The sequence below is a fragment of the Pseudomonas sp. QD4 genome (genome assembly GCF_049199125.1).
In the GTDB taxonomy this organism is placed as follows: Bacteria; Pseudomonadota; Gammaproteobacteria; order Pseudomonadales; family Pseudomonadaceae; genus Aquipseudomonas.
Genome location: NZ_JBLZOM010000002.1, coordinates 1,486,869 through 1,543,974 on the forward strand (window position 1 = coordinate 1,486,869; position 57,106 = coordinate 1,543,974).

Consider the following 57,106-nt stretch of genomic DNA (forward strand, 5'->3'; position numbering starts at 1 on the left):
GCAAAAACTGATGCCGAGCCCGGTCAAGCAGCTGGCCCTGGAACACGACATCGTGGTGCTGCAACCGCCGACCCTGCGTGCTCCCGAAGCCCAGGCCGAATTGGCGGCGCTCAAGCCCGACCTGATGGTGGTGGTGGCTTACGGCCTGATCCTGCCGCAAGCGGTGCTGGATATTCCGCGCCTGGGCTGCATCAACAGCCACGCTTCGCTGCTGCCACGCTGGCGTGGTGCGGCGCCGATCCAGCGCGCGGTGCAAGCCGGCGACGCGATGAGCGGCGTGACCGTAATGCGCATGGAAGCCGGCCTGGACACCGGGCCGATGCTGCTCAAGGTCAGCACCCCGATCACCGCCGAAGACACCGGTGGCAGCCTGCACGACCGCCTGGCGCACATGGGGCCACCGGCCGTGGTGCAGGCCATCGCCGGCCTGGCTGCCGGCACCTTGCACGGCGAAGTGCAGGACGACATGCTCGCCACCTACGCCCACAAGCTGAACAAGGACGAGGCGCGTATCGACTGGAGCCGCCCGGCCGTTGAGCTCGAGCGCCTGGTGCGCGCCTTCAACCCGTGGCCGATCTGCCACAGCAGCTTGAATGGCGAAGCCTTGAAAGTCCTGGCCGCGCAACTGGCTGAAGGCCAGGGCGTACCGGGTGAAATCCTCGGCGCCAGCAAGGACGGCCTGATCGTCGCCTGCGGTGAACAGGCGCTGTGCCTGACCCGCCTGCAATTGCCCGGCGGCAAGGCCCTCAGCTTCAGTGACCTGTTCAACAGCCGCCGCGAGAAATTCGCCATCGGCACGCTCCTCGGTCAAACGGTAGACGCCCAATGAACCCGCGTCTGGCCGCCGCCAAGGCCCTGGCAGCCGTACTCAACGGCAAGGCATCGCTCAACAGCTCGCTGCCAACCCAGCTGGACAAGGTCGAAGACCGCGATCGCGGCTTCACCCAGGACCTGGCCTTCGGCACTGCGCGCTGGCAGCCACGGCTGTCGGCACTGGCGGCCAAACTGCTGCAGAAGCCGTTCAAGGCAGCCGATGCCGATGTCGAGGCCCTGCTGCTGGTCGGTCTCTACCAACTGCTCTACACCCGGGTTCCACCCCACGCCGCCATCGGCGAAACCGTGGGTTGCGCCGACAAGCTGAAAAAGCCCTGGGCCAAGGCCCTGCTCAATGCCGTGCTGCGCCGCGCCCAGCGTGAAAGCGGAACGCTGCTGGCCGAGCTGGAACATGACCCGGTGGTGCGCACAGCCCACCCGCGCTGGCTGCAAAAGTCGCTCAAGGCATTCTGGCCCGAGCAGTGGGAAGCCATCTGCGCGGCGAATAACGCGCACCCGCCGATGATCCTGCGGGTCAACCGTCGTCACCATTCCCGTGATGCCTACCTCGGGCTGCTGAGCGCCGCCGGTGTGGCGGCCACGCCTTGCGTGTACAGCCAGGATGGCATCGTCCTCGACGCCGCCGCCGATGTGCGCGGCCTGCCGGGCTTTGCCGAAGGCTGGATCAGCGTGCAGGACGAAGCCGCGCAACTGGCCGCCGACCTGCTGGACCTGGCCCCCGGCCAACGGGTGCTGGACGCCTGTTGCGCACCGGGCGGCAAGACCTGCCACATCCTTGAAGTCGAGCCCAAGCTGGCCGGCGTGGTCGCCGTCGACCTGGAAGCCAAGCGCCTGGTGCGCGTGCGGGAAAACCTCGAACGCCTGGGGCTGGCCGCCGAACTGATCGCCGCCGATGGCCGCGACACCCAGGCCTGGTGGGACGGCAAGCCGTTCCAGCGGATCCTGCTGGACGCGCCATGCTCGGCCACCGGGGTCATCCGCCGCCATCCGGACATCAAACTCACCCGCCAAGCCGACGACATCGCCGCCCTCGCACAGCTGCAAGGCGAGCTGCTGGACGCGCTGTGGCCAACCCTCGACGTCGGCGGGATCCTGCTCTACGCCACCTGCTCGACCCTGCCCACCGAGAACACCGCAGTGATCGAAGCGTTCCTGGGGCGCACCCCGGGAGCTCGCGAATTGGACATCGCCGGGCAAAACGGGCAGCCTGCGGCCGGCTTGAAGCAACCCCACGGTCGCCAGTTGCTGGCTCAGCAGGGCGGCCATGACGGGTTCTACTACGCCAAGCTGATCAAGATCGCCGCCGCGCGCGGTTAACCGGGTTTAAGGGAGTGACTGGATGAAGATCATCATCCTCGGCGCAGGGCAGGTGGGTGGCACCCTGGCGGAACACTTGGCCAGCGAAGCCAACGACATCACCGTGGTCGATACCGACGGCGAACGCCTGCGGGACCTCGGCGACCGCCTGGACATCCGCACCGTGCAGGGCCGCGCCTCGTTCCCGACGGTGCTGCGCCAGGCCGGTGCCGACGACGCCGACATGCTGGTGGCGGTGACCAACAGCGACGAGACCAACATGGTCGCCTGCCAGGTCGCCCACACCCTGTTCCACACCCCGACCAAGATCGCCCGGGTGCGCGAAGCCGCGTACCTGACCCGCGCCGGCCTGTTCGACAACGACGCGATCCCGGTGGACGTGCTGATCAGCCCCGAGCAGGTGGTGACCAACTACATCAAGCGCCTGATCGAACACCCCGGCGCGCTGCAAGTGATCGACTTCGCCGAAGGCAAGGCGCAGTTGGTGGCGGTCAAGGCCTACTACGGCGGCCCGCTGGTGGGCCAGCAACTGCGCCAGTTGCGCGAGCACATGCCCAACGTCGATACCCGGGTGGCGGCGATCTTCCGTCGTGACCGGCCGATCATGCCCAAGGGCGATACGGTGATCGAAGCCGACGACGAGGTGTTCTTCATTGCCGCCAAGGCCCACATCCGGGCGGTGATGAGCGAGATGCGCCGCCTTGATGAAACCTACAAGCGCATCGTCATCGCCGGTGGCGGGCAGATCGGCGAGCGTCTGGCCGAGGCCATCGAAAGCCGCTACCAGGTGAAGATCATCGAGATGAACCCGGCGCGCTGCCGCTACCTCTCGGACACCCTGGACAGCACCGTGGTGCTGCAGGGCAGCGCCTCGGACCGCGACCTGCTGCTGGAAGAGAACATCGCCGACGCCGACATCTTCCTGGCCCTGACCAACGACGACGAGGCCAACATCATGTCGTCGCTGCTGGCCAAGCGCCTGGGGGCGAAGAAGGTCATGACCATCATCAACAACCCGGCCTACGTCGACCTGATCCAGGGCGGCGATATCGACATCGCCATCAGCCCGCAGTTGGCCACCATCGGCACCCTGCTGGCCCACGTGCGCCGTGGCGATATCGTCAGCGTGCACTCCCTGCGCCGGGGCGCGGCGGAGGCGATCGAGGCCATCGCCCATGGTGACGCCAAGTCGAGCAAGGTGATCGGGCGCGCCATCGAGAACATCGGTCTGCCGCCGGGCACCACCATCGGCGCGATCATTCGCGATGAAGAAGTGCTGATCGCCCACGATGACACCGTGATCGAGGCCGGCGATCACGTGATCCTGTTCCTTGTGGATAAAAAGCACATCCGCGACGTGGAAAAACTGTTCCACGTCGGCCTCAGCTTCTTCTAACCCCTCGCGCTCGCCTGTGGCGGCTGCCCCAGGCTCGGGCGCGTTGCCACAGCCGCTGTGCTTATTGCACAACCAAAACTATCCACAGGACCCAAGACCATGCTCGATTCCCTGGAAAAAATGCTCGCCAAGGGTGTGGATAACGCCCTGTTGCGCTTCGGCCTGGGCAAGGGCTACCTGGACCTCGGTGAACCCGCCAAAGCCGCCGAGCACCTGCAACGCTGCGTTGCCTTCGACCCCAAGTACTCGGCCGCGTGGAAGCTCCTGGGCAAGGCCTTCCTGGCCAAGGCCGACTATCCGGCCGCACGCCAGGCCTGGGAACAGGGCCTGGAAGCCGCCCGCGCTCATGGCGACAAGCAGGCAGAAAAGGAAATGACCGTCTTCCTCAAAAAGCTCGAGCGCCACTCCCAACCGTAAATCCCCCCGACCGTCCCAACCCGTGCCTCGGCGGCTACAGGGTTGAGGGGCGGTTGGAGGGTTCAGAGATAGCGCAGCGCAATGCCTTGCGCGTCGACCTGCACCACTTCCATGCGCACTCGCGGCGCAATGACCGGCAAGCCCTGGACCTGTCCATAGACCACCGCGCCCTTGGGCAGGGCGGCCAGGATCGGGTTTTGTACATACACGCCGCTGGACGACAGGTTGCGCGTCTGCCCCAGGCACTCGCCGAAGCTCTCGTGCTGGATGGTGATGCGGAAGGATTTACGCTGATCGGACATCTGTTGCGCCCTTGCTCGTCAGGTGTGGATAACTTCAGGCATGAAGTTATCCACAGATCATGCCAGCTCTTGTCAGTACCAGCGCTCTTCGCCGGGCGGACGTTTCTTGAAGCGTTTCATGCTCCACATGTACTGGCTCGGATACGCCGCCACATAGCGCTCGACCACCTTGCTCATGGCCGCGCAGGACACCTGGGTATCGGTGCTGTACATCGCTTCGGGTGCCGCTTCGAGGATCACCTTGTAGCCTGAACCGTCAGGCAGGCGCAGGGCGTGCAGGAATACACCCACCGCCTTGCCCCCGGCCAGCATGTTCGGCACGAACTTGCTGGTGAGCGCCTGGGTGGCGAAGAAGGGCACGAAGATCCCGGCGGATTCGGCCGGTTCCGGGTCGGCGGGAATCCCCACTGCCCCCCCTTTGCGCACTTCCTTGATGACACTGAGGATGCCTTCCTTGGTGGACGCGGCAACGCGATTGCCCAACTGCACCCGCTGTTTGCGCAGCAAATCATCCACCGCCTTGAGCTTGGGCGGACGGTAGAAAATGATCGGTTTGCACTGGTTGCAATAGAAGTGGTTGAGCACCTCCCAGTTGCCCAGGTGGCTGGTGATGCCGACCACGCCCTTGCCCGAGGCCAGAGCCTCCTTCAGCACCTCCAGGCCCTGAACTTCACGCACCAGGTCGATGGAGCGCTGGGCCGGCCAGATCCAGGCGCAGGCGCTTTCGGTCAGGGACTTGCCGATGTCTTTCAGGCTCTGTCCCACCAAACGCTCGCGTTCGGCGGCGTCCATTTCGGGGAAGCACTTGGCCAGGTTGATCCGCACCACATCGCGGGAACGGTTGGGGGTTTTCCACATGATCCAGCCGATGGCCGAACCGACGGCCTGCACTGCGCGCCACGGCAGCAGGGCAAACAACCGCAGAGCGCCCACCAGCAGGGCGCCTTTGAACTTATCCACAAGTGACTCCTGAGCTGTTGGTCATGACCTAGTCGCAGCCGGCTATTCTAACCGCGCGTTGGCGAGGATGGCGTAGCGATCACAGTCACGGGTGTGATCCATGACCATGCCCGAGGCCTGCATCAAGGCATAACAGATGGTCGGTCCGACGAACGTGAAGCCGGCTTTCTGCAGGCCCTTGCTCATCGCCTGGGCCTCGGGCGTGACCGCCGGCACTTCACTGCGGTCCTTGAAATGATTGACTTTGGGCACCCCGCCGACAAACGACCAAAGCAGCCCCACCGGGTCTTCCAGCTCCAGCCAGGCCTGGGCATTGCGCCGGGCGGCGTTGAGTTTGAGGCGGTTGCGGATGATCCCGGGGTCGAGCATCAGCTCGTCGATTTCGGCATCGCTCATCTGCGCCACCCGCTGCACATCGAAGCCGAACAGCACCTGGCGATAGCGCTCGCGCTTCTTCAAAACGGTGATCCATGACAGCCCGGCCTGGAACCCTTCGAGCAATAACAACTCGAACAAGCGCTGCGCATCGCGTAGCGGCACGCCCCACTCCTGATCGTGATAAGCCATGTACAGCGGATCATCGGAACACCAAAAGCAGCGTGGCATAAGGCTCCAGGGGGCGTGCGCACGACCGAATCGGGTATACTCCCGCTCCTTAAATCGCAGCCCAAGTAACAGGTGAATTTCGTGAGCCAGCCTACGCCAGCCGTGCGTACCTTCCAAGACTTGATCCTCGCCCTCCAGCAATACTGGGCCGAGCAAGGTTGTGTGGTACTTCAGCCCTACGATATGGAAGTAGGCGCCGGCACTTTCCACACCGCCACCTTCCTGCGGGCTATCGGCCCGGAAACCTGGAACGCCGCTTATGTGCAGCCCAGTCGTCGCCCGACTGACGGCCGCTACGGCGAAAACCCCAACCGCTTGCAGCACTACTACCAGTTCCAGGTGGTATTGAAGCCCAACCCGGACAACTTCCAGGAGCTGTACCTGGGTTCGTTGAAGCACGTGGGCCTCGACCCGCTGGTGCATGACATCCGTTTCGTCGAAGACAACTGGGAATCGCCAACCCTCGGCGCCTGGGGTCTGGGCTGGGAAGTCTGGCTCAACGGTATGGAAGTCACCCAGTTCACCTACTTCCAGCAAGCCGGCGGCATCGAGTGCTACCCGGTCACCGGCGAAATCACCTACGGCCTGGAACGCCTGGCCATGTACCTGCAGGGCGTGGACTCGGTGTACGACCTGGTGTGGGCCGACGGCCCGTTCGGCAAGGTCACCTATGGCGACGTGTTCCACCAGAACGAAGTGGAGCAGTCGACCTACAACTTCGAACACGCCAACGTCGAGAAGCTGTTCGAACTGTTCGACTTCTATGAAAGCGAAGCCAAGCGCCTGATCGAGCTGGACCAGCCGCTGCCGTTGCCGAGCTACGAAATGGTGTTGAAGGCTTCCCATACCTTCAACCTGCTGGACGCCCGCCGTGCCATCTCGGTAACCGCGCGCCAGCAATACATTCTGCGAGTCCGCACCCTGGCGCGTTCCGTTGCGCAAGCCTACCTGCTGGCCCGTGCCAAGCTGGGCTTCCCGATGGCGACCCCGGACCTGCGTGACGAAGTGTTGGCTAAGCTGGAGGCGGCACAATGAGTGCGCAAGATTTCCTGGTTGAACTGGGCACTGAAGAACTGCCACCCAAGGCCCTGAATACCCTGGCCGAAGCCTTCCTGGCCGGCATCGAGAAAGGCCTGCAGGCCGCTGGCCTGGGCTTTGAAGCCAAACAGGTCTATGCCGCGCCACGGCGCCTGGCGGTCCTGATCACCGCGCTGGCCACCCAGCAGCCTGATCGCAGCATCAACCTCGACGGCCCGCCACGCCAGGCGGCGTTCGACGCGGAAGGCAACCCGACCCAGGCGGCCTTGGGCTTCGCCAAGAAATGCGGCGTCGAGCTGAGCGAAATCGACCAGAGCGGCCCGAAACTGCGCTACAGCCAGAGCATCAAGGGCAAGCCGACCGCCAGCTTGCTGCCGACCATCGTCGAAGACTCGCTGAACGACCTGCCAATCCCCAAGCGCATGCGCTGGGGTGCCCGCAAGGAAGAGTTCGTGCGTCCGACCCAATGGCTGGTGATGCTGCTCGGTGACCAGGTCATCGATTGCACCATCCTGGCCCAGAAAGCCGGTCGTGAATCCCGTGGCCACCGTTTCCATCACCCGGAAACCGTGCGTATCAGCTCGCCGGCCAGCTACCTCGACGACCTGCGCGCCGCCTACGTGCTGGCAGACGCCAATGAGCGTCGCACGCTGATCAGCAAGCGCACCGAAGAACTGGCGCGCCTGCAGGAAGGCACCGCCATCGTGCCGCCAGCCCTGCTCGATGAAGTGACCGCCCTGGTCGAATGGCCAGTGCCGCTGGTGTGCTCGTTCGAGGAACGCTTCCTCGACGTGCCGCAAGAAGCCCTGATCATCACCATGCAGGACAACCAGAAGTACTTCTGCCTGCTGGACGTCGACGGCAAATTGCTGCCGCGCTTCATCACCGTGGCCAACATTGAAAGCAAGGACCCGCAGCAGATCATCGCCGGTAACGAGAAAGTCGTTCGTCCGCGCCTGACCGATGCCGAGTTCTTCTTCAAGCAGGACAAAAAGCAGAAGCTCGAAGACTTCAACCTGCGCCTGCAGAACGTGGTCTTCCAGGAAAAACTCGGCAGCGTCTACGACAAGGCCGAGCGGGTTTCCAAGCTGGCCGCCTTCATCGCCCCACGCATCGGTGGCGACGCCCAGCGCGCGGCCCGTGCCGGCCTGCTGTCCAAGTGCGACCTGGCCACCGAAATGGTCGGCGAGTTCCCGGAGATGCAAGGCGTTGCCGGCTACTACTACGCCCTCAATGACGGCGAGCCGCAAGACGTTGCCCTGGCGCTGAACGAGCAGTACATGCCCCGTGGCGCCGGCGCGGCCGAACTGCCGAGCACCCTGACCGGTGCGGCGGTGGCCATTGCCGACAAGCTCGACACCCTGGTGGGGATCTTCGGCATCGGCATGCTCCCGACCGGCAGCAAGGACCCCTACGCTTTGCGCCGTGCGGCCCTGGGCGTACTGCGTATCCTGATCGACAAGAAGCTCGACCTGGACCTGACCGAAGCCGTGGCCTTCGCCGTCAACGCTTTCGGCAGCAAGATCAAGACCGCCGGCCTGGCCGACCAGGTGCTGGAATTCGTCTTCGACCGCCTGCGTGCGCGTTATGAAGATGAAGGCGTGGACGTGGCCACCTACCTCTCGGTGCGTGCACTGAAGCCGGGCTCGGCGCTGGACTTCGACCAGCGCGTACAAGCCGTGCAGGCCTTCCGCAAACTGCCGGAAGCCGCCGCCCTGGCCGCCGTGAACAAGCGTGTATCGAACCTGCTGAGCAAGGTCGAAGGCAGCGTGCCGAGCACCGTGGAAGCCAAGTACTTCGACAACGCCAACGAGTTCTCCCTGTATTCGGCCATCCAGCAAGCGGATCAGGCGGTGCAGCCAATGGCCGCAGCGCGTCAGTACAGCGAGACCCTGGCCCGCCTGGCCGCCTTGCGCGAGCCGGTGGATGCGTTCTTCGAAGCGGTGATGGTCAACGCTGAAGACGCCAATGTACGGGCCAACCGCTATGCGCTGCTGGCGCGTCTGCGGGGCTTGTTCCTGGGCGTTGCCGACATCTCGCTGCTGGGCTGAGGGGCTGCTGGTGAAACTGCTGATTCTCGATCGGGACGGGGTGATCAACTACGACTCCGACGCTTACATCAAGTCGGTGGAGGAGTGGCACCCACTCCCCGGATCGATCGCGGCCATCGCGCAGTTGAGCAAGGCCGGCTGGACGGTAGCGGTCGCTACCAACCAGTCGGGCATCGCTCGCGGCTACTACGATATCGCCACCCTCGACGCCATGCATGAGCGCCTGCGGGCGCTGGTGGCCGAGCAGGGTGGCGAGGTCGGGCTGATCGTCTACTGCCCACACGGTCCCGATGAGGGTTGCGCCTGTCGCAAACCCAAGCCGGGAATGCTGCACGCCATTGCCGAGCACTATCAGGTGCCCCTGACCGGTCTATGGTTTGTAGGCGACAGTCTCGGTGACCTGGAAGCGGCCAAGGCCGTCGACTCTCAGCCAGTTTTGGTAAAAACCGGGAAAGGCACAAAGACCCAGGGCTTGAACCTGCCGGTTGGCACCTTGATTTTTGACGACCTGGCGGCTGTTGCCGCTGAACTTATCCACAACTAAAGCTCTTCTGAAATCCTGATCAAGGACTGTTCGGGGGTGCGCTTTTAATAGGCGGGCAGTGCCCGCAACGGTAAATGCCGCTATGTCGATCGTGCAGGCCATCAGAACTTTTTTCTTTTACCTGCTGCTGGGCACCAGCTCGTTGCTGTGGTGTTCCCTGAGCTTTTTTATCGCGCCTTTTTTGCCGTTCAAGGCGCGCTACCGCTTTATCAACGTTTACTGGTGCCGCTGCGCGTTGTGGCTGACCAAGGTTTTTCTCGACATCCGTTTTGAAGTCAAAGGCGCCGAAAACGTTCCGGATCGCCCCTGTGTGATTCAGTCGAACCACCAGAGCACCTGGGAGACGTTCTTTCTCTCGGCGTACTTCGAACCTCTGAGCCAGGTGCTCAAGCGCGAGTTACTCTTTGTGCCGTTCTTCGGCTGGGCCATGGCCATGCTGCGGCCGATCGCCATCGACCGCGACAACCCCAAGGCCGCCTTGAAAGTGGTCGCCAAGAAGGGCGATGAACTGCTCAAGGACAACGTCTGGGTACTGATTTTCCCCGAGGGCACCCGGGTGCCCTACGGTCAGATCGGCAAATTTTCCCGCAGTGGCAGCGCCCTGGCGGTGAATGCCAACTTGCCGGTCCTGCCGATTGCCCACAACGCGGGCAAGTTCTGGCCGAAGACCGGTTGGGCCAAGCGCTCCGGCACCATCACCGTGGTGATTGGCGAGCCGATGTATGCCGAAGGCTCGGGACCACGGGCCATTGCCACCCTGAACGACCGGGTGCAGGCCTGGAACGAACAGGCACAACGGGACATGGGTTCACTGCCGCCAGTGAGCGCCGAAGCGGAGTCGCTGGCGTCCTGAGTATCTGTGGATAACCTGTGTACGGTTTTCTGTCTTATGGGCGAAATAGCTTCGTAAATTTATGATTTATATACATATTTCCGAAGCTCATAAAACGCCGAAAAACGTGCATAAGTTTTTCGCAGCCCCTCGCGGGGGCCGAACTCGCGAGGCTGCGCTGGCCCTGTAACACGCCGTCCATGCACCTGACACCCCCACGGCGGCCAGCAGCCTGGCAGCAGCGGCTACGGGTTACTCTTCCAGCAGTGGCAGTTGCAGGGTGAAGGTCGAGCCTTGCCCCAGTTGGCTGCGGCAGATGATCCGCCCCTGATGGCGCTCCACCACGGCCTTGACCATCGACAACCCCAGCCCCAGCCCATCAATGCCCTGGGCCGAGGAAAACCTCTGGTACTGACCAAACAGCTGCGGCAGATCCTGGGCGGCGATGCCTTTGCCCTGGTCGCTGATCTCACAGCTCAGCCAGCCCTCGCGGCAACTGACATGCACGCTCACCACAGAGCCCTCGGGGCTGTACTTGATCGCGTTTTCCAGCAGATTGAACAACGCCCGCGTAAGCAGGGACTGATCGGCCAGGACCATGCCTTCGGCATCTTCGTCGAGGTCGTGGACCAGGGTGATGCGCTTCAACTGGGCAATGGTCGCCGCCAGGTCGAACGCATCCAGCACCAGCATCGCGAAGATGCTCGGCTGGAACTGATAAGCCTCGGACTCGGCCTTGGCCAACTGCACAAAGGCTTCGGTCAGGCTCAGTGCGCGGCGTACCTGCTGTTCGATCTGCAGGTACACCTGGTTCTCGCCGGGCGCCTGATGGCGCTGCACATCGAGCAAGGCGAGGATCGCCGAGTGGGGCGCGCGCAAGTCATGGGACAGAAACCGCAGCAGCACCGCGCGCTGCTGCTCGGCATCGCGCTCGACGCTGAGGTCGGTGAAACTCAGCAGCCAGCCGATCGGTGTATCGCTGTCAGCTGGCAGCAACGGGGCCCGATCCAGGCGCAGGCTGCGCTCCTGGGTATCGCGAAACTCCAGGCACTGCAGTTGCGACAGGTCAGACGACGAACCCTGTGGATAACCCAGCTCCGCCAACTGGGCGAGCAGTTCAGTGCCCAGCAGCGGGTTGGCGAACAGTTCGCGGGCCTTGCGATTGGCCAGCAGGATCCTGCCATCGGGGTTGCTGATCAGCGTCGCCACCGGCAGGTACTCCAGGCCATCGGCGATAAACCGGCGAGTGTCGCGGGTGCGGCTCATGGCCTGTTCCAGGGCGACAATCTGCCCCTGCAATACATCGCCGGACGCGACCGGGGTATGGCGGCGCTCGGGCAGAACCTTGGGTTCGCTGTCCAGGCGCTCCAGCTCCCAGCCGAAATAAGCCAGGATCACGCTCAGGCGCCGCCAATTCCAGATCAGGTACGCCAGCAGCATCCCCAGCAGGCTGGCTGCGGGCGACCACCAGCCGCCTGCCCGCAGCAACAGTGCCGAGCCCAGCAATGCCAGGCCCATGCACCCCAGGGTCAACCACAGCGCATGGCGTGGGCGCCACAGCAGCAGGCCGAGCAGGGCGGCGACCAGGGCCACCGACAGCAGGGTCGCCGGCCAGTTGCCCAGCGCCACGATACTGCGCTGCTGCAATAAACCGTTAAGCAGGTTGGCCTGGATCTCGATGCCGGGAGTGGTCCCCAGGCTGGCCGACTGCGGCGTGACGTAGCGATCACCCAGGCCCGGGGCCGTGGAACCGATCAGGATCAAGCGGTCACGCAGCAACTCCGGCGGCACGTCGCCACGCAACACACTGACATAGGGCACGCTGGGAAAACCGCCCGCCGCGCTGATGAAGGGAATCCGCACCTCATGGGCTCGCAGCCAACCCTGGGCCAGCTGAGGCTCGGCAGAGCCGGGCAGGGTCGCAGACGAGCCGGCCGGCCGCGTCATTTCATACAGCAGCCAGGCCAGTTGCGCCTTGGGGCTCTGCGCCAAGCCCTCACGCAAATACACGCTGCGCACAATGCCGTCGGCATCAGCCTGGGCATTGATATGCCCCACGGCCTTGGCACAGTCGCGCAACACGGCCACCGGTTCGATCTCACCCAGGGGTTGCCCATAGCGGGCGACGCTTTCGCGCAGCAACGGCAACAGCACATTGCCCGAGCGACACAGGGCCTGGGCCAGGCGCACATCGTTATCCGGCTGGCTGTCGGGCTCGCTGAAAATCACATCGAACAGCACGCCCCGAACCTCGGCCTCGCGCAAGCGGTCCAGCAGATCCGCATGCAGCGACCGCGGCCAGGGCCATCGGCCGAGTTGTTGCAGGCTGTAGTCGTCGATGGTGACGATCAGGATTTGCGGGTCGACGGGCAGGGGGCTGAGCCGGTTCAGGCTGTCGTACAGCAGGTTGTTCAGCGCCAGCCCCGGGGTCAGGGACAACAGGGCGGTCAGGGGCAGCAGGATCAGGCTGACCCAGAGCCATTCCCGTACCAGGCCGCGAAACAGGCGCTGAGCCTGGGTCGGCTCCCGACCTTCCACACGGCGCCAGCGCTTCATCGGCAGCAGGCCGCAGGCTTATTGAACATTGCTGGTGCGCGGGTAATAGAAAATGTCATACACACCCGTCTCGCCCTCCAGCCCGTGCTCATCGAAAGCAGAGAGACGCACATGGTAGAAAAAGGCCTTCAGGCCGCTGAAGTTGACCTCGGGGGTGCTGGAAAACTGCTCCTGCTTGATGTTCAGGAATTCCTTGTCGGTCGCCACCTGGGCACGGTAGCGCCTGGCTCCCGGCAAGGGTTTGAAGATCAACTGCCAGACCGGCGCGCTGCCTGTCTGCCCGGCCTGGCCCAGCAGTCGCGGTGCCGGCAGCAGGTCGATCGGGGTCAGGGTGCCTTGTTTCTGAATGCGCAGGCCCTGGCGTGCCATGACCTGTACCTCGCCGTGGAGCGGGCCCACCGGTTTATCCACAGGCTTGTTCCTGACCGTTTTTTTAGCCTGGGGCGGATCATCCTCCCGACTCACCGCCACCTGCCCGTTAAGCACTTCGACCAACGCCTGCTGATCGTCATTGCGCACTCGGAAATGAGTACCACGTACCCCCAGGACACCTACTGGCGTGAGGATCTGGAAGCGATCGTGGTCACTGCTGCGCTTGATCACATAGGATTCGATCTGGCCCTGTTCCAGGCTGACCTGGGGCACCGCGTACTCCTGGTTCAGGCGCAGGGTGATCTTCGAGCTGGAGGGCAGCACCACCCGCGAACCGTCTCCCAACGAGAGGCTGACGAAGGCTGAAGGCGAAGTCTTCACCCCCTCCTGCTCATCAATATTCATGCCCTCTTCGAGGAGGGTTTCCCGGCCCTGGGCATCCACCTTCCAGGCTTCGCCCGTCAGATGCTCCACCGTTGCCGGCAAGGGCTGGCCGCGGCATTGCAGATTGTCATCGATATAGGGCAAACGCCGAGGCGCGGCGCCGGCGTCCATCAGCGGCAGGAGCAGACACCCGAGCACACCACTCAGAACCAGCAGGCGACGGCCCGGGAAAGGCCAGGATAACGTGGGCTGCAAAGGGGTCGTTTGAGTCATGGAGTGTGCTTGGACCTGTGGCAAACCGACGGGTAAACCCTGTTATCGAACCTGTGCACCATACCTGAGGCCGATCCTGAGCCGATAGCTGCCCTTTCAAGCGCCAGCCAACGCGTGCGGTGCTGGTCAGGGTATGCGGTACAAAGCGCAGGTAAAAGTGCGTGGCGATCCAGGCATGCCGACACAAGGGGAGGGTGACACTTCCGTGTGTCGGCACCGTGGCGACAGATCGCCCGGTGATCATCCTGAGGAGGCACTCCTTTTATTCCCCTTCAACACGGCTTGCGAGCAACCCGTGTCCCGCCAGCCTGGCGGTTGACACTCCCTGTGTCGGAGCACTTCCTGATGCCCCGTGTGCCACTCAGCGAGTAGGAATCTACCGCCCCCAAGGCTCGGCTGGCCGATTTGCAAGATTTGTTCAGAATCCTTGGGTTCTAGAACACCCAGCGTTGCTGCTCCTGGTGCAGGGCACTTTGCTCGACGTAATGCAGGGTACTGGGAGCCACCTGGTTCGAATCAGCAAAGCCTGTGACACTGGCACTCGCTTGCGGGCTGCGCTGAACCGGCAGGTGCCCAGGGTGGGCGCTGGCAGGCGACAACACCGTCGACCCCAGGCTGAGATAGACAGCCAGTGCCAAGGCACCGAAACACCCGAGATCCTTACCCTGCACCGCCCTCACCAGCAGCCCACGGCCTGTACGAAACATCTTCCCCATGATCCTTTTCCTTGCGGGTTGCAGTCGGTATGGTTCTGCCGCACGGCAGGCCGTGACAGTGCTCCTGTCGCCTACCGGCTATTTGACATCAGCGTACCGAGCCCGCAATCGCGTCAGAGCAAATCGCCACAATTGTTCAGATTCACCTTGGCGGCCTAAACTCACCTCCACTCAGACGCCGTAAAAAACGGCCACAGTGCTCCCCCTGCAATCAAGGAACTGCCCCGCATGCGTGTCGCAATACTGGATGACGAGCCCGCCGAACTGGCCCGGGTGGAACAGACACTGCGACAGATCCCCGGGCCGGGGGACCAGCCCTGGACCCTGCACAGCTTCGAACGTGGTGAGGACCTGCTGCGCCAGCTGCGTCGAGAGACCTTTGACCTGCTGGTGCTCGACTGGCAACTGCCCGACCTCAGCGGCCTGTCATTGCTGCGCTGGACCCGCGAACACATGGAAGCGCCGCCGGCCGCGATCATGCTCACCAGCCGGGATGCCGAAAGCGATATCGTCCAGGCGCTGAATGCCGGGGCCGACGATTACGTCAGCAAACCCTTCCGCCCCAACGAGCTCAAGGCTCGGGTCATGGCGGTACTGCGCCGCCACGGTTTGCAGCGCAGCACCGCCACCGAAGTGCTGAGCTTCAATGACCTGACCTTCGATGATGCGGAGCTGACCGTGACCCGGGCAGGTCAACCCATCAGCCTTACCGACCGCGAATACCGCCTGGCGCGCTGCCTGTTCGACAACCTGGGGCGACCGCTGTCACGGGAATACCTGTACCAGCGGTTCTGGACCCACGAAGAGATCGTGTCCTCACGGCCGCTGGACACCCACATCTACCGCCTTCGCAACAAGTTGGGGCTGACCACAGACCGTGGCTGGCAGTTGCTGACCATCTACGGTTACGGCTACCGGCTGGAAAGTGTCGCGTCGCCTGGGGAGCAGGGCAACTGACTGCTGGCCGTTAATAGCGGCTTGATATCATTGTGGGTCCTGCCAGACATCTTCATAGCCGGCGCGGTCGATGATGAAACGCGTCCCGCTCGGCAGGTACAGGTAATCGATCACCTCCGGCAGCAGCTCGACCAGGTGCTCGGCGCATAGGGGCTGGTAGAAATCCACGGCGGTGGAATGTTCGCCGCAGTGGATAAACCAACTGACCGTGCCGTTCTCGGGCAACTCGACCCGGGTGCCATAGATGGGCGACTGCGCAAGGGAGCCGGTGGCCAGTGCAATCATCGGCTCCGGCGCCTGGGGAGCGAGGTCGTAGCGTTCACAGATAAGCTGCTGTCGTTCGTTCATTGGCCCAGCCATCAAGGGAAAATAGGGAGAGTCCTGCCCAAGGCAAAGACCTGTTCGAGTGCCACCTCGTCATCGCTGTCACCGTCTTCGAAACACCTGAAACGACGCCCCCGCAGTGCCGGCTCCAGGCACTCGTGCAACGCCGCGGTCCGAAACAGCAACTCCATCCACAGCGTCTGCTCGCTCTCGAAGGTCAGGCGCAGATCATAGTCGGCGCGGCTGCCCAGGCCAGGGTCCTTGAACTCGACCACCTGCTCGGCAGCCCGCACACAATTCGCACTGCCGCGCAGCTGATCCATGACCTGCCGCACGTCCAGCGGCTCATCAAACACCAGACGATATTCATAGCTCATGCTCGTCTTCACTCCGTTCGCGGTCAGCTATCCAGCCACCAATTGAGCAAGGTCTCGTCATTGGTGTCATCGAGGTTTTTATAGATGTTGGCGTAGTACCACTCGATGCCCGTGGTCTCGCGGAAACGGTTGAAGAACAGGGCGATGTTGTCCATGCCGTTTCGCGCCGGCACCGACAATGTCAGATTGCCCTTATAGCGCCCGTCGAGCATGCCGCCCAACTCGGTCGCCACATCCGCCCCCAGGGCGATGATGTGTTCTTCCGGGATGTGATTCGAATAAATATGGATGCAGAAGTTACCGCCACGCTTGAGCACCACGGCGGGGACATGCGGGTCCTTGATCGAAATAATATCGCCCTTGGCCAGGTTCAGCGTCAGCCCCGGTGAGTAGAGAATCTCGTAACTGTCCGCATCGATCCGCCGTACATGCAGCGGCTCATAGACTGGGCCATGGTCATTCTGCCCCGCGACGACCCGGATCGATATTTCCTGGTTTTCATCATCCATAACAAACTTCCGAGCGATTACTGTTTTTACAAAGGGTGAAAAGAGCCGAACCGGGCTCAGCCCCGGATCGGGGTCAACTGCTCGACAAACACCTCTCGAAGCGCCTGTTCGATGGCCGGATCGTCTTGCAGCTCAGGTGCCAGCAACAGCACCAGCTGATCCAGGCCCATACACCAGGTGACGGAGCTGGCCATGCTGAAAATGATGCGGTCCTGTTCGATACGCACCTGTGCAACCCCGCCATAGCCGGAGAGGGCAGGGCTGGAGATTTCGAGATGGTAGGTGTCCTGGCCCAGGGCTGCGTCCTGTTCGTCGCACTCGGTGCTGCGTTGCAACAACAGGTAGTGCTCGGGCTCATCGGCGGCATCGGCAAAAGCCACAAGCCATACATCGTCTTCCAGGGTTGCGCTGAAAAAACTGGCAGGCCATTCAACAGTCATGCTTGAACCTCAAGTGAAGCCAGTGAAGAGCACTCGTTCATGCGCGCAGGCTCAATGGCCCCGTGCTGTAAGCAGGCATCTTCATAGGCGATATGTTGGTCGTCGGTGATGGAGGACAGGTAGTGGTCGATTGCGGAAAAACTGACCTCGGGCGCGATATCCACAGTGAACAGCGATAGGCCCCGGGTAACCGTACACCTGGCGCCGAGACTGCGCAGGTGCTGCACAATGCTCGAGCGCTCTGACTCGCGCTCGGCAAAAACCCGCAGCGTCGTGTGCCCGGATTGCCGCACCACGCGGGTAGCGATCAGCTCATGGGCATCGGCGCGAGTCAGTACCCAGTCCCCCTTGCTCACGCCGTAGAGATAGTAGGGCGTGTTGTCCAACTCGTAGACACCTGCGCCCCGTTGGATGCCCCACAGCGACTCGTACTCCACCGGTGGGTAACCGTCGGCGTCGAGGGTGAGTTTGAAAATGATCTTGTGAAACTGTGCTGTCGAGTTATCCATTCCATCTCACAGAGGCGCCGCCATGGGCCTCACGAACTGTCCGTAAAAGAAGTTTTCCTCGAAGGAAAATATGACCTCTGCACTGCCCGGCATAACCAGGGCCGTATTCTCATCGGACGGATAGAAAAAGTCGTCCCAACATTTTATAAAAATATCCCTGGGCACCTGCGCCGCGCAGCGTCTGCCCCAGAACAGCCAGAGCAGGTCTGCCTCGGGGCTTATGCGCCGCTCGAAGAACAACGACGACTCTGCGCGCCGGGCAAAATCCAGTGTGGTTTTTTCATGGCATTGAAACAGGCTGGGCAGCTCAGTGATAAGGCTGGGCACTGGAATGAATCGGTCCCATAACGCCTGTGACGCTGCCTGATCAAACAGCACGATTCGCTGTTTGTCGTCCGCACTCAGAGCACAATCCGCGGCATTGAAACGCCAGGCGATGGGGTAGCGTGCTTCATCGAATAGGTGGCTGCTTGTACCTGCCAAGGTCAACGTCCTTATTGTCCAGTTAGCCTTCCACTTCCCAAGCCAGATCGGGATCGGCCGAGCCATAGTCCGAGAAATAAGCCAGGGCCTGCCTCGCCCGCTCTTTAGCCACACACTGATGCCGAGGGTAACTGCCGGACTGGCCGCCCGCGACCAGTTCAATCTGCTGATCGTCAGGACTGTCTGCGCTGAGCAGGGTTTGCAACGATTGGTCGATGTCCTGGGCGATAAAAACCACATACTGCTCGGCCGCACCGCCCCCGATATGCATCAGGGTCTCGTCGCTGAAGAAAAAAACCGTCGAGCTGAAAGCCTTTCCGTCCAGGCGGTTGAACGCGGACAGCACCTGCGCCGAGTCGGGGTTTAACCACTCATGGGGGTGGCAACGATTACCGGCATATTCATCTTCAATGATTTTCTTGAGCATTCGCCATGGCTGCCTTGGCCGGATAAAAACATAAATCGTTATAGATGACGGATTGAACAATCTGCCAATAAAAAAGGCCAACGCTAAGCGTCGGCCTTTTTATTTTCAGCTGTGTCCCGGGATCAGAAATCCAGGTTGGACACGGCCAGGGCATTGCTTTCGATGAAGTCACGGCGAGGTTCGACCGCATCACCCATCAGGGTGTTGAAGATCTGGTCTGCGCCAATGGCGTCTTCGATGGTCACTTTGAGCATCCGGCGCTGGCTTGGGTCCATGGTGGTTTCCCACAGCTGATCCGGGTTCATTTCACCCAGACCTTTGTAGCGCTGGATGGTGTGACGCTTGGTGCTTTCAGCCATCAGCCACTCAAGGGCTTCCTTGAACTCGGTGATGGCTTTCTTGCGCTCGCCGCGCTGGATGTACGCGCCTTCGTCCAACAGGGTGCTCAACTGCGCGCCCAGGGTGACGACGGTCTTGTAATCGTTACTGCCGAAGAAGTCGCGGTTGAACGTGATGTAGTTCGACAGGCCGTGGGAGATCAGTTCGACCTCTGGCAGCCAGACGTTACGTTCACGGTCTTCACGCAGGCTGGCCTTGTAGACCAGGCCGGACTTCTCGACGGTGCGCAGGCGCACTTCGTACTGGGCCAGCCAATCCTGCATCGCGGCATGATCGCCCAGCTGTTCCAGGCTGACGGCAGGCAGGTAGATGAAGTGCTCGGTCAGTTCCTGAGGGTACAGGCGCGACAGACGCTTGAGGGTCTTCATCACCATGCGGAAGTCGTTTACCAGGCGCTCCAGCGCCTCGCCGGAGATGCCCGGGGCTTCTTCGTTCAGGTGCAGGCTGGCGTCTTCAAGGGCCGACTGCGTCATGTACTCTTCCATGGCGTCGTCGTCTTTGATGTATTGCTCTTGCTTGCCTTTCTTCACCTTGTACAGCGGCGGCTGAGCGATGTAGATGTAGCCGCGCTCGATCAGCTCCGGCAACTGACGGAAGAAGAAGGTCAGCAGCAGGGTACGGATGTGCGAACCGTCGACGTCAGCATCGGTCATGATGATGATGTTGTGGTAACGCAGCTTCTCGATGTTGTACTCGTCGCGACCGATACCGCAGCCCAGGGCGGTGATCAGGGTGCCGACCTCTTGCGAGGAAATCATCTTGTCGAAGCGAGCTTTCTCGACGTTGAGGATCTTGCCCTTCAACGGCAGGATGGCCTGGGTACGACGGTTGCGACCCTGCTTGGCGGAACCGCCAGCAGAGTCACCTTCCACGAGGTAAAGCTCGGAGAGGGCAGGGTCTTTTTCCTGGCAGTCCGCCAGTTTGCCCGGCAGGCCGGCGATATCCAGCGCGCCTTTACGGCGGGTCATTTCACGAGCCTTGCGCGCCGCTTCACGGGCACGGGCAGCGTCGATCATCTTGCCGACCACCAGCTTGGCTTCGTTCGGATTTTCCAGCAGGAAGTCGGAGAAGTACTTGCCCATTTCCTGTTCGACCGCGGTCTTCACTTCGGAAGACACCAGCTTGTCTTTGGTCTGGGAGCTGAACTTCGGATCCGGCACCTTGACCGAGATAATCGCGGTCAGGCCTTCACGGGCATCGTCACCGGTGGTGGCGACTTTGTGCTTCTTCGCCAGGCCTTCCTGTTCGATGTAGTTATTCAGGTTACGGGTCAGGGCCGAACGGAAGCCCACCAGGTGGGTACCGCCGTCACGCTGTGGAATGTTGTTGGTGAAGCACAACAGGTTCTCGTTGAAGCTGTCGTTCCACTGCAGGGCGATTTCCACGCCGATGCCGTCTTCACGCTGCATGCTGAAGTGGAACACCTGGTTGACCGCAGTCTTGTTGGTGTTCAGGTATTCAACGAATGCACGCAGGCCGCCTTCGTACTTGAACAGCTCTTCCTTGCCGCTGCGCTCATCCTTGAGGACGATGCCGACACCGGAGTTGAGGAAGGACAATTCACGAATCCGCTTGGCCAGGATGTCCCAGCTGAAGTGGATGTTCTTGAAGGTTTCAGCCGAAGGCTTGAAGTGAATCTGGGTACCGGTGGTTTCGCTTTCGCCAACGATCTTCATCGGCTCTTGCGGTACGCCGTGCACGTAAGTCTGTTCCCAGATCTTGCCGCTACGGCGAACAGTCAGGATCAGCTCAGCAGACAAAGCGTTCACTACCGACACACCCACACCGTGCAAGCCGCCGGATACTTTGTAGGAGTTGTCGTCGAACTTACCGCCGGCGTGCAGCACAGTCATGATGACTTCGGCTGCGGAAACGCCTTCTTCTTTATGCACATCAACCGGAATGCCGCGACCGTTGTCGCGCACAGTGATGGATTCGTCCGGGTGGATGATGATGCTGATGTCGTCGCAGTGGCCAGCCAGTGCTTCGTCGATCGAGTTGTCGACCACCTCGAACACCATGTGGTGCAGACCGCTGCCATCGTCGGTGTCACCAATGTACATACCGGGACGTTTGCGTACGGCATCCAAACCTTTCAGCACTTTAATGCTGGTCGAGTCGTACGTATTTTCTTCGCTCATGCCTTCACTCCCGATGGTCGTGGGTCTGGGTGATACGGCCCTGTTCCACGTGGAACAGAGCGACTGGCGTTTCCGTCTGCCAGCCTTCCCTCAATAATTCGTGGTCTACACAGGTGATAAACACCTGGCAGCGTAAGTCTTCCAACAAGCGACAAAGTGCGCGGCGATGCTGCTCGTCCAACTCGGACGGCAAGTCATCCACCAGATAAATACACTGCCCGCGCCGGGCCTGGCTGACCAAGTGCCCTTGGGCAATGCGCAAGGCACAGACCACCAGTTTCTGCTGGCCGCGGGACAAGATATCCGCGGCGTTATGCGCACCCAACTTGAGGCGCAAATCAGCACGCTGGGGACCGGCCTGGGTATGACCCATCTGCTGATCACGGTGCAGGGACGTCGCGAGCACATCACTGAGCTCCCGGTCTTTATCCCAACCACGGTAATAGCTAAGCGTCAGGCCCTCGAGCTCCAACAGTTCGCCCAAGGTCCGCTCAAAGACTGGTTTCAAGGCTTTGATATAAGCGCGGCGGTATTCATCAATTTCAGCGCTGGCCTGACACAGTTCCCGGTCCCAGGCTGCTTGCGAAGCGGCGTCAAGTGTACCATGCCGCAGCCATGAGTTCCGCTGCCTCAGGGCCTTCTGCAAGCGCTGCCAGGTCGACATGAAGCGGGGTTCCACGTGGAACACACCCCAGTCGAGAAACTGTCGGCGAATTTTCGGAGCCCCTTCCAGCAGGCGAAAGCTGTCGGGGTTGATCAGTTGCAGCGGCAGGATTTCCGCCAACTGAGCTGCGCTGCGAGCGTTCTGCCCGTCGATGCGAATCTGAAACTCTCCCTGCCGATCCCGGGAAATTCCCAAGCTGCTATGCCCGCCTTCCGCCAGTTCGACCTGGCCAAACACGGTGCACGCCAACTGCTCGTACTGGATTACCGGCAACAGTCGAGCACTGCGAAACGAGCGAGCAAGCCCCAGCAAGTGGATGGCTTCGAGCACGCTGGTTTTGCCACTGCCATTGGCGCCGTAGAGAAGGTTGATGCGGGGGGAGGGGGAGAAGGTCACCGGGTGCAGATTGCGCACCGCGGTGACCGAGACGCGACTGAGGGACATCTAGCTTCTGCTGAGCATGGTTACAGGCGCATCGGCATGACAACGTAAGCCGAGTCGTCGTTGTCGGATTCCTGGACCAGGGCGCTGCTGTTGGAATCGGAGAGGATCAGGCGCACCTGTTCGGTGGTCATCACCCCCAGCACGTCGAGCAGATAGCTGACGTTAAAGCCGATTTCCAGGGAGCCGCCGTTGTATTCCACGCCGACTTCTTCTTCCGCCTCTTCCTGTTCCGGGTTGTTGGCCTGGATCTTCAATTGACCATTGGCCAATTGCAGACGGATACCACGGTACTTCTCGTTGGAGAGAATCGCAGTACGGCTGAAGGCTTCACGCAGCGCCTGACGGTCGCCCAGTACCAGCTTGTCGCCACCTTTAGGCAGCACACGCTCGTAATCCGGGAACTTGCCATCGACCAGCTTCGAGGTAAAGGTGAACTCGCCGGTGGTGGCGCGAATGTGGTGCTGACCCAGGACGATGCTGACGTTGCCATCCGGCTCGGTGAGCAGGCGTGCCAGCTCCAGGATACCTTTGCGCGGCACGATCACCTGGTGGCGATCCGGCTGGCCGATATCGGCTTGCATCGAGCACATGGCCAGACGATGACCATCGGTGGCCACGGCACGAATGATGCCGGCCGATACTTCCAGCAGCATACCGTTGAGGTAGTAGCGCACGTCCTGCTGGGCCATGGCGAAGCTGGTGCGTTCGATCAGACGACGCAACTTGCTCTGCTCCAGGCTGCAGGTCAGCGAGCCCGGGCCTTCCTCGACAGTCGGGAAGTCATTGGCTGGCAGAGTCGACAGAGTGAAACGGCTACGGCCGGCCTTGACCACCAGCTTCTGCTCATCGAGCTTGATATCGATCAAGGCGTCGTTGGGCAGGCTTTTGCAGATGTCCATCAGCTTGCGCGCCGGCACGGTGATTTCGCCAGGCTCGGCTGGCTCTTCAAGTTGCACGCGACCGACCAGCTCGACTTCCAGGTCGGTACCGGTCAGCGACAGCTGCTGGCCTTCGACGACCAACAGCACGTTGGAGAGCACCGGCAAGGTCTGGCGGCGTTCGACGACGCCTGCGACCAGTTGCAGGGGTTTCAACAGGGCTTCGCGTTGAATGGTGAAATGCATGGTCTAGTCCCTTGCCTTAATAAGCTGCGCTGGTGTCATCAAGTGGTCAGTGTACGCAGCAGGTTCTTGTAGTCCTCGCGGATGTCCGCGTCGGATTCCTTAAGTTCATTGATCTTGCGGCATGCGTGCAAGACCGTGGTGTGATCGCGGCCGCCGAACACATCGCCGATTTCCGGCAGGCTGTGGTTGGTCAGCTCTTTGGACAAGGCCATGGCCACCTGGCGTGGACGCGCAACGGAGCGCGAGCGACGCTTGGACAGCAGGTCGGAAATCTTGATCTTGTAGTACTCGGCGACGGTGCGCTGAATGTTATCCACAGAGACCAACTTGTCCTGCAAGGCCAGCAGGTCCTTCAGGGATTCGCGAATCAACTCGATGGTGATGTCGCGCCCCATGAAGTGCGAGTGAGCGATGACACGCTTGAGCGCACCCTCCAGCTCACGCACGTTGGACCGAATGCGCTGGGCAATGAAAAACGCGGCATCGTGCGGCAGATCGACTTTGGCCTGGTCGGCCTTCTTCATCAGGATCGCGACCCGGGTTTCCAGCTCCGGCGGCTCCACGGCCACCGTCAGGCCCCAGCCAAAACGCGATTTCAGACGCTCTTCGAGGCCTTCGATCTCTTTCGGGTAGCGGTCACTGGTGAGGATCACCTGTTGCCCACCTTCGAGCAGGGCGTTGAAGGTGTGGAAAAACTCTTCCTGGGAACGCTCCTTGCGGGCGAAGAACTGAATGTCATCGATCAGCAACGCATCCACCGAGCGGTAGAAGCGCTTGAACTCGTTGATGGCGTTCAGTTGCAGGGCCTTGACCATGTCGGCCACGAAGCGCTCGGAATGCAGGTACACGACCTTGGCATTCGGATTCTTCTTTAATAGGTGGTTACCCACAGCGTGCATCAAGTGAGTCTTACCCAGACCTACACCGCCATACAGGAACAGCGGGTTGTAGCCATGCTTGGGGTTGTCCGCGACCTGCCAGGCAGCGGCACGCGCCAGCTGGTTGGATTTACCTTCGACGAAGTTTTCAAAGGTGAAGGTGCGGTTCAGGTAGCTGGTGTGCTTGAGCGCACCTTCGACCTGGACAGTCCGTTGTTCGGCGCGCACCGGTGCCTGCTGCGAGCTGGCGCCGGCCATCGGGTCGAAGCTGTCACGGGAAGGCTCTTCACTGACATGGGCGACTTTCTTCGCAGAAGCCTTGGTCGGTGGCGGGGCACTTACTGGCGCACTGGAAGGTTCAGCCGCCTGGGCTTTGGAAGCGGCAGCCGCCAAAGGCGCGTTAGGCGCAGCCCGGGGTGCCGAACTGCGTTTGCTGCCTATTAATAAGGAGAGCGCAGGTGTTGAACCATTGCCGTGCTCATCGAGCAGCTCGAGCACACGACCCAGGTACTTTTCATTGACCCAATCGAGAACAAAACGATTCGGTGCGTAGACACGCAACTCGTCGCCTTCGGCTTCGACCTGTAGCGGACGGATCCAAGTGTTGAATTGCTGGGCAGGCAGCTCATCACGCAGAAGCTCCACGCACTGCTGCCAAAGTTCCACTGACACGGATATCCCCTAAGTTGAAAGCCGGTGAGGCAAAAACAGCCGCCATTGTAGCGGCCGCACGCAGACTTATCCACACGTAGGTTGCTCACAGACCACTAAGAATCAATGTCTTAACCGGAAAAAACACGACCAATGGTATGTGCATAAGCTCTGTGGATAACCCCACTTAAGGTCGTTGTACAAGTGGGGGCCAAACTCGGTGGATAACCTGGCTGTGGATAACTACCTATTCCACACACAGCTTATCCGATAGCGCAGCACAGGCAGAGCACCGCTTCTCGACAGTGTTGTCATTCCCTGTACAGTACGTCGTTCAAGGGCTTAAGGTACTTATCCACAGAAGAGTGGCTGCCTAGCTTTTATAAGCTTTACAGAAAAGCTTTAAATAATTCCCTTCTTTATTTCTATATCTAGGTAACCGGTGTCTCGAACCAACAGCCGCCCATATCTGTTTACAAGGAAAAGCTGGTTGGAAATTGACCTAGAGGCTTGCATTCTCTAGAATCGCCGGTCTCTTAAAACGGGGGCCATTCCGGCCCGTTGTGGACGAACCAGGTAACACGACATGAAACGTACTTTCCAACCAAGCACTATCAAACGCGCTCGTACTCACGGTTTCCGTGCTCGCATGGCTACCAAGAACGGCCGTGCCGTCCTGTCGCGTCGTCGCGCCAAAGGTCGTGCGCGTCTGGCAGTTTGATAATCCGGCACTGGAGGTGAGTCAGGACTTCAGTCGGGAAAAGCGTCTGCTTACTCCCCGGCATTTCAAGGCAGTCTTTGACTCCCCTACCGGCAAGGTTCCGGGGAAAAATCTCCTGCTCCTTGCGCGCAACAACGACCTTGATCACCCCCGTCTGGGGCTGGTTATCGGAAAGAAGAGCGTAAAGCTCTCCGTTGAGCGCAACCGCCTGAAACGTTTGATGCGCGAATCGTTTCGCCTGCACCAGGATTCTCTGGTCGGCTGGGACATCGTTATCGTCGCGCGCAAAGGTTTGGGCGATGTAGAAAGCCCCGAATTGATTCAGCATTTCGATAAGCTCTGGAAACGTCTGGCTCGTAACAAGCCGGTACCAGCAGTCAAAACCGAAACTGCAGGGGTAGACAGTCCTGATGCGTAAACTGGCGCTCGTTCCGATCCAGTTTTATCGCTATGCCATTAGTCCTCTGATGGCCAGTCACTGTCGTTTCTACCCCAGTTGTTCCTGCTACGCGTATGAAGCCATCGAAAATCATGGCCTTCTACGCGGTGGCTGGCTGACCTTTCGTCGTTTAGGTCGCTGTCATCCGTGGAATCCCGGTGGTTATGACCCGGTTCCACCTATCCCTACCTCCCGTTCTTCTTCGATGGCCGAGTAATCATGGATATTAAACGCACGATCCTGATCGTCGCCCTGGCAATCGTGGCTTATGTCATGGTCCTTAAATGGAACCAGGATTATGGCCAGGCTGCCCTGCCGACTCAGAATGTTGCTGCCAACACTACCCCTGCGGGTCTTCCCGACACGGTAAATGGCAACAACACTTCCGCCAGTGACGACATTCCACGCGCTGCGAGCGATACCAGTGCCCCCGCTGAAGTTCCAGTGGCGGTCAGCAAAGACCTCATCCAAATCAAGACGGATGTATTGGATCTGGCTATCGATCCACAAGGCGGTGATGTTGCCCAGCTGAAGCTGCCGCTGTATCCACGCCGTCAAGATCACCCGGAAATTCCGTTCCAACTGTTCGATAACGGTGGCGAACGTGTTTACCAGGCTCAAAGTGGTCTGATTGGCACCAACGGCCCTGACGCCAGCTCGACAGGCCGCCCGGTGTTCTCCTCGGAGAAGAAAAGTTATCAACTGGCTGACGGTCAGGATCAACTGGTCGTTGACCTGAAGTTCAGCAAGGACGGCGTCAACTACATCAAGCGTTTCACCTTGAAACGCGGCCTGTATGACGTGGTTGTCACCTACATCATCGACAACCAGAGCGCCCAACCGTGGACAGGTGCAATGTTCGCGCAGTTGAAGCGTGACTCCAGCGCCGATCCATCGTCGAGCACCGCCACCGGCACCGCGACTTACCTTGGCGCTGCCCTGTGGACAAGTTCCGAGCCGTACAAAAAAGTGTCCATGAAGGACATGGACAAAGTGAACGAAGACAAAACCAAGGCGCCGATCACGGAAACCGTGAAAGGTGGTTGGGTTGCATGGCTTCAGCACTACTTTGTAACGGCGTGGATTCCGCCAAAAGACGAAAATAACGTCGTTCTGGCCCGTAAAGACAGCAAAGGCAACTACATCATTGGCTTCACTGGCCCGGCGTTGACCGTCGCTCCAGGTGCCAAGGCTGAAACCAGCGCCACCCTTTACGCCGGTCCGAAAAGCCAGGCCGTACTCAAAGAGTTGTCCCCAGGTCTGGAACTGACTGTGGATTACGGCTTCCTGTGGTTCATTGCTCAACCGATCTTCTGGTTGCTGCAACATATCCACAGCCTGGTGGGTAACTGGGGTTGGTCGATCATTTTCCTGACCATGCTGATCAAGGGGATCTTCTTCCCACTGTCGGCTGCCAGCTACAAATCCATGGCGCGCATGCGTGCTGTAGCCCCGAAACTGGCTGCGCTGAAAGAACAACATGGCGATGACCGGCAGAAAATGTCGCAAGCCATGATGGAGCTGTACAAGAAAGAGAAGATCAACCCGCTGGGTGGATGCTTGCCGATTCTGGTGCAGATGCCGGTATTCCTTTCGCTGTACTGGGTACTCCTGGAAAGCGTGGAAATGCGCCAGGCTCCGTTCATGCTGTGGATAACCGACCTGTCGATCAAAGACCCGTTCTTTATCCTGCCGATCATCATGGGCGCGACCATGTTCATCCAGCAGCGTCTGAACCCGACACCTCCGGATCCGATGCAGGCGAAGGTCATGAAAATGATGCCAATCATCTTCACCTTCTTCTTCCTGTGGTTCCCGGCTGGTCTGGTTCTGTACTGGGTGGTCAACAACGTGTTGTCGATCTCTCAACAGTGGTACATCACTCGTAAGATCGAAGCGGCTACCAAAAAAGCCGAGGCGTAACTTACTCTGTGGATAACCACTCAAAACGCCCCCTAGTGGGGCGTTTTGCTATCTGCCACTTTTGTCTGGATCTCGGGTTATGAATATCCCTCGTGAAACCATCGCTGCCGTCGCCACAGCTCAAGGTCGCGGTGGCGTGGGCATCGTGCGAATTTCCGGACCGCTGGCCAGCGTCGCCGCCAACGCCATCAGCGGTCGCGAACTGAAACCACGCTTTGCCCATTACGGACCCTTTTTCGGTGACCTCGACGAAGTACTGGATGAAGGGATCGCCCTGTATTTCCCTGGCCCGAACTCGTTCACTGGCGAAGATGTCCTGGAACTTCAGGGGCACGGCGGCCCGATCGTGCTCGACATGCTGTTGCAGCGTTGCCTGCAGCTGGGCTGTCGCCTGGCCCGGCCGGGGGAGTTCAGCGAACGGGCCTTCCTCAATGACAAGCTCGACCTGGCCCAGGCCGAAGCGATCGCCGACCTGATCGAAGCCAGCTCAACCCAGGCCGCGCGCAATGCCTTGCGCTCGTTGCAGGGGGCGTTTTCCCAACGTGTGCATAACTTGACTGAGCAGTTGATCGGCTTGCGTATCTACGTCGAAGCCGCGATTGATTTTCCTGAAGAGGAAATCGACTTCCTCGCCGATGGCCACGTGCTGAGCATGCTGGATAAGGTGCGCGACGAGTTGGCCAGCGTGTTGCGCGAAGCCGGGCAAGGCGCATTGCTGCGTGACGGCATGACCGTGGTTATCGCCGGCCGGCCAAATGCCGGTAAATCCAGCCTGCTCAATGCATTGGCCGGACGGGAAGCCGCCATCGTTACTGAGATCGCCGGCACCACCCGGGACATCCTGCGCGAACATATCCACATCGATGGCATGCCACTGCATGTGGTGGACACCGCAGGCTTGCGCGATACCGATGACCAGGTGGAGAAAATCGGTGTGCAGCGTGCGCTCAAGGCCATTGGCGAGGCGGATCGGGTCCTGCTGGTGATGGACGCCACGGCGCCCGAGGCTGCGGATCCCTTCGCCCTATGGCCGGAGTTCCTCGAGCAGCGCCCGGATCCGTCTAAGGTCACGCTGATCCGCAACAAGGCGGATCTTACCGGGGAAGCGATTGCCCTCGAGGTCAGCGACGATGGCCACGTCACCATCAGCCTCAGCGCCAAGTCTGCCGGCATGGGCCTGGAACTGCTGCGCGAGCACCTGAAGGCCTGCATGGGCTTTGAGCAGACCTCGGAAAGCAGCTTCAGCGCACGCAGGCGTCACCTGGAAGCCCTGCGCCATGCCAGTGCCGCCCTTGAGCACGGACGAGCTCAACTGACCCTGGCCGGTGCTGGCGAGCTCCTGGCCGAAGATTTACGCCAGGCTCAGCAACTGTTGGGAGAAATTACCGGGGCGTTCAGCTCGGATGACCTGTTAGGGCGAATTTTCTCCAGTTTCTGCATCGGTAAATAGCTCCTGCGTTGCACCCAGACAGGCCGTTCGCGCCTGTCTGCTTCCCTTCTTTTAAAAAAACCACGTTCTTGCCAGATGAAATCTTTCGTCCTGGCGGCTTTCTCGTGCCCGGCATTTGCTTGAAAGACCGTTTTCTGTGGATTAAGCCCTGTGAATAACTGCCCCTGTGCTCGGTTGATAACAGGGCCTCAAAACTGAGGAAAAACCCATCTGTGGATAACCACTGCTTTAATCCACAGGCTTAAACCGGTTATCCAATGGCCTCATGAGCACATGACCACAGACTTTTAAACCTCTGTACATCACGTGAATAAAGGCCTGTATCAATCTATCCACAGAAAAGGTGCTCAGTAAGAATAAACATAAAAACAAAGATTTAATAACTTTCTCTCTTTTAATTTCTATTGACTGTGATTCATCCACAGCTGGTTAAATTTTGTGCAAAGGGTTCTTTAGAGGTGGGGAAGTCCCTATACTTGTCGACCTGGTTCAAAAACCTGAGCCCAGACCTATTCCTAATTACCTAACTGAAGCAGGCACGAGGTGCGTGGTGGATTTCCCTTCCCGTTTTGAAGTGATCGTCATCGGCGGCGGTCATGCCGGTACCGAGGCAGCACTTGCATCAGCACGCATGGGGGCAAAAACCCTGTTGCTGACGCATAACGTGGAAACCCTCGGTGCCATGAGCTGCAACCCAGCCATTGGTGGCATTGGCAAAAGCCACCTGGTCAAGGAAATCGACGCCCTTGGCGGCGCGATGGCCATTGCCACCGATAAAGGTGGTATTCAATTTCGCGTATTGAACAGCCGCAAAGGCCCGGCGGTACGAGCGACACGTGCCCAGGCCGACCGCATTCTGTACAAGGCGGCTGTCCGCGAAATATTGGAAAACCAGCCGAACCTGTGGATATTTCAACAAGCCGCTGACGACCTGATCGTGGAACAGGACCAGGTTCGCGGTGTTGTGACTCAGATGGGCCTGCGTTTCTTCGCCGATTCCGTGGTGCTGACCACCGGGACCTTCCTTGGCGGACTTATCCACATCGGTATGCAGAATTACTCCGGTGGTCGCGCCGGCGATCCGCCGTCGATTGCTCTGGCACAGCGCCTGCGCGAACTGCCTCTGCGTGTCGGACGCCTGAAAACCGGTACGCCGCCACGCATTGACGGGCGTTCGGTGGATTTCTCGGTGATGTCCGAGCAGCCGGGCGATACCCCGATCCCGGTCATGTCGTTCATGGGCTCAAAAGAGCAGCATCCACGGCAAGTCAGCTGCTGGATTACCCATACCAACGCCCGGACTCACGAAATCATCGCCTCCAACCTCGACCGCTCGCCGATGTATTCCGGTGTAATCGAAGGTATTGGCCCGCGTTACTGCCCATCGATCGAAGACAAGATCCATCGCTTTGCCGACAAGGAAAGCCATCAGGTCTTTATCGAACCCGAAGGCCTGACCACTCATGAGCTGTACCCGAACGGGATCTCCACATCCCTGCCGTTCGATGTGCAGTTGCAGATCGTGCAATCGATCCGCGGCATGGAAAACGCGCACATCGTTCGTCCGGGTTATGCCATCGAGTACGACTACTTCGACCCGCGGGACCTGAAGTACAGCCTGGAAACCAAAGTCATCGGCGGCCTGTTTTTCGCTGGCCAGATCAATGGCACTACCGGTTACGAAGAGGCCGGCGCCCAAGGTTTGCTGGCCGGTACCAACGCTGCGCTGCGCGCCCAGGGCAAAGACAGCTGGTGCCCGCGTCGCGATGAGGCCTATATCGGAGTGTTGGTCGACGACCTGATTACCCTGGGTACTCAAGAACCGTATCGGATGTTCACTTCCCGTGCCGAGTACCGCCTGATCCTGCGTGAAGACAACGCCGACCTGCGCCTGACCGAGAAAGGTCGCGAATTGGGCCTGGTGGATGACACCCGTTGGGCTGCTTTCTGCAAAAAACGCGAGAGCATCGAGCTGGAAGAACAACGCCTGAAGAGCACCTGGGTTCGCCCCGGCACCCCACAGGGCGATGCGATTGCCGAAAAATTCGGCACCCCGCTGACGCACGAATACAACCTGCTGAACCTGTTGAGCCGTCCGGAAATCGACTACGTCGGACTGGTGGAAGTGACCGGGCAGGGCGCAGAAGATCCACAAGTCGCTGAGCAGGTTGAAATCAAGACCAAATACGCCGGCTACATCGATCGCCAACAGGACGAAATCGCTCGCCTGCGGGCCAGCGAAGACACCAAATTGCCTGTGGATATCGACTACACCAAGATTTCCGGGCTCTCGAAAGAGATCCAGAGCAAGCTTGGCGTCACCCGTCCGGAGACCCTGGGCCAGGCTTCGCGCATTCCGGGCGTGACGCCGGCGGCGATTTCCCTGTTGATGATTCACTTGAAAAAACGCGGCGCCGGCCGTCAGTTGGAGCAAAGCGCTTGAGCTCAATGGTCACCTCGCAACATGCAGAAGAGTTATCCACAGGTGCTCGCGAGCTCGGTGTCACTCTGACAGAAACCCAGCATGCGCAATTGCTGGCGTACCTGGCCCTATTGATCAAATGGAACAAGGCCTACAACCTGACCGCCGTGCGCGATCCGGACGAAATGGTCTCGCGTCATCTGCTCGATAGCTTGAGCGTGATGTCGTTCATCGAAAACGGTCGCTGGCTCGACGTCGGTAGCGGTGGAGGGATGCCTGGCATCCCCCTGGCGATCCTGTTTCCCGAGTCGCAAGTGACCTGCCTGGACAGCAACGGCAAGAAAACCCGCTTTCTGACCCAGGTCAAACTCGAACTCAAACTGGATAACCTTCAAGTTATCCACAGTCGCGTTGAAGCGTTCCAGCCTGAGCAGCCGTTCAACGGGATCATTTCCCGGGCGTTCAGCAGCATGGAGAACTTCACCAACTGGACTCGCCATCTTGGCGACCGCGATACACGTTGGCTGGCAATGAAGGGCGTTCATCCCGCGGATGAGCTGGTAGCATTGCCGACGGACTTCCACCTCGATAGCGAACAGGCCCTGGCCGTACCCGGTTGCCAAGGCCAACGCCATCTGCTGATACTGCGCCGCACGGCATGATTGGGAACACAAGCAAGAATGGCTAAGGTATTCGCGATAGCGAACCAAAAGGGTGGCGTGGGCAAGACCACCACCTGCATCAACCTCGCAGCATCCCTGGTCGCGACCAAGCGCCGGGTGCTGTTGATCGATCTTGATCCACAGGGCAACGCCACCATGGGTAGCGGTGTGGATAAACACGGCCTGGAGAACTCGGTCTATGACCTGCTGATCGGCGAATGCGATCTGGCCCAGGCGATGCACTTCTCCGAACACGGCGGTTATCAACTGCTGCCGGCCAACCGCGACCTGACCGCGGCAGAAGTCGTCCTGCTGGAAATGCAGATGAAAGAAAGCCGTCTGCGCAGCGCCTTGGCACCCATCCGCGAAAATTACGACTACATCCTGATCGACTGCCCACCGTCGCTGTCGATGCTCACCCTCAATGCGCTGGTGGCCGCCGATGGGGTGATTATCCCCATGCAGTGCGAGTACTTCGCCCTGGAAGGCTTGAGCGACCTTGTGGATAACATCAAGCGCATCGCCGAGTTGCTGAACCCCAACCTGAAGATCGAAGGCCTGCTGCGGACCATGTATGACCCGCGGCTGAGCCTGATGAACGACGTTTCGGCCCAGCTCAAGGAACACTTTGGCGAGCAGCTGTACGACACGGTCATTCCACGCAACATCCGTCTGGCCGAAGCGCCAAGCTACGGCATGCCGGCGTTGGCCTACGATAAACAATCGCGCGGTGCCCTGGCTTACCTGGCCCTGGCTGGCGAGATGGTTCGTCGCCAGCGTAAAAATTCACGCGCAGCCGCCGCTCAGGCAACTTAAGGAATCCCCATGGCCGTCAAGAAACGAGGTCTCGGACGTGGACTGGATGCACTGCTGAGTGGTCCGACCGTCAGTTCTCTGGAAGAACAGGCGACCCAAGCCGACCAGCGCGAGTTGCAACACCTGCCGCTGGACCTGATCCAGCGCGGCAAGTATCAACCGCGCCGTGACATGGACCCCCAGGCGCTGGAGGAATTGGCGCAGTCGATCAAGGCCCAGGGCGTGATGCAGCCGATCGTGGTTCGCCCCATCGGCTCCGGGCGTTTTGAAATCATCGCCGGTGAACGCCGTTGGCGCGCCAGCCAGCAGGCCGGTCAGGAAACCATCCCGGCGATGGTCCGCGACGTACCGGATGAAACCGCCATTGCCATGGCACTGATCGAAAACATCCAGCGCGAAGATCTCAACCCGATCGAAGAAGCCGTGGCCCTGCAGCGCTTGCAGCAGGAGTTCCAGCTGACTCAGCAACAGGTCGCCGAAGCCGTGGGCAAGTCCCGCGTGACCGTGGCCAACCTGCTGCGCCTGATCGCGCTGCCGGAAGTGATCAAGACCATGCTGTCCCATGGCGACCTGGAGATGGGTCATGCCCGAGCCTTGCTCGGTCTTCCGGAAAATCAACAGGTTGAAGGGGCGCGACACGTTGTCGCACGGGGGCTGACCGTACGCCAGACCGAGGCCCTGGTTCGCCAGTGGTTGAGTGGCAAACAGGAGCCCGCTGAACCGGTCAAGCCGGACCCGGATATCGCCCGACTCGAACAGCGTCTGGCTGAGCGCCTAGGCTCTGCGGTGCAGATCCGCCACGGGAAGAAGGGCAAAGGGCAGTTGGTGATTGGGTACAACTCCCTTGATGAGCTCCAGGGCGTCCTCGCACACATCCGCTGAAACATTTCCTCATGTAGCGCGCAGTCGGAAATCACTACCTGGCAGTTGAATAGGGGCTGAACCGCCCCTATACTCTGCGCGCATTTTGTCGGCACAAATTATGCCAAGTTATTGAATTCTGGCAGCCGACCATTGAGGAGCAACCGTGATGGAAACCCGCACGCCAAACCGCTTGCCGTTCCATCGCCTGGCAGTTTTTCCGGTATTACTGGCTCAATTTGTCGTCGTATTGCTGGCCGCCTTGGCGCTCTGGCAATGGCATGGAGTCGTAGCCGGATATTCAGGCCTCTGCGGAGGACTGATAGCCTTGCTGCCCAATGTGTACTTCGCTCATAGGGCATTTCGGTTTTCCGGCGCCCGAGCAGCTCAGGCTATCGTCCGGTCTTTTTATGCCGGCGAGGCGGGCAAACTGATTTTGACGGCAGTGCTGTTTGCATTGACGTTTGCAGGTGTGAAGCCATTGGCGCCGCTGGCTGTATTCGGCGCCTTCGTGCTGACCCAACTGGTCAGCTGGTTCGCTCCCCTGCTTATGACAACAAGACTTTCGAGACCTTAGGGCGTTTGAGGCAACCATGTCAGCAGAAACAACCGCTTCGGGCTATATCCAGCACCACTTACAGAACCTGACCTTCGGGCAGCTACCCAATGGCGGCTGGGGCTTTGCCCACACCGCCGCAGAAGCCAAGGAAATGGGCTTCTGGGCATTCCACGTCGATACCCTCGGCTGGTCTGTCGCACTGGGTGTGATCTTCGTTCTTCTGTTCCGCATGGCGGCCAAGAAGGCCACCTCCGGCGTGCCTGGCGCGCTGCAGAACTTCGTTGAAGTGATGGTCGGCTTTGTCGATGGCAGCGTGAAGGATAGCTTCCACGGTCGTAGCCCGGTGATTGCACCTCTGGCACTGACCATCTTCGTCTGGGTGTTCCTGATGAACGCCATCGACCTGGTACCCGTGGACTGGATTCCACAGTTGGCCATGTTGATCTCTGGCGATCAGCACATCCCATTCCGAGCAGTGTCGACCACTGACCCGAACGCTACCCTGGGCATGGCCCTGTCGGTGTTCGCGCTGATCATTTTCTACAGCATCAAGATCAAGGGCTTCGGCGGCTTCATCGGCGAACTGACCCTGCACCCTTTCGGCAGCAAGAACATCTTCGTTCAAGCCCTGCTGATCCCGGTGAACTTCCTGCTGGAATTCGTGACCCTGATTGCAAAGCCGATCTCTCTGGCTCTGCGTCTGTTCGGCAACATGTACGCTGGCGAGCTGGTGTTTATCCTGATCGCCGTGATGTTCGGCAGCGGCCTGCTCTGGCTCAGCGGCCTGGGCGTGGTGCTGCAATGGGCGTGGGCTGTGTTCCACATCCTGATCATCACCCTGCAAGCGTTTATCTTCATGATGCTGACCATCGTCTACCTGTCGATGGCGCACGAAGAGAACCATTAAGACCGGTTTCGACTAGTCTGATGTCCCTCTCGCCTCGGTGAGAGGGGGCCCTTACAGGGCATGAAACGATTTGTTTTACCGCTTTAATCTAAAAAACCTAAACCATACGACGTAAAAGTCGGGAGGAAAGATGGAAACTGTAGTTGGTCTAACCGCTATCGCTGTTGCACTGTTGATCGGCCTGGGCGCACTGGGTACCGCAATTGGTTTCGGCCTGTTGGGCGGCAAGTTCCTGGAAGGCGCAGCGCGTCAGCCAGAAATGGTTCCAATGCTGCAAGTTAAAATGTTCATCGTTGCCGGTCTGCTCGACGCCGTAACCATGATCGGCGTTGGTATCGCTCTGTTCTTCACCTTCGCAAACCCCTTCGTTGGCCAACTCGCTGGCTAATCACTCGATTCTTCGAGTTGATTGGTGTGATGGACAACGAACGAGCGAGGTGTTGGCGTGAACATTAATGCAACCCTGATTGGTCAGTCCGTTGCGTTCTTAATTTTTGTAGTGTTCTGCATGAAGTTCATTTGGCCTCCGGTCATTGCAGCTTTGCACGAACGCCAAAAGAAGATCGCGGATGGACTGGACGCTGCCAGCCGAGCAGCTCGTGACCTGGAACTGGCCCAAGATAAAGCGGGTCAGCAACTGCGCGATGCAAAAGCTCAGGCAGCCGAAATCATTGAGCAAGCCAAGAAACGCGGCTCTCAGATCGTCGACGAGGCCCGTGAACAGGCTCGTGTCGAAGCTGACCGTGTGAAGGCTCAGGCTCAGGCCGAGATCGAACAGGAACTGAACGGTGTCAAAGACGCGCTGCGTGCCCAACTGGGTAGCCTGGCAGTCAACGGCGCAGAGAAGATCCTGGGTGCCACAATCGATCAAAACGCGCACGCAGAGCTGGTTAACAAACTGGCTGCTGAAATTTAAGCGAGGGCGATCATGGCAGAACTGACCACGTTGGCCCGACCTTACGCTAAGGCGGCCTTCGAGCACGCTCAGGCCCACCAGCAACTGGCCTCTTGGTCAGCCATGCTCGGCCTGGCTGCAGCGGTGTCACAAGATGACACCATGCAGCGCGTGCTCAAGGCCCCGCGACTGACGAGCGCAGAAAAGGCCACCACGTTTATCGACGTGTGTGGCGACAAGTTTGATGCCAAGGCACAGAATTTCATTCACGTTGCCGCCGAAAACGATCGTCTCCTGCTGTTGCCGGAGATTTCCGCTCTGTTCGACCTGTACAAGGCCGAACAAGAGAAATCGGTAGATGTGGATGTCACCAGTGCTTTCGCATTGAACCAAGAACAGCAAGACAAACTCGCCAAGGTTCTCAGTGCACGGCTCGGCCGGGAAGTGCGCCTGCACGCTGCGGAGGATGCCAGCCTGATTGGTGGCGTCGTAATCCGCGCCGGCGACCTGGTTATCGATGGCTCGATTCGCGGCAAACTCGCGAACCTAGCCGAAGCATTGAAATCTTGAGTTTGAAGGGGCAGCAGAGCAATGCAGCAACTCAATCCTTCCGAAATAAGTGAAATTATCAAGGGCCGCATCGACAAGCTCGATGTGACCTCCCAAGCCCGTAACGAAGGCACTGTCGTCAGCGTATCTGACGGCATCGTGCGGATTCACGGTCTGGCCGACGTTATGTACGGCGAGATGATCGAGTTTCCGGGCGGCGTCTACGGTATGGCCCTCAACCTGGAGCAAGACTCCGTAGGTGCCGTTGTATTGGGCGCATACACCAGTCTGGCTGAAGGCATGAGCGCCAAGTGCACCGGCCGCATCCTCGAGGTTCCAGTTGGTAAGGAACTCCTGGGTCGCGTAGTCGACGCACTGGGTAACCCAGTTGACGGCAAAGGTCCGCTGAACAACACCTTGACCGACGCGGTCGAGAAAGTTGCTCCAGGCGTGATCTGGCGTAAGTCGGTAGACCAGCCTGTACAGACTGGCTACAAGGCTGTCGATGCCATGATCCCAGTCGGCCGTGGCCAGCGTGAGCTGATCATCGGTGACCGTCAGATCGGTAAAACCGCTCTGGCGATCGACGCGATCATCAACCAGAAGAACAGCGGTATCTTCTGCGTCTACGTTGCTATCGGTCAGAAACAATCGACCATCGCCAACGTGGTTCGCAAGCTGGAAGAAAACGGCGCCCTGGCCAACACGATCATCGTGGCTGCCAGTGCTTCGGAATCTCCTGCGCTGCAATTCCTGGCACCGTACTCCGGTTGCACCATGGGCGAGTTCTTCCGCGACCGCGGTGAAGACGCGCTGATCGTTTATGACGATCTGTCCAAGCAAGCAGTGGCTTACCGCCAGATTTCCCTGCTGCTGCGTCGTCCACCAGGCCGTGAAGCCTACCCAGGCGACGTGTTCTATCTCCACTCCCGTCTGCTGGAGCGCGCATCCCGCGTTTCGGAAGAGTACGTAGAGAAGTTCACCAACGGCGCGGTAACCGGCAAAACCGGTTCCCTGACTGCTCTGCCGATCATCGAAACTCAAGCTGGCGACGTTTCCGCGTTCGTTCCGACCAACGTGATTTCCATCACTGACGGTCAGATCTTCCTGGAATCGGCCATGTTCAACTCCGGGATCCGTCCTGCTGTGAACGCCGGTGTTTCGGTATCCCGTGTAGGTGGTGCTGCTCAGACCAAGATCATCAAGAAGCTCTCCGGTGGTATCCGTACCGCTCTGGCTCAGTACCGTGAACTGGCGGCATTCGCCCAGTTCGCTTCTGACCTGGACGAAGCGACCCGTAAGCAACTTGAGCATGGTCAGCGCGTTACCGAGCTGATGAAGCAGAAGCAATACGCGCCAATGTCGATCGCCGACATGTCGCTGTCGCTGTATGCCGCTGAGCGCGGGTTCCTGACTGACGTCGAAATCACCAAGGTCGGCAGCTTTGAACAAGCGCTGATTGCTTACTTCAACCGCGATCATGCCGACTTGTTGGCCAAGATCAACGTGAAGGGTGACTTCAATGACGAAATCGACGCTGGCCTGAAAGCCGGTATCGAGAAGTTCAAGGCCACCCAAACCTGGTAAGCCGCAGCGGGAGCCGCAAGGCTCCCGCTTGCTAACCTGATAGGTGTTACATGGCAGGCGCAAAAGAGATTCGCAGTAAGATTGCGAGCATCAAAAGCACGCAAAAAATTACCAGCGCCATGGAAAAAGTGGCGGTCAGCAAAATGCGCAAGGCACAAATGCGCATGGCTGCTAGCCGTCCTTATGCGGAGCGTATCCGCCAGGTAATTGGGCATCTGGCCAACGCCAACCCGGAATATCGCCACCCGTTCATGATCGACCGCGAAATCAAGCGCGTTGGTTATGTCGTCGTGAGCAGTGACCGTGGTTTGTGCGGTGGCTTGAACACCAACCTGTTCAAGGCCCTGGTCAAGGACATGGCGGTAAACCGCGAAAACGGCGTCGAGATCGATCTGTGCGTGGTAGGCAGCAAAGGTGCGGCATTCTTCCGCAACTTCGGCGGTAACGTCGTTGCAGCCATCAGCCACTTGGGTGAAGAGCCGTCGATCAATGATCTGATCGGCAGCGTCAAGGTGATGCTGGATGCTTATCTGGAAGGCCGTATTGATCGCCTGTCCGTGGTGTCCAACAAGTTCATCAACACCATGACGCAGCAGCCTAAGGTGGAGCAGTTGATTCCGCTGGAGGCAACCCCGGATCAAGAACTCAAGCACCACTGGGACTACCTCTACGAACCAGACGCCAAAGAGCTGCTAGACGGCTTGATGGTGCGCTACGTGGAGTCGCAGGTGTACCAGGCGGTGGTCGAGAACAACGCAGCTGAACAAGCCGCGCGGATGATCGCAATGAAGAACGCTACCGACAACGCCGGTGATTTGATCAGCGATTTGCAGCTGATCTACAACAAGGCGCGTCAGGCTGCGATCACCCAAGAGATCTCGGAAATCGTCGGCGGCGCTGCCGCGGTTTAACGGTTCAAATATTCAGAGGATCCAGCTATGAGTAGCGGACGTATCGTTCAAATCATCGGCGCCGTTATCGACGTGGAATTTCCACGCGACAGCGTACCGAGCATCTACAACGCGCTGAAAGTACAAGGCGCGGAAACTACTCTGGAAGTTCAGCAGCAGCTGGGCGACGGCGTAGTTCGTACCATTGCGATGGGTTCCACCGAAGGCTTGAAGCGCGGTCTGGACGTTATCGACTCTGGCGCAGCCATCTCCGTACCGGTCGGTAAAGCGACCCTGGGCCGGATCATGGACGTACTGGGCAACCCGATTGACGAAGCTGGCCCGATCGACACCGAAGAGCGTTGGGGCATTCACCGTCCAGCACCTTCGTTCGCAGAACAAGCGGGCGGCAACGACCTGCTGGAAACCGGCATCAAGGTTATCGACCTGGTTTGCCCGTTTGCCAAAGGCGGTAAAGTCGGTCTGTTCGGTGGTGCCGGTGTAGGCAAAACCGTAAACATGATGGAACTGATCCGTAACATCGCCATCGAGCACAGCGGTTATTCCGTGTTCGCCGGTGTGGGTGAGCGTACTCGTGAGGGTAACGACTTCTACCACGAGATGAAGGATTCCAACGTTCTGGACAAAGTGGCACTGGTTTACGGTCAGATGAACGAGCCGCCGGGTAACCGTCTGCGCGTAGCACTGACCGGCCTGACCATGGCCGAGAAGTTCCGTGACGAAGGTAACGACGTTCTGTTGTTCGTCGACAACATCTATCGTTACACCCTGGCCGGTACTGAAGTATCCGCACTGCTGGGCCGTATGCCTTCCGCAGTAGGTTACCAGCCGACCCTGGCTGAAGAGATGGGCGTTCTGCAAGAACGTATCACTTCGACCAAAGAAGGTTCGATCACCTCGATCCAAGCGGTATACGTACCTGCGGATGACTTGACCGACCCGTCGCCAGCGACCACCTTCGCCCACTTGGACGCCACCGTCGTTCTGTCCCGTGACATCGCTTCCCTGGGTATCTACCCAGCGGTCGATCCACTCGACTCGACTTCGCGCCAGCTGGACCCGAACGTGATCGGCCAGGAGCACTACGACACCGCTCGCGGCGTTCAGTACGTGCTGCAGCGCTACAAAGAGCTGAAGGACATCATCGCGATCCTGGGTATGGACGAGCTGTCGGAAACCGACAAGCAGTTGGTATCCCGCGCTCGTAAGATCCAGCGCTTCTTGTCGCAGCCGTTCTTCGTGGCTGAAGTCTTCACCGGTGCTTCGGGTAAATACGTTTCCCTGAAAGACACCATTGCTGGCTTCAAAGGCATCCTCAACGGTGACTACGACCACCTGCCAGAACAAGCGTTCTACATGGTCGGCGGCATCGAAGAAGCGATCGAGAAAGCCAAGAAACTGTAATCCCGGCGCCCGGCAACGGGCGCTAATTTAGGTTGAGGCAAGCAGATGGCTATGACAGTCCATTGCGATATCGTCAGCGCGGAAGGGGAAATCTTCTCCGGTCTGGTTGAAATGGTAATTGCGCACGGTGAGCTGGGTGATCTTGGTATCGCTCTGGGTCACGCACCGCTGATCACCAATTTGAAGCCAGGTCCGATCCGCTTGATCAAGCAGGGCGGGGAAACCGAGGTGTTTTACATCTCCGGTGGTTTCCTCGAGGTTCAGCCGAACATGGTCAAGGTTCTTGCCGACACCGTGCAACGTGCTGCCGACCTGGACGAAGCCTCCGCTCAGCAAGCCGTCAAGGCCGCTGAGAAGGCCCTGAATGAAAAGGGCGCAGATTTCGACTACGGTTCTGCTGCTGCACGTCTGGCCGAGGCTGCAGCTCAGCTGCGCACCGTCCAGCAGATCCGCAAAAAGTTTGGCGGCTAAGCCCTGAGCTTTATGTGTGATTGATTAAAAAGGGTAGCCTCGGCTACCCTTTTTCTTTTTCTGCAACTCTCACTTCTTGGTCGTAGCCTGACCTCCCAGGATTGGTAGCCAGTCATGTCTCTCGAAATCGTTATTCTCGCTGCCGGTCAAGGCACGCGCATGCGCTCGGCCTTGCCGAAGGTTCTGCACCCGGTGGCGGGCAACTCCATGCTCGGCCATGTTATCCACAGTGCCCGCCAGCTCAGCCCGGAGCGGATTCACGTGGTCATCGGCCACGGTGCCGATGCCGTGCGCGAGCGCCTGGCAGCGGATGATCTGAATTTCGTGCTGCAGGACAAGCAGCTCGGTACCGGCCATGCGGTTGCCCAGGCGGTGCCGTTCATCAGTGCCGATACGGTGCTGATCCTCTATGGCGACGTGCCGTTGATCGAGGTCGAGACCCTGCAACGCCTGCTATTGCAGGCCGGCCCCGAGCAGTTGGGCCTGTTGACGGTTGAATTGGCGGACCCGACAGGCTACGGGCGCATTGTGCGCAACGGCGAAGGCAAGGTTACCGCCATCGTCGAGCAGAAGGACGCCAACGAAGCCGAGCGCGCTATCACCGAAGGCAACACCGGTATTCTCGCGGTCCCGGCCAAGCGTCTGGGCGACTGGATGAGTCGCCTGTCGAATAACAACGCCCAGGGCGAGTATTACCTGACCGACGTGATCGCCATGGCGGTCAGCGACGGGTTGACCGTGGCCACCGAGCAACCTCATGACGCCATGGAAGTGCAGGGCGCCAACGATCGCAAGCAACTGTCGGAACTGGAGCGGCACTACCAGTTGCGCGCGGCGCGTCGTCTGATGGCCCAGGGCGTGACCCTGCGCGACCCGGCACGTTTTGACGTCCGCGGTGACGTCACGGTCGGCCGCGACGTGCTGATCGATATCAACGTGATTCTTGAAGGCCGGGTGGTGATCGAGGACGACGTGGTTATCGGCCCTAACTGCGTGATCAAGGACAGCACCCTGCGCAAGGGGGTGGTGATCAAGGCGAACAGCCACATCGATGGCGCGGTGTTGGGCGAGGGCAGCGATGCCGGTCCTTTCGCCCGCCTGCGTCCGGGCACGGTGCTGGATGCCCGGGCCCATGTGGGTAACTTTGTCGAACTGAAGAATGCTCACCTCGGCGAAGACGCCAAGGCCGGTCATCTGACCTACCTGGGCGATGCCGAAATCGGCGCACGGACCAACATCGGTGCGGGCACCATCACCTGCAACTATGACGGCGCCAACAAGCACAAGACGGTGCTTGGCCAGGATGTATTCATCGGTTCCAACAACTCCCTGGTGGCGCCTGTGGATATCTTGGACGGCGCGACAACTGCGGCCGGTTCGACGATCAACCAGAAGGTGGAGAAATCCCAGTTGGCCGTGGCGCGCTCCCGGCAAAAGAACATCGACGGCTGGAAACGTCCGGAGAAGATCAAAAAGAACTGAGTTATCCACAGCCCGGGTGCAATGCCCGGGCTGTTGTTGCGTCGATGTCGGGCGCAAGTGTGCTCCCGACTTCCACCCGAGAGGCATGCACTGGGTAGCGCCGATCGTAGCTAGACCCGTTCTGTGGATAACTCTCCACTCGCCAACACCCATGGTTTTTTCCATCGCCCGCTTGACGAATTTCAGCCGATAGGTTTTGATTGCTTCCGTTATCTTTCGAATCGAAACTTAAGCCCCCATGTCGAAACGCAATACACCCCAACGACGCCACAATATTCTTGCCTTGCTTAATGAACAGGGCGAAGTGAGCGTGGACGAGCTGGCCAAGCGCTTCGAAACTTCGGAAGTTACGATCCGCAAGGATCTGGCTGCACTTGAGAGCCACGGTTTGCTGCTGCGGCGCTACGGCGGTGCTATCAGCATGCCCCAGGAATTGGTCAGCGAGATTGGCCAGCCGGTCTCCAAGTACAAGCAGGCTATCGCCCGCGCTGCGGTCAAACGCATTCGCGAGCACGCGCGGATCATCATCGACAGCGGCAGTACCACCGCCGCTATGATTCCCGAACTTGGCCAGCAGCCAGGCCTGGTGGTCATGACCAACTCCCTGCACGTGGCCAACGCCCTGAGCGAACTGGAGCACGAGCCGGTGCTATTGATGACCGGTGGCACCTGGGACCCGCACTCCGAGTCCTTTCAAGGCCAGGTCGCCGAACAGGTACTACGCTCCTACGACTTCGACCAGTTGTTTATCGGCGCCGACGGTATCGATCTGGTGCGAGGAACCACCACCTTCAACGAGTTGCTGGGCTTGAGCCGAGTGATGGCCGATGTGGCCCGGGAAGTGGTGGTGATGGTGGAGGCTGACAAGATCGGCCGCAAGATTCCCAACCTGGAGCTGCCATGGAGCAGTGTCCATACCCTTATTACCGACGATCGCCTGCCGCTCGAGGCCCGCGACCAGATCCAGGCCCGTGGCATTACGCTGATATGCGCGGCTGTCATTTAGGAGAAAAACCATGTGTGGAATTGTTGGCGCCGTTGCTGAACGTAATATCACGCCGATCCTGCTCGAAGGCCTCAAGCGCCTTGAATACCGTGGCTATGACAGCGCCGGTGTAGCTGTTTTCACCAACGCCGGCACCCTTGAGCGCGTGCGTCGCCCGGGCAAGGTCAGCGAGTTGGAACAGGCCCTGGAGGCTGAACCTCTGGTTGGTCGCCTGGGTATCGCCCACACCCGTTGGGCCACCCACGGTGCCCCTTGCGAGCGCAACGCCCACCCGCATTTCTCCGGCGACCTGGCCGTGGTGCACAACGGCATCATCGAGAACCACGAAGCCCTGCGCGCACAGCTCAAGGCCCAGGGTTATGTGTTCACCTCCGACACCGACACCGAAGTCATCGCCCACCTGCTGAACCTGAAGCTCAAGGAGCTGGGTGACCTGACCGTGGCCCTCAAGGCCACCGTCAAAGAGTTGCACGGCGCCTACGGCCTGGCGGTGATCAGCGCCTCCCAGCCTGACCGCGTGATTGCCGCCCGCAGCGGCAGCCCGCTGGTGATCGGCCTGGGCCTTGGCGAGAACTTCCTGGCTTCCGACCAACTGGCCCTGCGCCAGGTGACCGACCGCTTCATGTACCTGGAGGAGGGCGATATCGCCGAGATCCGCCGCGACAGCGTGCAGATCTGGGACGTGACGGGGAACCCGGTCGAGCGCGAAGCCGTGCAGTACCGCGACGGTGCCGAAGCTGCCGACAAGGGCGAGTTCCGCCACTTCATGCTCAAGGAAATCCACGAGCAGCCAGCCGTGGTGCAACGCACCCTGGAAGGCCGCCTGAGTCAGAACCAGGTGTTGGTCCAGGCCTTCGGTCCACAGGCCGCCGAGCTGTTCGCCAAAGTGCGCAATGTCCAGATCGTCGCCTGCGGCACCAGTTACCACGCCGGCATGGTTGCCCGTTACTGGCTCGAAGAGCTGGCCGGCATCCCGTGCCAGGTCGAAGTTGCCAGCGAGTTCCGCTACCGCAAGGTGGTGGTGCAGCCTGACACCCTGTTCGTCACCATTTCCCAGTCCGGGGAAACCGCCGACACCCTGGCCGCCCTGCGCAATGCCAAGGAGCTGGGTTTCCTCGCCAGCCTGGCCATCTGCAACGTCGGCATCAGCTCGCTGGTGCGTGAATCCGACCTGACCCTGCTGACCCAGGCCGGCCGTGAAATCGGCGTAGCCTCGACCAAGGCCTTCACCACGCAACTGGTCGGTCTGCTGCTGCTGACCCTGTCCCTGGGCCAGGTCCGTGGCACCTTGGCCAATGGCGTCGAAGCGACCCTGGTAGAAGAACTGCGCCGCCTGCCGACCCGCCTGGGCGAAGCCCTGGCCATGGACAGCACGGTGGAAAAAATCGCCGAGCTGTTCGCCGAGAAGAACCACACCCTGTTCCTGGGTCGCGGTGCGCAATTCCCGGTGGCCATGGAAGGGGCGCTCAAGCTCAAGGAAATCTCCTACATCCATGCTGAAGCCTACCCGGCCGGCGAGTTGAAACACGGCCCGCTGGCGCTTGTGGATAACGACATGCCGGTGGTGACTGTGGCGCCGAACAACGAGTTGCTGGAGAAGCTCAAGTCCAACCTGCAGGAAGTGCGCGCCCGTGGCGGCGAGCTGATCGTGTTCGCCGATGAGCAGGCAGGAATGACCAATGGCGAAGGCACCCACGTGGTCCACATGCCGCACATCCACGACATCCTGTCGCCGATCCTCTACACCATCCCGCTGCAACTGCTGTCCTACTACGTCGCCGTGCTCAAGGGCACGGACGTCGACCAACCGCGCAACCTGGCCAAGTCGGTGACAGTGGAGTGAGTTATCCACAGGCGTAAATCGCGTGGATTGAGAGGCTTAAAAGTGTCGCAGGAGCCGGCTAGGTCTGTCCTACCGCCTCCTGCCTTTCGCAACCACCTCGCGCCTGATGGTCCAACACTGAGCAAAGGGCGCAGTTAAAGGTGGAAATCGCCCGCAGCCTCCGGCTGGTAAAGCACTTTCCTGATCTCAATCCGGCGGGTCCGATCTGAAATTCGCCAGTCGATGGCGTCCCCCTCCTGATAGCCCAGGATGGCGGCGCCGATATCGGAATACACGGAATGCTTCCCTGCGTTGCTGTCCGCGTCTTCAGGGTAGACCAAGGCCACTTCCATCTCTTCGTCGTCCAGCTGCAGCAAGGCCCTGGAGTTCATCGTGACGACATTGCGCGCCACCTGCTGTGGCTTGACCACAATGGCTCGCTCAAGCTCATGTTCGAGTTCAACAACGGCCGGGCCTTGCTCGAGCACGATTAGACTTTCGAGCCTGGCCTTGTCGATTTCAGTGATGTAGATCCTGGTGGAGTCGCCAGCAGCACCTTCGCGCAAGAACTGGCGATAGCGCCCCGCCGTCATGGAAAATGACTTCAATGTCGGCGTTTCGCTCTCAAGCACAAAGCCGCTGCGCAAAAAGGCTTTCAGCGAGCGCGCGTTGTCCGGGTGGATCTTGGCGATGAGCTTCTTGGCCCGCATGTCGAGGAAGGCCAGTTTCATGCCTTCGCGGATCGTGCGGGCGCCAAGGTTGCGGCCCCATTTGTCGCTGTTTCCGATGACCAGGACTATCTCGCAATTTGAGTCGGTCTTGATCAGACGGACAAAGCCCACCGGGGCGTCGTGCCGGTCATAGGCCATGAAGAATCGGCCGCCCTGGTTGAATAGATGGGTCAGGATCGGCGATTGAGTCCGATCGATGGCTTGCTCGATGGAGCGCGAGACATCACGCGAATCGCTCAGATAGCAGGTAACGCGTTCGTCCTCCAACCAATCCATCAGCGTCAGCGCGTGCGCCCGAGTAATTTCAGGGCACAAAGAAATGAAAGGCTTGTTCATCTTCACCACACTTATTGCAAAGGATGAAAGCCCTTCATGGCTATGGCCATGACGGTTCTTTCGGCAACCGGCTATGTTAAGACATAACGCGAGTAATGCCGAATAGCTTGGGGCGTTTGAGGATTCAGCGTCTGGTCACTGACCGTACATAAACACCGCCACGTCGGTTTCTCTTCCCACGGGAAACAGCGTGGCGATTTTTTTGGCTTGGTACAGGACAGCCCTTTCTCTTGATATGCATTGGCTGAAAAATTCTACGCCCCGCTAATTGATCGCATAAAACATCGACAAGAGTTATGCACCGCTAACTTGGCGGCGATATCTTGCTTAATTGGCAAGTGTATTAATCTCGGCTGGCCATTATTCGCCCGTAACTACTGGGTATAAGCAACATGGCTGCGGCTTTTCAGCCGATATAAGACCGGGTTGAAAATAACGCGGTCTATTGATCGCCCGTAGCCCTGCTGCACGGGGAGCGGCCTATGGCCGGCCAGCGGCCCTCACGGAAAAGCACAAGACTTCCGACCGAAAAACCGGATAATACCGGCCAAATTTGTGGCTCGTTATTCTGGTAATCCCCCATGGAAATCAAGGTCAACTTTCTCGACAACCTTCGACTTGAAGCCAAGTTCGATGACTTCACGGTAGTGGCCGATCAGCCTATTCGCTATAAGGGCGATGGCTCGGCGCCGGGTCCATTCGATTACTTTCTGGCTTCGTCGGCGCTGTGTGCGGCCTATTTCGTGAAGTTGTATTGCGACACTCGCAGTATTCCTACCGAGAATATCCGCCTGTCGCAGAACAACATTGTTGACCCGGAAAATCGCTACAACCAGATTTTCAAGATCCAGGTTGAGTTGCCGGCTGATATTTCCGACAAAGACCGCCAGGGCATCCTGCGCTCCATCGACCGTTGTACGGTGAAGAAGGTGGTGCAGGCCGGGCCGGAGTTTGTGATTGAGGAAGTGGAAAACCTGGATGCCGATGCCCAGGCGTTGTTGATGCCCAATGCGGCCAGCGATGCAGGCACCTACATTGTGGGCAAGGACCTGCCGCTGGAGCAGACCATCGCCAATATGTCGGCCATTCTGGCGGGCCTGGGGATGAAGATCGAGATCGCCTCGTGGCGCAATATCGTGCCCAATGTGTGGTCGCTGCATATCCGCGATGCGCATTCGCCGATGTGTTTCACCAACGGCAAGGGTGCGACCAAGGAAGGTGCGCTGGCGTCGGCCCTGGGCGAGTTTATCGAGCGCCTCAACTGCAACTTCTTCTACAACGATCAGTTCTGGGGCGAGGACATCGCCAACGCGGCGTTTGTGCATTACCCGGATGAGCGCTGGTTCAAGCCCGGCCGTAAAGATGAACTGCCGGCCGGCATTCTCGATGCGTATTGCCTGAAGATCTACAACCGCGATGGCGAGTTGCGCGGTTCGCATTTGTACGACACCAACTCCGGCAACGAAGAGCGCGGCATCGTTTCGCTGCCCTTTGTGCGTCAGTCCGATGGCGAGGTGGTGTATTTCCCATCGAACCTGATCGAAAACCTGTTTCTCAGCAACGGCATGAGTGCCGGCAACACGCTGGCCGAAGCCCAGGTGCAGTGCCTGTCGGAGATCTTCGAGCGTGCGGTGAAACGCGAAATCATCGAAGGTGAATTCGCGCTGCCGGATGTACCCCAGGAAGTGCTGGCCAAATACCCTGGGATCCTGGCGGGGATTCAGGGTCTGGAAGCCCAGGGTTTCCCGGTGCTGGTGAAGGACGCGTCCCTGGGCGGTGAGTTTCCGGTGATGTGCGTAACCTTGATGAACCCGCGCACCGGTGGTGTATTCGCTTCGTTCGGCGCCCACCCAAGCCTGGAAGTGGCGCTGGAGCGCAGCCTCACCGAATTGCTGCAAGGCCGCAGTTTTGAAGGCCTCAACGATTTGCCCCAGCCGACTTTCGAAGGCCATGCGGTCACTGAGCCGAACAACTTCGTCGAGCACTTTATCGACTCCAGCGGCGTGGTGTCGTGGCGTTTCTTCAGCTCCAAGTCGGACTACGAGTTTGTGGAGTGGGACTTCACCAGCCAGGGTGAGAACGCCAACGCCGAAGAGGCCGCAACGCTGTTCGGCATTCTCGAAGGCATGGGTAAAGAAGCCTACATGGCGGTCTACGAGCATCTCGGCGCCCCGGCCTGTCGCATCCTGGTGCCGGACTACTCGGAAATTTATCCGGTGGACGATCTGATTTGGGATAACACCAACAAAGCGCTGTTCTTCCGCGCCGATATCCTCAACCTGCATCGCCTGGACGAGGAGGCCCTGAAAGACCTGGTCGAGCGTCTGGTGGAAAGTGAGCTGGACGACTACACCGATATCACCACCTTGATCGGCATCGAGTTCGACGACAACACGGCCTGGGGCCAGTTGACCATCCTTGAGCTGAAGCTGCTGATTTACCTGGCCCTGCAGCAATTTGAAGAAGCCAAGGAGGCGGTCGAAACCTTCCTCCAGTACAACGACAACACGGTCGAGCGCGGGCTGTTCTACCAGGCCGTGAACGCGGTGCTGGAAATGGAACTGGACGAAGACCTGGAGCTGGAAGACTACGAGGTCAATTTCCGCCGCATGTTCGGCAATGAGCGGATGGACGCCGCGATCGGTTCGGTCAATTCCAGCGTGCGTTTCTACGGCCTGACACCGACCAGCATGAAGCTGGAAGGCCTCGACCGGCACCTGCGGCTGATCGACAGCTACAAGAAGCTGCACACGGCGCGGGCCAATGTCGCGGCGTCAGCTCGTTAAATGCCCAGGTCGCGCCTGCTGTATCCATTGATCCTGGTCGGCGCGGCCTCGCTCTTGTTGCTGGGGGCCCTGACGCCGGTACTGTCCAACGGTCTGCTGTTGCTGCTGGAGCGCTCCAACTTCATCCCGGCCGAGTCGTCGATCTGGACCTTCGAACCCACGGTGACCAACCAGGGGTCGTCGTCCTATTGGCTGTACGGCGAAGACCGACAGCACTATTTCTATTTCTCCTACACGCCGGATGCGCCTTATCGGTTGATCGCCAAGAACAACGGCTGCGTGGCGTTCGACAAGCATGACGTCACCACCTGGTGCATTCGCTAGAACAACCACCGCCGCCGAGGTTGATCCATGGATAGATTCCAGGAAATGCAGGTGTTCGTCTGCGTTGCCCAAGAGCAGGGATTTGCGGCGGCGGCCCGGCGCTTGAACCTGTCGGCGGCCAGTGTGACCCGCGCGGTGGCGGCACTCGAACAGCGCATTGGCAGCCTGCTGCTGACCCGCACCACCCGCAGCGTGCACGTGACCGATGCCGGCCAGCGTTTCCTGGAAGACTGCCGGCGAATCCTTGGCGAATTGCAGGACGCCGAAGCCTCGGCCGCCGGGGTGCATGCCCAGCCCCGTGGGCAACTGACGATCACCGCGCCGGTGTTGTTTGGCGATTTGTTTGTCACGCCGCTGATGGTCGATTACCTGCGCCAGTTTCCCGAGGTCAGCATCAACGCGTTGCTGGTGGATCGGGTGGCGAGCATGGTCGACGAGGGCATCGACGTCGCGGTGCGCATCGGCGAGCTGCCGGACAGCGGCCAGCATGCGATCCGGGTTGGCGAAGTGCGCCGGGTGGTGTGTGCCTCGCCGGCCTTTCTGTCGGCCTATGGTCGGCCCCAGCACCCGGAGGATTTGCGTCAGGCGCCGATCATTGCCCCGTCTGCGGTCGGTCAGTCGCGTCATTGGCAGTTTGAGCAGGGCGGCACCGCACTGAGTATTCGCCTGGAGCCACGGCTGCTGGTTTCCGCCAATCAGGCGGCGATCAGCGCGGCGTGCCTGGGGCTGGGCCTGACCCGGGTGCTGTCGTACCAGGTGGCGAGCAGAGTGGCGGCTGGCGAACTGGAAATCGTCTTGCAGGCCTTCGAGCTGGCGCCCTTGCCGATTCATGTGGTGTATCAGGGCGGGCGCAAGGCGCCGGCGCGGGTGCGCAGTTTTGTCGATCTGGCGGTACAGGGGCTGCGCGAGCACCCCGCGTTGAGCCGCTAGCCATCAGGTTTTATTGCAGCCAATGAAATAATGGATTGTGTTTTCTGGTGATTCTGCAGTTTTCACACAGGGTGGAAGATGGCTCCCGTCAGTGCGGCTCCCGTGAGCCGTCGTTACCTTGCGGAGTTCCTGTGTCCCAGTCCCCGATCAAGTTTTACAACTTCCCCCGTTCTGGCCACGCGCACCGCGTCGAGTTGATGCTGTCGCTGCTGCACCTGCCGGTCGAGACCCTGTTGGTCGACCTGACCCAAGGGGTACACAAACAGCCGGCGTTCCTGGCATTGAATGCATTCGGCCAGGTGCCGGTGATTGATGACCAGGGGGTGATCCTGGCCGACTCCAACGCGATTTTGGTGTACCTGGCGCAGCGCTATGGCCAGGGCCGCTGGCTGCCAAGTGACCCGGTAGGCGCGGCACGGGTTCAGCGTTGGCTGTCGGTGGCGGCGGGGCCGTTGGCCTCGGGCCCGGCCACGGCACGCCTGATTACGGTGTTTGGCGCGCCGGGCGATGCCCCGCAAGTGATTGCCCGTTCTCACGCGCTGCTCAAGGTGCTCGATCAGGAACTGGCGCCGCATCCTTACCTGGCAGGTGCCGAGCCAACCATCGCCGATGTGGCGTGCTACAGCTATATCGCCCACGCCCCGGAAGGCAACGTGTCCCTGGCCGATTACCCCCAGGTCCGCGCCTGGCTGGCGCGCATCGAAGCCTGGCCCGGTTTTGTCCCGATGCCGCGGACCGTGGCCGGCCTGCAAACCGCGTAAACCACTGAGGGGCCGGCCAGTCTGGCGGCCCTGTCGACTGTGCCCCGGGCACAGGGGAGCCATCGTCATGAACCCACAATCACCCTGGCACGCTGGTGAACAACAGTTGCAGGCGCACATGGGCGTGGTCGAGCGCATGCAAGCGCTTGGCAGCAAGGTGATCCGCCAGGCAATGCCCGATCAGCACCGCCAGTTCTATCAGCAGTTGCCTTTCCTGCTGTTTGGCGCGGTGGATGCTGCGGGCAACCCTTGGGCGAGCCTCCTTGAAGGGCCGCCCGGCTTCGCCCATAGCCCGGCGCCGGACCTGTTGCGCATTGAGCGGTTGCCAGCGCCCGAAGACCCGGCGCAGCTGGCTGCGGGCGCCGCCATCGGCCTGCTCGGGATCGAGCTGCACACGCGGCGCCGGAACCGGCTAAATGGCCGGCTCCAGGCTTACGCCGCAGACGGTTTCAGCGTTGCAGTGCAGCAGGCGTTCGGCAATTGCCCGCAATACATCCAGCGCCGTGAGTTCAAGCAGGCGCCAGCCATCACCTCGGCCATGCCTGCGGTGCAACGGCTGGAACAGTTGGACGCGGCCGCGACGGCCCTGATCAGCGCCGCCGATACGCTGTTTGTCGCCAGTTACCTGGACCAGCCCGAGGGCCGTTCGGTGGATGTTTCCCATCGTGGCGGGCCGCCCGGGTTCGTCAGGGTCGAGGGTAATTGCCTGACGATTCCGGATTACTCGGGCAACCGTTTCTTCAACACCCTGGGTAACCTGCTGCTCAATCCCTGCGCCGGCTTGCTGTTTATCGACTTTGCCCGGGGCGATCTGCTGCAACTCAGCGGCCGTACGCAGATCATCCTTGAGGGTCCGCAGGTCGAGGCCTTGCCGGGGGCCGAGCGAGTCTGGCAACTGCAGGTCGAGCACCTGGTACGACGCCCGGCGGCCCTGGGTTTGCGCGGGCATTTCCCGGCGCCCTCGGTTTGACCGGAGCGTGGAAAAATACCCGGCGCGCATTGCTCCCAAGCCTGGGCCTGCGTAGGCTGGCGCATCTGAAAACAGGGCCTTGAACCGGCCCTTTTTGCGTCAAGGGATACCCGCGATTCATGTCCGCTTCCGTCTGCGTCCGCCTTTGTGTGTTGCTGTTCGCCCTGTTGCTCGGCGGCTGCGAGCCCAGGGACACGACCGCGCTCGACCAGCAGCTCTATATCTGGCAACGGCAATGGACCCCGGCCCATGGCGATGCACTGGCCCGGACCCGCGCCGACTTCTCCACCTTGCGCGTGCTGGCGCTGCAGGCCTTCCCCGGTGCCGGCTGGAGCCGCGCACGCATCGATGCACCGCTGCTCAAGGCAGACGGGCGCCCGCTGATTGCGGTGATTCGCCTCGATGGCCAGCTCAAGAGCCTGGATCAGGCCGAGGTCAGCGCGCAGATCCTGCAATTGCTCGCCGACTGGCAGGCCCAGGGCTTGACCCCGGTCGGGGTGGAGATCGACCACGACGCCGGCAGTGCGCGGCTGCCGGCCTATGCCGGGTTCCTCACTCAATTGCGCGGCGTATTGCCGGCCTCCCTCAAGCTCAGCATCACCGCCTTGCCGTCGTGGCTGGGCAGCCGCGAGTTGCCGGCGCTGCTGGCCACGGTCGACAGCAGCGTGTTGCAGGTGCATGCCGTCAGCGATCCGCGGCACGGCCTGTTCGATCCACAGCAGGCCCGGCAATGGGCCGAGCGCTGGGCCAAGGTCAGCGACAAACCGTTCTACCTGGCCTTGCCGGCCTACGGCGTGGCCCTGCTGCCCAGTGATGGCGGGGCGCCGGTGATTGAAAGCGAAGTGCCGGTGCCAGGCCTTGGCCAGCGCCGCGAGCTGATGGCCGACCCGGTGCAACTGGCCAAACTGGCTCGTGAATTGCGCGCGGATCGGCCGCCCCATCTGGCGGGGCTGATCTGGTTTCGCCTGCCGCTCCAGGGCGACCGGCGGGCCTGGAGTGTCGAAACCCTGGGCGCGGTGGCCCGTGGTGATGAACTGATCAGCCGGTGGCAGCTGACATTCAGCGAAAAAGACGGTCTGTTTGATATTCGCCTGGGCAACACGGGCAATCTCGACAGCCCCTTGCCCGAGCAGGTCAGCCTGGTGGTGGAAGGCTGCCAGGCCAGCGACGCCCTGGCCGGTTACGGGGTGCAACAGCGCCCCGGGCAGTTGCTGTTCACCCGGCGCAGTGAAGGCCGTTTGCAGGCAGGAAGCGCGCGAGCCCTGGGCTGGGCGCGTTGTTCAAGAATTGATCAAGGAGCGTCCCATGTTCGTCCCTAAACCCCGTCACCTGTTGTGCCTGAGCCTGTGCCTGCCGCTGACCTCGGCGTTGGCCTGCGGGCCGTTTTTCCCGGCGCGCCTGCTGGGTGACCGGGCGCAGACCCTGGCCGTGTTGCCCGAGGGCAGCTTTCAGTTCGAGGTCAGCCGCCTGGGGCAGGTGATTGCCGGGCTCAAGCCGGCGACCGAGGCTTCGCTGTCGCCCTATTACGACGGTGGCGAGCAGCCGTACCAGGAGCAGCGGGACAAAGCCGAGCAGGACGGCCTGACTGACGCCCAGCGCACGCTGGTGGCCCAGTTGCGCCAACTGCAGGACCCGCATCAGGCGCAGCAACAGGGCGCCAGCCTGCCGCTGGAAATCAACCTGTACCTGGCGGGGGCCGTGGACTTCAAGGGCGGCGACAACGCCCAGGCGGCGGAGTATTTCCGCCAGGTGCTGGCCTTGCCGGCGCCGCAGCGCGCACTGCGCAGTACCTGGGCGGCCTATTCCCTGGGGCGGGCGTTGTACGCCATGGGCCAGGAGGCTGGCGATCTCGACGAACAGGGCCGTCAGGCACTGATGCAGCAGGCCCGGCAGGCCTTTCAGCAAGCGCGGCAATTGAGCATCGACGGCTTTGGCGACCCGTTGGAACTGGGCATCGCCAGTTTGGGCGAAGAAGCCCGCGTGGCGAAAATGGCCGGCGACTGGCAGCAGGCCATCGAGCTGTATGCCAGCCAGAGTCGCCTGGGTTCGTCGATCGGCACCAGCTCCCTGCGTGAGCTGGCGGGCGAGCTCGCGGCACTGCCTGAAGAGCAGTTGCAGGCCTTGTTCAGTCACCCCGCCGTCCCGCGTTTGCTGGCGGCGAGCCTGATCAGTCGCATGACTGGCGAACCCACGCAGCGCTCGGAGTCTGATCAGAAAATGATCAAGCTGCTCAGCCATTCGGCCAGCGGCAGCCTGGACAACGCCGACCGCCTGGCGGCGCTGAATTATCAGATCGGCGACTACGCCACCACCAAGCTGTTGCTCGAACGGGCCGGCGACGGCGGCCTGGCCTGGTGGCTGCGGGCCAAGCTGGCGCTGCGCGACGGTGACAAGGCCGCGGCGGCCAGCGCCTATGCCAAGGCGGCCAAGGCCTTCCCCCAGGGCGAAAGCTGGGGTGAGCGCACCGGCGAGGACGGCAACTACGAAACCCTCAGGCCCGGCTGCCGGGTCGAGGGTGAAAGTGCGGTGCTGGCGCTGGAGCGTGGCGATTACCTGCAGGCGTTCGAGCAGCTGTATCACAGCGACGATATCTACTGGCAGGACGCGGCCACCGTGGCCGAGCGCGTGCTGACCGTGGATGAACTCAAGCAGTTCGTCGACACCCAGGTCCCGGCGCCACCGCCGACGCCGAAGCAGGAACAGGGCTACTACCAGACCCTGCCGATTGCCGCGCAGCTGCGTGAGCTGCTCGGCCGCAGGTTGTTGCGCGAAGGCCGCTACGCCGAAGCGCCGGGCTACTTCGACAGCCCCGAGTTACAGGCCACTGCCAAGGCCTATGGCGATTACCGGCGCCAGGCGGAATCGGCCTGGCTGCCCACCGGCCGTGCCGAAGCCTACTACCGGGCCGGGCAATTGGCGCGCAAGTCGGGGATGGAGATCCTCGGGTATGAGATGGGGCCGGACTACCGCACCCTGTGGGGGGACTACAGCCTGGAGATCCCCGCGACCACGGTCGGGCCCTTTGTCAGTGCGGCGGAAGTCGAACGCCAGCAGGCCAGCCAGGCCGAGCCCGACGTGCGTTATCACTACCGCTATGTGGCGGGAGCCTTGGCCAACACCGCCGCCGATTTCCTGCCCCACAGCAGCCAGGCCTTCGCCGCGGTGCTGTGCAAGGCGGCGCGCTGGACCCGGGGCAGCGATGTCGAGATCGACTACTACCAGCGCTATGTGGAACACGGCCCCTATGTGGAATGGGCCGGCAACTTCGGCATGAACTGTGAAGAGCCGAATTTCGACACCGCCAATAAACGCTACCTGACCCAGTGGCTGGACGGGCTGTATTCCACACTGCGGGCCCACAAGACCGGTGTGCTGCTGGGCGCCGGTTTGCTGGTGCTGGGCGCCGGCTACCTGCTCTGGCGCAGGAGAGCCTAAGCCCCCCTCAGCGGCAAGCTACACGTTTGAGGCTTGCAGCTTAGAACTGCGTTGCTGCCCCTTCCACATCCATTGCCGCCTGGCGCAGGGCTTCGGAGCGGGTGGGGTGGGGGTGGCAGGTGAGGGCGATGTCTTCGGCCGAGGCCGAGAACTCCATGGCCACGCAGTACTCGCCGATCATTTCACTGACGCTGGGGCCCACCAGGTGCACCCCGAGGATCTGATTGGTGTGCTCGTCGGCCAGTACCTTGGCGAAGCCTTCGGTCTCATGGTTGATCTTGGCCCGGCTGTTGGCGCTGAACGGGAACTTGCCGACCTTGTAGGCCCGGCCTTCGGCCTTGAGCTGCTCCTCGGTCTTGCCGACGCTGGCCAGTTCCGGCCGGGTGTAGATGACGTTGGGGATCAGCGCGTAATTGACCTCGGCGGCCTTGCCGACGATCTGCTCGATGCAGGCCATGGCTTCGTCCTCGGCCTTGTGGGCGAGCATCGGTCCGGAGGTCACGTCACCGATCACCCAGACCCCGGCAGCCGCCGTACGGTGGCGTTCGTTGGCCAGCATGCCCCGCGAGTCGGTGCTCAAGCCGAGGTTTTCCAGGCCCAGGCCCTGGGTGTAAGGCCGGCGCCCGATGGCCACCAGCACGTAGTCGGCCTCGATCAGCTCAGCGCTGCCGCCGGCCGCCGGTTCGACGCTCAACTGCACGCCGTTGGCCGAGGTGGTGGCGCGGGTGACCTTGGCCCCGAGCTTGAAGGTGATGCCCTGTTTGCCCAGGGCGCGCTGCAGGGTCTTGCCGGCTTCGCCGTCGACCCCGGGGCAGATCCGGTCCAGGTACTCGACCACGGTGACCTCGGCCCCCAGGCGGCGCCAGACCGAGCCCAGCTCCAGGCCGATGACCCCGGCTCCGATCACCACCAAGTGCTTGGGCACTTCGCCCAGGGACAGGGCGCCGGTGGAATCGAGGATGCGTTTATTGTCGATCTCCACCCCGGGCAAGGGCGTCGGCTCGGAGCCGGTGGCGATCAC

The 57,106-nt window shown here is 60.5% G+C and carries 55 protein-coding genes and 1 pseudogene (2 of these 56 only partly in view); 37 read left to right on the top strand and 19 right to left on the bottom strand.

From position 1 onward, the window contains the following. The 4 genes from fmt to ACOZJV_RS17845 form a co-directional block, all read left to right on the top strand. On the top strand, window positions 1-829 hold the 3' portion of the coding sequence (gene fmt / locus ACOZJV_RS17830) for a methionyl-tRNA formyltransferase (protein WP_421548141.1). The gene continues 131 nt to the left of window position 1, outside the view; only the last 829 of its 960 coding nucleotides appear in the window; its start codon lies beyond the left edge, outside the window; the stop codon is at window positions 827-829. Further along, entirely contained in the window at window positions 826-2,151 is a 1,326-nt protein-coding gene (rsmB, locus tag ACOZJV_RS17835; RefSeq protein WP_421548142.1) for a 16S rRNA (cytosine(967)-C(5))-methyltransferase RsmB, read from the top strand. The genes fmt and rsmB overlap by 4 nt, the downstream gene beginning before the upstream one ends. A 22-nt stretch (window positions 2,152-2,173) precedes the next feature. Further along, window positions 2,174-3,547 carry a Trk system potassium transporter TrkA gene (gene trkA, locus ACOZJV_RS17840; RefSeq protein ID WP_078470318.1) on the top strand — a complete coding sequence of 458 codons (1,374 nt, stop codon included), beginning with the start codon at window positions 2,174-2,176 and terminating at the stop codon, window positions 3,545-3,547. Between the two features lie 99 nt (window positions 3,548-3,646). After that, the gene (locus ACOZJV_RS17845) at window positions 3,647-3,964 is read left to right on the top strand and encodes a tetratricopeptide repeat protein (RefSeq protein WP_421548143.1); all 318 of its coding nucleotides are present in this window, start codon (window positions 3,647-3,649) and stop codon (window positions 3,962-3,964) included. 62 nt (window positions 3,965-4,026) lie between these two features. Here ACOZJV_RS17845 and ACOZJV_RS17850 read toward each other — a convergent pair whose 3' ends face one another. The 3 genes from ACOZJV_RS17850 to tag form a co-directional block, all read right to left on the bottom strand. Next, a complete protein-coding gene (locus ACOZJV_RS17850; protein ID WP_020294969.1) occupies window positions 4,027-4,266 on the bottom strand; it encodes a hypothetical protein in 240 nt (79 codons plus the stop codon). A gap of 72 nt (window positions 4,267-4,338) precedes the next feature. Continuing rightward, the gene (locus tag ACOZJV_RS17855) at window positions 4,339-5,226 is read right to left on the bottom strand and encodes a lysophospholipid acyltransferase (RefSeq protein WP_078470321.1); all 888 of its coding nucleotides are present in this window, start codon (window positions 5,224-5,226) and stop codon (window positions 4,339-4,341) included. Between the two features lie 42 nt (window positions 5,227-5,268). Further along, window positions 5,269-5,832, bottom strand: coding sequence for a DNA-3-methyladenine glycosylase I (gene tag / locus ACOZJV_RS17860; protein ID WP_020294967.1), 564 nt, complete (start codon window positions 5,830-5,832; stop codon window positions 5,269-5,271). Window positions 5,833-5,913: 81 nt separating this feature from the next. Here tag and glyQ point away from each other — a divergent pair, with 81 nt between their 5' ends. The 4 genes from glyQ (at window position 5,914) to ACOZJV_RS17880 (ending at window position 10,318) form a co-directional block, all read left to right on the top strand. After that, window positions 5,914-6,867, top strand: a complete 954-nt coding sequence (gene glyQ / locus ACOZJV_RS17865; RefSeq protein ID WP_003213601.1) for a glycine--tRNA ligase subunit alpha — start codon at window positions 5,914-5,916, stop codon at window positions 6,865-6,867. After that, the gene (gene glyS / locus ACOZJV_RS17870) at window positions 6,864-8,921 is read left to right on the top strand and encodes a glycine--tRNA ligase subunit beta (RefSeq protein WP_421548144.1); all 2,058 of its coding nucleotides are present in this window, start codon (window positions 6,864-6,866) and stop codon (window positions 8,919-8,921) included. The genes glyQ and glyS overlap by 4 nt, the downstream gene beginning before the upstream one ends. A gap of 10 nt (window positions 8,922-8,931) precedes the next feature. Next, entirely contained in the window at window positions 8,932-9,465 is a 534-nt protein-coding gene (gene gmhB / locus ACOZJV_RS17875) for a D-glycero-beta-D-manno-heptose 1,7-bisphosphate 7-phosphatase (RefSeq protein WP_421548145.1), read from the top strand. Between the two features lie 82 nt (window positions 9,466-9,547). After that, the gene (locus ACOZJV_RS17880; RefSeq protein WP_421548146.1) at window positions 9,548-10,318 is read left to right on the top strand and encodes a lysophospholipid acyltransferase family protein; all 771 of its coding nucleotides are present in this window, start codon (window positions 9,548-9,550) and stop codon (window positions 10,316-10,318) included. Between the two features lie 231 nt (window positions 10,319-10,549). On the opposite strand, the gene ACOZJV_RS17885 is transcribed toward ACOZJV_RS17880, so the two are convergent. The 3 genes from ACOZJV_RS17885 to ACOZJV_RS17895 all read right to left on the bottom strand — a co-directional run bounded on the left by ACOZJV_RS17885 (window position 10,550) and on the right by ACOZJV_RS17895 (window position 14,598). Then, window positions 10,550-12,853 carry a CHASE2 domain-containing protein gene (locus ACOZJV_RS17885; RefSeq protein ID WP_421548147.1) on the bottom strand — a complete coding sequence of 768 codons (2,304 nt, stop codon included), beginning with the start codon at window positions 12,851-12,853 and terminating at the stop codon, window positions 10,550-10,552. An 18-nt stretch (window positions 12,854-12,871) separates the two neighbouring features. Next, window positions 12,872-13,882: a FecR family protein gene (locus ACOZJV_RS17890; protein ID WP_421548148.1), complete on the bottom strand. Its 1,011-nt coding sequence runs from the start codon at window positions 13,880-13,882 to the stop codon at window positions 12,872-12,874. A gap of 434 nt (window positions 13,883-14,316) precedes the next feature. Continuing rightward, on the bottom strand, window positions 14,317-14,598 hold the full coding sequence (locus tag ACOZJV_RS17895) for a hypothetical protein (protein ID WP_421548149.1): 282 nt from the start codon (window positions 14,596-14,598) through the stop codon (window positions 14,317-14,319). A gap of 228 nt (window positions 14,599-14,826) precedes the next feature. On the opposite strand from ACOZJV_RS17895, the gene ACOZJV_RS17900 reads away from it, so the two are divergent. Then, the gene (locus ACOZJV_RS17900; RefSeq protein WP_078470329.1) at window positions 14,827-15,555 is read left to right on the top strand and encodes a response regulator transcription factor; all 729 of its coding nucleotides are present in this window, start codon (window positions 14,827-14,829) and stop codon (window positions 15,553-15,555) included. A gap of 27 nt (window positions 15,556-15,582) precedes the next feature. Here ACOZJV_RS17900 and ACOZJV_RS17905 read toward each other — a convergent pair whose 3' ends face one another. From ACOZJV_RS17905 to dnaA, 11 genes are all read right to left on the bottom strand, one after another. Next, window positions 15,583-15,903, bottom strand: coding sequence for an immunity protein Imm33 domain-containing protein (locus ACOZJV_RS17905; RefSeq protein ID WP_421548150.1), 321 nt, complete (start codon window positions 15,901-15,903; stop codon window positions 15,583-15,585). Between the two features lie 11 nt (window positions 15,904-15,914). Beyond that, window positions 15,915-16,256, bottom strand: coding sequence for a hypothetical protein (locus ACOZJV_RS17910; RefSeq protein ID WP_078470331.1), 342 nt, complete (start codon window positions 16,254-16,256; stop codon window positions 15,915-15,917). Window positions 16,257-16,279: 23 nt separating this feature from the next. Beyond that, entirely contained in the window at window positions 16,280-16,765 is a 486-nt protein-coding gene (locus ACOZJV_RS17915; protein ID WP_078470332.1) for a DUF4265 domain-containing protein, read from the bottom strand. Window positions 16,766-16,821: 56 nt separating this feature from the next. Next, the gene (locus ACOZJV_RS17920) at window positions 16,822-17,205 is read right to left on the bottom strand and encodes an Imm10 family immunity protein (protein ID WP_421548151.1); all 384 of its coding nucleotides are present in this window, start codon (window positions 17,203-17,205) and stop codon (window positions 16,822-16,824) included. After that, entirely contained in the window at window positions 17,202-17,714 is a 513-nt protein-coding gene (locus ACOZJV_RS17925) for a DUF4265 domain-containing protein (RefSeq protein ID WP_421548152.1), read from the bottom strand. The genes ACOZJV_RS17920 and ACOZJV_RS17925 overlap by 4 nt, the downstream gene beginning before the upstream one ends. Window positions 17,715-17,720: 6 nt before the next feature. Next, window positions 17,721-18,197 (bottom strand): hypothetical protein, encoded by a 477-nt coding sequence (locus ACOZJV_RS17930; RefSeq protein WP_421548153.1) that lies wholly within the window; start codon window positions 18,195-18,197, stop codon window positions 17,721-17,723. A 22-nt stretch (window positions 18,198-18,219) separates the two neighbouring features. After that, complete coding sequence (locus ACOZJV_RS17935; RefSeq protein WP_421548154.1) at window positions 18,220-18,624, bottom strand: Imm1 family immunity protein; 405 nt, start codon at window positions 18,622-18,624, stop codon at window positions 18,220-18,222. A gap of 122 nt (window positions 18,625-18,746) precedes the next feature. Then, window positions 18,747-21,164 (bottom strand): DNA topoisomerase (ATP-hydrolyzing) subunit B, encoded by a 2,418-nt coding sequence (gene gyrB, locus ACOZJV_RS17940; RefSeq protein ID WP_020294943.1) that lies wholly within the window; start codon window positions 21,162-21,164, stop codon window positions 18,747-18,749. 4 nt (window positions 21,165-21,168) lie between these two features. Then, window positions 21,169-22,272: a DNA replication/repair protein RecF gene (recF, locus tag ACOZJV_RS17945; protein WP_020294942.1), complete on the bottom strand. Its 1,104-nt coding sequence runs from the start codon at window positions 22,270-22,272 to the stop codon at window positions 21,169-21,171. A gap of 20 nt (window positions 22,273-22,292) precedes the next feature. After that, the gene (gene dnaN, locus ACOZJV_RS17950; protein ID WP_020294941.1) at window positions 22,293-23,396 is read right to left on the bottom strand and encodes a DNA polymerase III subunit beta; all 1,104 of its coding nucleotides are present in this window, start codon (window positions 23,394-23,396) and stop codon (window positions 22,293-22,295) included. Window positions 23,397-23,434: 38 nt separating this feature from the next. Then, window positions 23,435-24,946 carry a chromosomal replication initiator protein DnaA gene (dnaA, locus tag ACOZJV_RS17955; protein ID WP_043228446.1) on the bottom strand — a complete coding sequence of 504 codons (1,512 nt, stop codon included), beginning with the start codon at window positions 24,944-24,946 and terminating at the stop codon, window positions 23,435-23,437. 565 nt (window positions 24,947-25,511) lie between these two features. On the opposite strand from dnaA, the gene rpmH reads away from it, so the two are divergent. From rpmH to glmS, 21 genes are all read left to right on the top strand, one after another. Next, the gene (gene rpmH, locus ACOZJV_RS17960) at window positions 25,512-25,646 is read left to right on the top strand and encodes a 50S ribosomal protein L34 (protein WP_003213577.1); all 135 of its coding nucleotides are present in this window, start codon (window positions 25,512-25,514) and stop codon (window positions 25,644-25,646) included. 16 nt (window positions 25,647-25,662) lie between these two features. Then, window positions 25,663-26,064, top strand: a complete 402-nt coding sequence (gene rnpA / locus ACOZJV_RS17965) for a ribonuclease P protein component (protein WP_020294939.1) — start codon at window positions 25,663-25,665, stop codon at window positions 26,062-26,064. Further along, window positions 26,057-26,302, top strand: a complete 246-nt coding sequence (yidD, locus tag ACOZJV_RS17970; protein ID WP_010465488.1) for a membrane protein insertion efficiency factor YidD — start codon at window positions 26,057-26,059, stop codon at window positions 26,300-26,302. The genes rnpA and yidD overlap by 8 nt, the downstream gene beginning before the upstream one ends. 2 nt (window positions 26,303-26,304) lie before the next feature. Next, entirely contained in the window at window positions 26,305-28,008 is a 1,704-nt protein-coding gene (yidC, locus tag ACOZJV_RS17975; RefSeq protein ID WP_078470338.1) for a membrane protein insertase YidC, read from the top strand. Window positions 28,009-28,087: 79 nt separating this feature from the next. Continuing rightward, window positions 28,088-29,458, top strand: coding sequence for a tRNA uridine-5-carboxymethylaminomethyl(34) synthesis GTPase MnmE (gene mnmE, locus ACOZJV_RS17980; RefSeq protein WP_421548155.1), 1,371 nt, complete (start codon window positions 28,088-28,090; stop codon window positions 29,456-29,458). Between the two features lie 550 nt (window positions 29,459-30,008). Continuing rightward, window positions 30,009-31,901, top strand: coding sequence for a tRNA uridine-5-carboxymethylaminomethyl(34) synthesis enzyme MnmG (mnmG, locus tag ACOZJV_RS17985; protein WP_201128691.1), 1,893 nt, complete (start codon window positions 30,009-30,011; stop codon window positions 31,899-31,901). A 5-nt stretch (window positions 31,902-31,906) separates the two neighbouring features. Continuing rightward, a complete protein-coding gene (gene rsmG / locus ACOZJV_RS17990; protein ID WP_177326747.1) occupies window positions 31,907-32,542 on the top strand; it encodes a 16S rRNA (guanine(527)-N(7))-methyltransferase RsmG in 636 nt (211 codons plus the stop codon). A gap of 18 nt (window positions 32,543-32,560) precedes the next feature. Next, window positions 32,561-33,358 carry a ParA family protein gene (locus ACOZJV_RS17995; protein WP_020294934.1) on the top strand — a complete coding sequence of 266 codons (798 nt, stop codon included), beginning with the start codon at window positions 32,561-32,563 and terminating at the stop codon, window positions 33,356-33,358. A gap of 9 nt (window positions 33,359-33,367) precedes the next feature. Beyond that, window positions 33,368-34,240, top strand: a complete 873-nt coding sequence (locus ACOZJV_RS18000; RefSeq protein WP_020294933.1) for a ParB/RepB/Spo0J family partition protein — start codon at window positions 33,368-33,370, stop codon at window positions 34,238-34,240. Between the two features lie 148 nt (window positions 34,241-34,388). Then, window positions 34,389-34,796, top strand: coding sequence for a F0F1 ATP synthase subunit I (locus tag ACOZJV_RS18005; protein ID WP_020294932.1), 408 nt, complete (start codon window positions 34,389-34,391; stop codon window positions 34,794-34,796). 16 nt (window positions 34,797-34,812) lie between these two features. Next, a complete protein-coding gene (gene atpB / locus ACOZJV_RS18010) occupies window positions 34,813-35,685 on the top strand; it encodes a F0F1 ATP synthase subunit A (RefSeq protein WP_078470341.1) in 873 nt (290 codons plus the stop codon). 130 nt (window positions 35,686-35,815) lie between these two features. Further along, window positions 35,816-36,073: a F0F1 ATP synthase subunit C gene (atpE, locus tag ACOZJV_RS18015; RefSeq protein WP_002555987.1), complete on the top strand. Its 258-nt coding sequence runs from the start codon at window positions 35,816-35,818 to the stop codon at window positions 36,071-36,073. Between the two features lie 57 nt (window positions 36,074-36,130). Then, window positions 36,131-36,601, top strand: coding sequence for a F0F1 ATP synthase subunit B (locus ACOZJV_RS18020; protein WP_020294929.1), 471 nt, complete (start codon window positions 36,131-36,133; stop codon window positions 36,599-36,601). 12 nt (window positions 36,602-36,613) lie between these two features. Next, window positions 36,614-37,150, top strand: coding sequence for a F0F1 ATP synthase subunit delta (locus tag ACOZJV_RS18025; RefSeq protein WP_020294928.1), 537 nt, complete (start codon window positions 36,614-36,616; stop codon window positions 37,148-37,150). 21 nt (window positions 37,151-37,171) lie between these two features. Further along, window positions 37,172-38,716 (top strand): F0F1 ATP synthase subunit alpha, encoded by a 1,545-nt coding sequence (atpA, locus tag ACOZJV_RS18030; protein WP_020294927.1) that lies wholly within the window; start codon window positions 37,172-37,174, stop codon window positions 38,714-38,716. A gap of 50 nt (window positions 38,717-38,766) precedes the next feature. Further along, on the top strand, window positions 38,767-39,627 hold the full coding sequence (gene atpG, locus ACOZJV_RS18035) for a F0F1 ATP synthase subunit gamma (RefSeq protein ID WP_020294926.1): 861 nt from the start codon (window positions 38,767-38,769) through the stop codon (window positions 39,625-39,627). Between the two features lie 27 nt (window positions 39,628-39,654). Beyond that, a complete protein-coding gene (atpD, locus tag ACOZJV_RS18040; protein ID WP_020294925.1) occupies window positions 39,655-41,031 on the top strand; it encodes a F0F1 ATP synthase subunit beta in 1,377 nt (458 codons plus the stop codon). A 45-nt stretch (window positions 41,032-41,076) separates the two neighbouring features. Further along, complete coding sequence (locus ACOZJV_RS18045; RefSeq protein ID WP_078470342.1) at window positions 41,077-41,502, top strand: F0F1 ATP synthase subunit epsilon; 426 nt, start codon at window positions 41,077-41,079, stop codon at window positions 41,500-41,502. Between the two features lie 114 nt (window positions 41,503-41,616). After that, window positions 41,617-42,984, top strand: a complete 1,368-nt coding sequence (glmU, locus tag ACOZJV_RS18050) for a bifunctional UDP-N-acetylglucosamine diphosphorylase/glucosamine-1-phosphate N-acetyltransferase GlmU (RefSeq protein WP_078470343.1) — start codon at window positions 41,617-41,619, stop codon at window positions 42,982-42,984. A 238-nt stretch (window positions 42,985-43,222) separates the two neighbouring features. Beyond that, window positions 43,223-43,990: a DeoR/GlpR family DNA-binding transcription regulator gene (locus ACOZJV_RS18055; RefSeq protein WP_020294921.1), complete on the top strand. Its 768-nt coding sequence runs from the start codon at window positions 43,223-43,225 to the stop codon at window positions 43,988-43,990. Window positions 43,991-44,000: 10 nt separating this feature from the next. Continuing rightward, entirely contained in the window at window positions 44,001-45,833 is a 1,833-nt protein-coding gene (gene glmS / locus ACOZJV_RS18060; RefSeq protein ID WP_421548156.1) for a glutamine--fructose-6-phosphate transaminase (isomerizing), read from the top strand. Window positions 45,834-45,967: 134 nt separating this feature from the next. Here glmS and ACOZJV_RS18065 read toward each other — a convergent pair whose 3' ends face one another. Further along, window positions 45,968-46,879 carry a GNAT family N-acetyltransferase gene (locus tag ACOZJV_RS18065; RefSeq protein WP_421548157.1) on the bottom strand — a complete coding sequence of 304 codons (912 nt, stop codon included), beginning with the start codon at window positions 46,877-46,879 and terminating at the stop codon, window positions 45,968-45,970. Window positions 46,880-47,460: 581 nt separating this feature from the next. Here ACOZJV_RS18065 and ACOZJV_RS18070 point away from each other — a divergent pair. From ACOZJV_RS18070 to ACOZJV_RS18100, 7 genes and pseudogenes are all read left to right on the top strand, one after another. Beyond that, window positions 47,461-49,665, top strand: coding sequence for an OsmC domain/YcaO domain-containing protein (locus tag ACOZJV_RS18070; protein ID WP_078470346.1), 2,205 nt, complete (start codon window positions 47,461-47,463; stop codon window positions 49,663-49,665). Continuing rightward, entirely contained in the window at window positions 49,666-49,989 is a 324-nt protein-coding gene (locus tag ACOZJV_RS18075) for a hypothetical protein (RefSeq protein WP_421548158.1), read from the top strand. Between the two features lie 27 nt (window positions 49,990-50,016). Next, entirely contained in the window at window positions 50,017-50,919 is a 903-nt protein-coding gene (locus ACOZJV_RS18080; RefSeq protein ID WP_421548159.1) for a LysR family transcriptional regulator, read from the top strand. Between the two features lie 197 nt (window positions 50,920-51,116). Then, on the top strand, window positions 51,117-51,680 hold the full coding sequence (locus tag ACOZJV_RS18085; protein ID WP_421548330.1) for a glutathione S-transferase: 564 nt from the start codon (window positions 51,117-51,119) through the stop codon (window positions 51,678-51,680). 67 nt (window positions 51,681-51,747) lie between these two features. Next, window positions 51,748-52,644: pseudogene (locus ACOZJV_RS18090) on the top strand (pyridoxamine 5'-phosphate oxidase family protein); the annotation flags it as partial. A 125-nt stretch (window positions 52,645-52,769) separates the two neighbouring features. Next, a complete protein-coding gene (locus ACOZJV_RS18095; RefSeq protein WP_421548160.1) occupies window positions 52,770-53,969 on the top strand; it encodes a DUF3142 domain-containing protein in 1,200 nt (399 codons plus the stop codon). Then, window positions 53,956-56,085, top strand: coding sequence for a hypothetical protein (locus ACOZJV_RS18100; RefSeq protein ID WP_421548161.1), 2,130 nt, complete (start codon window positions 53,956-53,958; stop codon window positions 56,083-56,085). The genes ACOZJV_RS18095 and ACOZJV_RS18100 overlap by 14 nt, the downstream gene beginning before the upstream one ends. Before the next feature lie 40 nt (window positions 56,086-56,125). Here ACOZJV_RS18100 and lpdA read toward each other — a convergent pair whose 3' ends face one another. Next, window positions 56,126-57,106 carry the 3' portion of a dihydrolipoyl dehydrogenase gene (lpdA, locus tag ACOZJV_RS18105; protein WP_421548162.1) on the bottom strand. The gene runs 420 nt beyond the window's last position, so 981 of the gene's 1,401 nt are visible here — the last part of the coding sequence; its start codon lies off the right edge, out of view; its stop codon occupies window positions 56,126-56,128.

Coding starts and splice junctions, on each gene's coding strand:
- rsmB (WP_421548142.1), top strand. CDS start 826: ATGAACCCGCGTCTGGCCGCCGCCAAGGCCCTGGCAGCCGTACTCAAC.
- trkA (WP_078470318.1), top strand. CDS start 2,174: ATGAAGATCATCATCCTCGGCGCAGGGCAGGTGGGTGGCACCCTGGCG.
- ACOZJV_RS17845 (WP_421548143.1), top strand. CDS start 3,647: ATGCTCGATTCCCTGGAAAAAATGCTCGCCAAGGGTGTGGATAACGCC.
- ACOZJV_RS17850 (WP_020294969.1), bottom strand. CDS start 4,266: ATGTCCGATCAGCGTAAATCCTTCCGCATCACCATCCAGCACGAGAGC.
- tag (WP_020294967.1), bottom strand. CDS start 5,832: ATGCCACGCTGCTTTTGGTGTTCCGATGATCCGCTGTACATGGCTTAT.
- glyS (WP_421548144.1), top strand. CDS start 6,864: ATGAGTGCGCAAGATTTCCTGGTTGAACTGGGCACTGAAGAACTGCCA.
- ACOZJV_RS17880 (WP_421548146.1), top strand. CDS start 9,548: ATGTCGATCGTGCAGGCCATCAGAACTTTTTTCTTTTACCTGCTGCTG.
- ACOZJV_RS17885 (WP_421548147.1), bottom strand. CDS start 12,853: ATGAAGCGCTGGCGCCGTGTGGAAGGTCGGGAGCCGACCCAGGCTCAG.
- ACOZJV_RS17890 (WP_421548148.1), bottom strand. CDS start 13,882: ATGACTCAAACGACCCCTTTGCAGCCCACGTTATCCTGGCCTTTCCCG.
- ACOZJV_RS17895 (WP_421548149.1), bottom strand. CDS start 14,598: ATGGGGAAGATGTTTCGTACAGGCCGTGGGCTGCTGGTGAGGGCGGTG.
- ACOZJV_RS17900 (WP_078470329.1), top strand. CDS start 14,827: ATGCGTGTCGCAATACTGGATGACGAGCCCGCCGAACTGGCCCGGGTG.
- ACOZJV_RS17905 (WP_421548150.1), bottom strand. CDS start 15,903: ATGAACGAACGACAGCAGCTTATCTGTGAACGCTACGACCTCGCTCCC.
- ACOZJV_RS17910 (WP_078470331.1), bottom strand. CDS start 16,256: ATGAGCTATGAATATCGTCTGGTGTTTGATGAGCCGCTGGACGTGCGG.
- ACOZJV_RS17915 (WP_078470332.1), bottom strand. CDS start 16,765: ATGGATGATGAAAACCAGGAAATATCGATCCGGGTCGTCGCGGGGCAG.
- ACOZJV_RS17920 (WP_421548151.1), bottom strand. CDS start 17,205: ATGACTGTTGAATGGCCTGCCAGTTTTTTCAGCGCAACCCTGGAAGAC.
- ACOZJV_RS17925 (WP_421548152.1), bottom strand. CDS start 17,714: ATGGATAACTCGACAGCACAGTTTCACAAGATCATTTTCAAACTCACC.
- ACOZJV_RS17935 (WP_421548154.1), bottom strand. CDS start 18,624: ATGCTCAAGAAAATCATTGAAGATGAATATGCCGGTAATCGTTGCCAC.
- gyrB (WP_020294943.1), bottom strand. CDS start 21,164: ATGAGCGAAGAAAATACGTACGACTCGACCAGCATTAAAGTGCTGAAA.
- recF (WP_020294942.1), bottom strand. CDS start 22,272: ATGTCCCTCAGTCGCGTCTCGGTCACCGCGGTGCGCAATCTGCACCCG.
- dnaN (WP_020294941.1), bottom strand. CDS start 23,396: ATGCATTTCACCATTCAACGCGAAGCCCTGTTGAAACCCCTGCAACTG.
- rpmH (WP_003213577.1), top strand. CDS start 25,512: ATGAAACGTACTTTCCAACCAAGCACTATCAAACGCGCTCGTACTCAC.
- yidD (WP_010465488.1), top strand. CDS start 26,057: ATGCGTAAACTGGCGCTCGTTCCGATCCAGTTTTATCGCTATGCCATT.
- yidC (WP_078470338.1), top strand. CDS start 26,305: ATGGATATTAAACGCACGATCCTGATCGTCGCCCTGGCAATCGTGGCT.
- mnmE (WP_421548155.1), top strand. CDS start 28,088: ATGAATATCCCTCGTGAAACCATCGCTGCCGTCGCCACAGCTCAAGGT.
- rsmG (WP_177326747.1), top strand. CDS start 31,907: ATGGTCACCTCGCAACATGCAGAAGAGTTATCCACAGGTGCTCGCGAG.
- ACOZJV_RS17995 (WP_020294934.1), top strand. CDS start 32,561: ATGGCTAAGGTATTCGCGATAGCGAACCAAAAGGGTGGCGTGGGCAAG.
- ACOZJV_RS18000 (WP_020294933.1), top strand. CDS start 33,368: ATGGCCGTCAAGAAACGAGGTCTCGGACGTGGACTGGATGCACTGCTG.
- ACOZJV_RS18005 (WP_020294932.1), top strand. CDS start 34,389: ATGGAAACCCGCACGCCAAACCGCTTGCCGTTCCATCGCCTGGCAGTT.
- atpB (WP_078470341.1), top strand. CDS start 34,813: ATGTCAGCAGAAACAACCGCTTCGGGCTATATCCAGCACCACTTACAG.
- atpE (WP_002555987.1), top strand. CDS start 35,816: ATGGAAACTGTAGTTGGTCTAACCGCTATCGCTGTTGCACTGTTGATC.
- ACOZJV_RS18025 (WP_020294928.1), top strand. CDS start 36,614: ATGGCAGAACTGACCACGTTGGCCCGACCTTACGCTAAGGCGGCCTTC.
- atpA (WP_020294927.1), top strand. CDS start 37,172: ATGCAGCAACTCAATCCTTCCGAAATAAGTGAAATTATCAAGGGCCGC.
- atpG (WP_020294926.1), top strand. CDS start 38,767: ATGGCAGGCGCAAAAGAGATTCGCAGTAAGATTGCGAGCATCAAAAGC.
- atpD (WP_020294925.1), top strand. CDS start 39,655: ATGAGTAGCGGACGTATCGTTCAAATCATCGGCGCCGTTATCGACGTG.
- ACOZJV_RS18045 (WP_078470342.1), top strand. CDS start 41,077: ATGGCTATGACAGTCCATTGCGATATCGTCAGCGCGGAAGGGGAAATC.
- glmU (WP_078470343.1), top strand. CDS start 41,617: ATGTCTCTCGAAATCGTTATTCTCGCTGCCGGTCAAGGCACGCGCATG.
- ACOZJV_RS18055 (WP_020294921.1), top strand. CDS start 43,223: ATGTCGAAACGCAATACACCCCAACGACGCCACAATATTCTTGCCTTG.
- glmS (WP_421548156.1), top strand. CDS start 44,001: ATGTGTGGAATTGTTGGCGCCGTTGCTGAACGTAATATCACGCCGATC.
- ACOZJV_RS18065 (WP_421548157.1), bottom strand. CDS start 46,879: ATGAACAAGCCTTTCATTTCTTTGTGCCCTGAAATTACTCGGGCGCAC.
- ACOZJV_RS18070 (WP_078470346.1), top strand. CDS start 47,461: ATGGAAATCAAGGTCAACTTTCTCGACAACCTTCGACTTGAAGCCAAG.
- ACOZJV_RS18075 (WP_421548158.1), top strand. CDS start 49,666: ATGCCCAGGTCGCGCCTGCTGTATCCATTGATCCTGGTCGGCGCGGCC.
- ACOZJV_RS18080 (WP_421548159.1), top strand. CDS start 50,017: ATGGATAGATTCCAGGAAATGCAGGTGTTCGTCTGCGTTGCCCAAGAG.
- ACOZJV_RS18085 (WP_421548330.1), top strand. CDS start 51,117: ATGCTGTCGCTGCTGCACCTGCCGGTCGAGACCCTGTTGGTCGACCTG.
- ACOZJV_RS18095 (WP_421548160.1), top strand. CDS start 52,770: ATGTCCGCTTCCGTCTGCGTCCGCCTTTGTGTGTTGCTGTTCGCCCTG.
- ACOZJV_RS18100 (WP_421548161.1), top strand. CDS start 53,956: ATGTTCGTCCCTAAACCCCGTCACCTGTTGTGCCTGAGCCTGTGCCTG.